The organism is Dietzia sp. IBK-p2-15D (assembly GCF_057773105.1).
This window is the reverse complement of sequence record NZ_JBYMTK010000007.1, coordinates 1-55,770: the sequence shown is the minus strand read 5'-3', so window position 1 is coordinate 55,770 and position 55,770 is coordinate 1. Positions and strand designations below refer to the sequence as shown.

The 55,770-nt window shown below is 71.0% G+C and carries 56 protein-coding genes (1 of these 56 only partly in view); 20 read left to right on the top strand and 36 right to left on the bottom strand.

The genetic code is table 11. The features are described from left to right. The 5 genes from AC3DEV_RS10750 to AC3DEV_RS10730 all read right to left on the bottom strand — a co-directional run. A protein-coding gene (locus AC3DEV_RS10750) for a glutamate-cysteine ligase family protein (RefSeq protein ID WP_488372091.1) crosses the window boundary here: on the bottom strand, positions 1-541 show its 5' portion. 2,066 nt of this gene lie to the left of the window's left edge; 541 of the gene's 2,607 nt are visible here — the first part of the coding sequence; its start codon is at positions 539-541; its stop codon lies beyond the left edge, outside the window. Positions 542-608: 67 nt separating this feature from the next. Next, a complete protein-coding gene (locus tag AC3DEV_RS10745) occupies positions 609-2,324 on the bottom strand; it encodes a circularly permuted type 2 ATP-grasp protein (RefSeq protein WP_488372090.1) in 1,716 nt (571 codons plus the stop codon). Between the two features lie 4 nt (positions 2,325-2,328). Continuing rightward, positions 2,329-2,736: a glutamate-cysteine ligase family protein gene (locus AC3DEV_RS10740; protein WP_488372089.1), complete on the bottom strand. Its 408-nt coding sequence runs from the start codon at positions 2,734-2,736 to the stop codon at positions 2,329-2,331. 73 nt (positions 2,737-2,809) lie between these two features. Beyond that, the gene (locus tag AC3DEV_RS10735; protein ID WP_488372088.1) at positions 2,810-3,610 is read right to left on the bottom strand and encodes a crotonase/enoyl-CoA hydratase family protein; all 801 of its coding nucleotides are present in this window, start codon (positions 3,608-3,610) and stop codon (positions 2,810-2,812) included. Positions 3,611-3,736: 126 nt separating this feature from the next. After that, a complete protein-coding gene (locus tag AC3DEV_RS10730; RefSeq protein ID WP_488372087.1) occupies positions 3,737-4,783 on the bottom strand; it encodes an alpha/beta fold hydrolase in 1,047 nt (348 codons plus the stop codon). A gap of 127 nt (positions 4,784-4,910) precedes the next feature. Here AC3DEV_RS10730 and AC3DEV_RS10725 point away from each other — a divergent pair, with 127 nt between their 5' ends. Continuing rightward, on the top strand, positions 4,911-5,621 hold the full coding sequence (locus tag AC3DEV_RS10725; protein WP_083249549.1) for a GntR family transcriptional regulator: 711 nt from the start codon (positions 4,911-4,913) through the stop codon (positions 5,619-5,621). A 3-nt stretch (positions 5,622-5,624) separates the two neighbouring features. On the opposite strand, the gene AC3DEV_RS10720 is transcribed toward AC3DEV_RS10725, so the two are convergent. The 15 genes from AC3DEV_RS10720 to AC3DEV_RS10650 are packed head-to-tail and all read right to left on the bottom strand — an operon-like array spanning position 5,625 to position 22,413. Then, a complete protein-coding gene (locus AC3DEV_RS10720; RefSeq protein WP_488372086.1) occupies positions 5,625-6,479 on the bottom strand; it encodes an oxygenase MpaB family protein in 855 nt (284 codons plus the stop codon). 25 nt (positions 6,480-6,504) lie between these two features. Beyond that, the gene (locus AC3DEV_RS10715) at positions 6,505-7,065 is read right to left on the bottom strand and encodes a hypothetical protein (RefSeq protein WP_488372085.1); all 561 of its coding nucleotides are present in this window, start codon (positions 7,063-7,065) and stop codon (positions 6,505-6,507) included. Continuing rightward, positions 7,055-8,272, bottom strand: coding sequence for an MlaD family protein (locus tag AC3DEV_RS10710; RefSeq protein WP_271800324.1), 1,218 nt, complete (start codon positions 8,270-8,272; stop codon positions 7,055-7,057). The genes AC3DEV_RS10715 and AC3DEV_RS10710 overlap by 11 nt, the downstream gene beginning before the upstream one ends. Further along, positions 8,269-9,369 (bottom strand): MlaD family protein, encoded by a 1,101-nt coding sequence (locus tag AC3DEV_RS10705; RefSeq protein WP_488372084.1) that lies wholly within the window; start codon positions 9,367-9,369, stop codon positions 8,269-8,271. The genes AC3DEV_RS10710 and AC3DEV_RS10705 overlap by 4 nt, the downstream gene beginning before the upstream one ends. Before the next feature lie 3 nt (positions 9,370-9,372). Continuing rightward, complete coding sequence (locus tag AC3DEV_RS10700; RefSeq protein ID WP_488372083.1) at positions 9,373-10,470, bottom strand: MCE family protein; 1,098 nt, start codon at positions 10,468-10,470, stop codon at positions 9,373-9,375. Continuing rightward, positions 10,461-11,504 carry an MCE family protein gene (locus AC3DEV_RS10695; protein ID WP_156776111.1) on the bottom strand — a complete coding sequence of 348 codons (1,044 nt, stop codon included), beginning with the start codon at positions 11,502-11,504 and terminating at the stop codon, positions 10,461-10,463. Before AC3DEV_RS10695 ends, AC3DEV_RS10700 begins: the two co-directional genes overlap by 10 nt. After that, the gene (locus AC3DEV_RS10690; RefSeq protein ID WP_488372082.1) at positions 11,501-12,547 is read right to left on the bottom strand and encodes an MCE family protein; all 1,047 of its coding nucleotides are present in this window, start codon (positions 12,545-12,547) and stop codon (positions 11,501-11,503) included. Before AC3DEV_RS10690 ends, AC3DEV_RS10695 begins: the two co-directional genes overlap by 4 nt. After that, positions 12,544-13,815 (bottom strand): MlaD family protein, encoded by a 1,272-nt coding sequence (locus AC3DEV_RS10685; protein ID WP_488372081.1) that lies wholly within the window; start codon positions 13,813-13,815, stop codon positions 12,544-12,546. The genes AC3DEV_RS10690 and AC3DEV_RS10685 overlap by 4 nt, the downstream gene beginning before the upstream one ends. An 8-nt stretch (positions 13,816-13,823) precedes the next feature. Beyond that, positions 13,824-14,705 (bottom strand): MlaE family ABC transporter permease, encoded by an 882-nt coding sequence (locus AC3DEV_RS10680; RefSeq protein WP_083249473.1) that lies wholly within the window; start codon positions 14,703-14,705, stop codon positions 13,824-13,826. Position 14,706: 1 nt separating this feature from the next. After that, complete coding sequence (locus tag AC3DEV_RS10675) at positions 14,707-15,516, bottom strand: MlaE family ABC transporter permease (RefSeq protein WP_271800318.1); 810 nt, start codon at positions 15,514-15,516, stop codon at positions 14,707-14,709. A 10-nt stretch (positions 15,517-15,526) separates the two neighbouring features. Further along, a complete protein-coding gene (fadD5, locus tag AC3DEV_RS10670; RefSeq protein WP_488372080.1) occupies positions 15,527-17,119 on the bottom strand; it encodes a fatty-acid--CoA ligase FadD5 in 1,593 nt (530 codons plus the stop codon). 59 nt (positions 17,120-17,178) lie between these two features. Then, entirely contained in the window at positions 17,179-17,970 is a 792-nt protein-coding gene (locus tag AC3DEV_RS10665; RefSeq protein WP_069388514.1) for an enoyl-CoA hydratase, read from the bottom strand. Then, the gene (locus AC3DEV_RS10660) at positions 17,967-18,953 is read right to left on the bottom strand and encodes an NAD(P)H-dependent flavin oxidoreductase (RefSeq protein ID WP_488372193.1); all 987 of its coding nucleotides are present in this window, start codon (positions 18,951-18,953) and stop codon (positions 17,967-17,969) included. Before AC3DEV_RS10660 ends, AC3DEV_RS10665 begins: the two co-directional genes overlap by 4 nt. Then, entirely contained in the window at positions 18,953-21,151 is a 2,199-nt protein-coding gene (locus tag AC3DEV_RS10655; RefSeq protein ID WP_488372079.1) for a 3-hydroxyacyl-CoA dehydrogenase NAD-binding domain-containing protein, read from the bottom strand. Before AC3DEV_RS10655 ends, AC3DEV_RS10660 begins: the two co-directional genes overlap by 1 nt. Before the next feature lie 44 nt (positions 21,152-21,195). Next, positions 21,196-22,413 (bottom strand): acetyl-CoA C-acetyltransferase, encoded by a 1,218-nt coding sequence (locus tag AC3DEV_RS10650; RefSeq protein WP_488372078.1) that lies wholly within the window; start codon positions 22,411-22,413, stop codon positions 21,196-21,198. 164 nt (positions 22,414-22,577) lie between these two features. Here AC3DEV_RS10650 and AC3DEV_RS10645 point away from each other — a divergent pair, with 164 nt between their 5' ends. Next, the gene (locus AC3DEV_RS10645) at positions 22,578-23,846 is read left to right on the top strand and encodes a TetR/AcrR family transcriptional regulator (protein WP_472981976.1); all 1,269 of its coding nucleotides are present in this window, start codon (positions 22,578-22,580) and stop codon (positions 23,844-23,846) included. Positions 23,847-23,864: 18 nt separating this feature from the next. On the opposite strand, the gene AC3DEV_RS10640 is transcribed toward AC3DEV_RS10645, so the two are convergent. Together AC3DEV_RS10640 and AC3DEV_RS10635 are read right to left on the bottom strand one after the other, a co-directional pair. Then, positions 23,865-24,944 carry an oxygenase MpaB family protein gene (locus AC3DEV_RS10640; RefSeq protein WP_488372077.1) on the bottom strand — a complete coding sequence of 360 codons (1,080 nt, stop codon included), beginning with the start codon at positions 24,942-24,944 and terminating at the stop codon, positions 23,865-23,867. 6 nt (positions 24,945-24,950) lie between these two features. Then, positions 24,951-26,447: an aldehyde dehydrogenase family protein gene (locus AC3DEV_RS10635; RefSeq protein WP_488372076.1), complete on the bottom strand. Its 1,497-nt coding sequence runs from the start codon at positions 26,445-26,447 to the stop codon at positions 24,951-24,953. Positions 26,448-26,581: 134 nt separating this feature from the next. Here AC3DEV_RS10635 and AC3DEV_RS10630 point away from each other — a divergent pair, with 134 nt between their 5' ends. From AC3DEV_RS10630 to AC3DEV_RS10620, 3 genes are all read left to right on the top strand, one after another. Beyond that, the gene (locus tag AC3DEV_RS10630) at positions 26,582-27,724 is read left to right on the top strand and encodes an acyl-CoA dehydrogenase family protein (RefSeq protein WP_488372075.1); all 1,143 of its coding nucleotides are present in this window, start codon (positions 26,582-26,584) and stop codon (positions 27,722-27,724) included. Beyond that, a complete protein-coding gene (locus AC3DEV_RS10625; RefSeq protein WP_488372074.1) occupies positions 27,721-28,233 on the top strand; it encodes a DUF4334 domain-containing protein in 513 nt (170 codons plus the stop codon). Before AC3DEV_RS10630 ends, AC3DEV_RS10625 begins: the two co-directional genes overlap by 4 nt. Before the next feature lie 116 nt (positions 28,234-28,349). Then, the gene (locus tag AC3DEV_RS10620; protein WP_488372073.1) at positions 28,350-29,150 is read left to right on the top strand and encodes an LLM class F420-dependent oxidoreductase; all 801 of its coding nucleotides are present in this window, start codon (positions 28,350-28,352) and stop codon (positions 29,148-29,150) included. A 180-nt stretch (positions 29,151-29,330) separates the two neighbouring features. Here AC3DEV_RS10620 and AC3DEV_RS10615 read toward each other — a convergent pair whose 3' ends face one another. From AC3DEV_RS10615 to AC3DEV_RS10595, 5 genes are all read right to left on the bottom strand, one after another. Continuing rightward, positions 29,331-29,555 carry a hypothetical protein gene (locus AC3DEV_RS10615; RefSeq protein WP_007627187.1) on the bottom strand — a complete coding sequence of 75 codons (225 nt, stop codon included), beginning with the start codon at positions 29,553-29,555 and terminating at the stop codon, positions 29,331-29,333. 6 nt (positions 29,556-29,561) lie between these two features. After that, entirely contained in the window at positions 29,562-30,473 is a 912-nt protein-coding gene (locus AC3DEV_RS10610) for a carbohydrate ABC transporter permease (RefSeq protein WP_268092866.1), read from the bottom strand. A 35-nt stretch (positions 30,474-30,508) separates the two neighbouring features. Next, positions 30,509-31,498: a carbohydrate ABC transporter permease gene (locus tag AC3DEV_RS10605; protein ID WP_067720075.1), complete on the bottom strand. Its 990-nt coding sequence runs from the start codon at positions 31,496-31,498 to the stop codon at positions 30,509-30,511. A 173-nt stretch (positions 31,499-31,671) separates the two neighbouring features. Beyond that, positions 31,672-32,940 (bottom strand): ABC transporter substrate-binding protein, encoded by a 1,269-nt coding sequence (locus AC3DEV_RS10600; RefSeq protein WP_488372072.1) that lies wholly within the window; start codon positions 32,938-32,940, stop codon positions 31,672-31,674. A gap of 278 nt (positions 32,941-33,218) precedes the next feature. Then, a complete protein-coding gene (locus AC3DEV_RS10595) occupies positions 33,219-34,274 on the bottom strand; it encodes an ABC transporter ATP-binding protein (protein ID WP_067720081.1) in 1,056 nt (351 codons plus the stop codon). 206 nt (positions 34,275-34,480) lie between these two features. On the opposite strand from AC3DEV_RS10595, the gene AC3DEV_RS10590 reads away from it, so the two are divergent. Then, positions 34,481-36,595, top strand: a complete 2,115-nt coding sequence (locus tag AC3DEV_RS10590) for a PhoX family protein (protein ID WP_488372071.1) — start codon at positions 34,481-34,483, stop codon at positions 36,593-36,595. A gap of 87 nt (positions 36,596-36,682) precedes the next feature. On the opposite strand, the gene AC3DEV_RS10585 is transcribed toward AC3DEV_RS10590, so the two are convergent. Further along, the gene (locus AC3DEV_RS10585) at positions 36,683-37,495 is read right to left on the bottom strand and encodes an alpha/beta fold hydrolase (RefSeq protein WP_488372070.1); all 813 of its coding nucleotides are present in this window, start codon (positions 37,493-37,495) and stop codon (positions 36,683-36,685) included. A 112-nt stretch (positions 37,496-37,607) separates the two neighbouring features. Here AC3DEV_RS10585 and AC3DEV_RS10580 point away from each other — a divergent pair, with 112 nt between their 5' ends. The 3 genes from AC3DEV_RS10580 (at position 37,608) to AC3DEV_RS10570 (ending at position 39,986) form a co-directional block, all read left to right on the top strand. Next, positions 37,608-38,141, top strand: coding sequence for a MarR family winged helix-turn-helix transcriptional regulator (locus tag AC3DEV_RS10580; protein WP_488372069.1), 534 nt, complete (start codon positions 37,608-37,610; stop codon positions 38,139-38,141). Positions 38,142-38,150: 9 nt separating this feature from the next. Then, positions 38,151-38,825 carry an SDR family oxidoreductase gene (locus AC3DEV_RS10575; protein ID WP_488372068.1) on the top strand — a complete coding sequence of 225 codons (675 nt, stop codon included), beginning with the start codon at positions 38,151-38,153 and terminating at the stop codon, positions 38,823-38,825. A 72-nt stretch (positions 38,826-38,897) separates the two neighbouring features. Beyond that, positions 38,898-39,986, top strand: a complete 1,089-nt coding sequence (locus AC3DEV_RS10570; protein ID WP_206473934.1) for a 2-dehydropantoate 2-reductase — start codon at positions 38,898-38,900, stop codon at positions 39,984-39,986. Between the two features lie 75 nt (positions 39,987-40,061). On the opposite strand, the gene AC3DEV_RS10565 is transcribed toward AC3DEV_RS10570, so the two are convergent. Continuing rightward, complete coding sequence (locus AC3DEV_RS10565; protein WP_067720093.1) at positions 40,062-40,343, bottom strand: Lrp/AsnC family transcriptional regulator; 282 nt, start codon at positions 40,341-40,343, stop codon at positions 40,062-40,064. A gap of 38 nt (positions 40,344-40,381) precedes the next feature. Here AC3DEV_RS10565 and AC3DEV_RS10560 point away from each other — a divergent pair, with 38 nt between their 5' ends. Beyond that, positions 40,382-41,071 carry an AIM24 family protein gene (locus AC3DEV_RS10560; protein ID WP_069389857.1) on the top strand — a complete coding sequence of 230 codons (690 nt, stop codon included), beginning with the start codon at positions 40,382-40,384 and terminating at the stop codon, positions 41,069-41,071. Between the two features lie 47 nt (positions 41,072-41,118). On the opposite strand, the gene AC3DEV_RS10555 is transcribed toward AC3DEV_RS10560, so the two are convergent. Next, positions 41,119-41,493 (bottom strand): SgcJ/EcaC family oxidoreductase, encoded by a 375-nt coding sequence (locus AC3DEV_RS10555; RefSeq protein WP_488372067.1) that lies wholly within the window; start codon positions 41,491-41,493, stop codon positions 41,119-41,121. A 189-nt stretch (positions 41,494-41,682) separates the two neighbouring features. Between AC3DEV_RS10555 and AC3DEV_RS10550 the strand changes: the two genes are divergently transcribed. Continuing rightward, positions 41,683-43,113, top strand: coding sequence for a sugar porter family MFS transporter (locus AC3DEV_RS10550; RefSeq protein WP_096906381.1), 1,431 nt, complete (start codon positions 41,683-41,685; stop codon positions 43,111-43,113). Positions 43,114-43,325: 212 nt separating this feature from the next. On the opposite strand, the gene AC3DEV_RS10545 is transcribed toward AC3DEV_RS10550, so the two are convergent. Next, entirely contained in the window at positions 43,326-43,934 is a 609-nt protein-coding gene (locus tag AC3DEV_RS10545; RefSeq protein WP_488372066.1) for a GyrI-like domain-containing protein, read from the bottom strand. A 172-nt stretch (positions 43,935-44,106) separates the two neighbouring features. On the opposite strand from AC3DEV_RS10545, the gene AC3DEV_RS10540 reads away from it, so the two are divergent. Both AC3DEV_RS10540 and AC3DEV_RS10535 read left to right on the top strand, forming a co-directional pair. After that, on the top strand, positions 44,107-44,289 hold the full coding sequence (locus AC3DEV_RS10540) for a hypothetical protein (protein ID WP_154830990.1): 183 nt from the start codon (positions 44,107-44,109) through the stop codon (positions 44,287-44,289). Continuing rightward, positions 44,286-45,173, top strand: a complete 888-nt coding sequence (locus AC3DEV_RS10535; protein ID WP_488372065.1) for an MBL fold metallo-hydrolase — start codon at positions 44,286-44,288, stop codon at positions 45,171-45,173. Before AC3DEV_RS10540 ends, AC3DEV_RS10535 begins: the two co-directional genes overlap by 4 nt. A 7-nt stretch (positions 45,174-45,180) precedes the next feature. Here the strand turns inward: AC3DEV_RS10535 and AC3DEV_RS10530 are convergent, their stop codons facing one another. From AC3DEV_RS10530 to AC3DEV_RS10520, 3 genes are all read right to left on the bottom strand, one after another. Continuing rightward, the gene (locus AC3DEV_RS10530; RefSeq protein WP_206473929.1) at positions 45,181-45,591 is read right to left on the bottom strand and encodes an ArsR/SmtB family transcription factor; all 411 of its coding nucleotides are present in this window, start codon (positions 45,589-45,591) and stop codon (positions 45,181-45,183) included. Further along, entirely contained in the window at positions 45,588-46,076 is a 489-nt protein-coding gene (locus AC3DEV_RS10525) for an SRPBCC domain-containing protein (protein WP_488372064.1), read from the bottom strand. Before AC3DEV_RS10525 ends, AC3DEV_RS10530 begins: the two co-directional genes overlap by 4 nt. A 149-nt stretch (positions 46,077-46,225) precedes the next feature. Next, a complete protein-coding gene (locus AC3DEV_RS10520) occupies positions 46,226-47,119 on the bottom strand; it encodes an SDR family NAD(P)-dependent oxidoreductase (RefSeq protein WP_067720232.1) in 894 nt (297 codons plus the stop codon). 215 nt (positions 47,120-47,334) lie between these two features. On the opposite strand from AC3DEV_RS10520, the gene AC3DEV_RS10515 reads away from it, so the two are divergent. The 3 genes from AC3DEV_RS10515 (at position 47,335) to AC3DEV_RS10505 (ending at position 50,699) form a co-directional block, all read left to right on the top strand. Continuing rightward, positions 47,335-48,564: a lipase family protein gene (locus AC3DEV_RS10515; protein ID WP_488372063.1), complete on the top strand. Its 1,230-nt coding sequence runs from the start codon at positions 47,335-47,337 to the stop codon at positions 48,562-48,564. A 278-nt stretch (positions 48,565-48,842) separates the two neighbouring features. After that, on the top strand, positions 48,843-49,712 hold the full coding sequence (locus AC3DEV_RS10510; RefSeq protein WP_120285743.1) for an alpha/beta fold hydrolase: 870 nt from the start codon (positions 48,843-48,845) through the stop codon (positions 49,710-49,712). A 129-nt stretch (positions 49,713-49,841) separates the two neighbouring features. Then, positions 49,842-50,699: a hypothetical protein gene (locus AC3DEV_RS10505; RefSeq protein WP_488372062.1), complete on the top strand. Its 858-nt coding sequence runs from the start codon at positions 49,842-49,844 to the stop codon at positions 50,697-50,699. Between the two features lie 23 nt (positions 50,700-50,722). Here AC3DEV_RS10505 and AC3DEV_RS10500 read toward each other — a convergent pair whose 3' ends face one another. Beyond that, on the bottom strand, positions 50,723-51,445 hold the full coding sequence (locus AC3DEV_RS10500) for a methyltransferase domain-containing protein (RefSeq protein ID WP_067720115.1): 723 nt from the start codon (positions 51,443-51,445) through the stop codon (positions 50,723-50,725). A 397-nt stretch (positions 51,446-51,842) separates the two neighbouring features. Here AC3DEV_RS10500 and AC3DEV_RS10495 point away from each other — a divergent pair, with 397 nt between their 5' ends. Then, entirely contained in the window at positions 51,843-53,198 is a 1,356-nt protein-coding gene (locus AC3DEV_RS10495; RefSeq protein WP_488372061.1) for a lipase family protein, read from the top strand. 51 nt (positions 53,199-53,249) lie between these two features. Here AC3DEV_RS10495 and AC3DEV_RS10490 read toward each other — a convergent pair whose 3' ends face one another. Continuing rightward, a complete protein-coding gene (locus AC3DEV_RS10490) occupies positions 53,250-53,684 on the bottom strand; it encodes a nuclear transport factor 2 family protein (protein ID WP_206473925.1) in 435 nt (144 codons plus the stop codon). A gap of 24 nt (positions 53,685-53,708) precedes the next feature. Here AC3DEV_RS10490 and AC3DEV_RS10485 point away from each other — a divergent pair, with 24 nt between their 5' ends. The 3 genes from AC3DEV_RS10485 to AC3DEV_RS10475 are packed head-to-tail and all read left to right on the top strand — an operon-like array spanning position 53,709 to position 55,524. Continuing rightward, complete coding sequence (locus AC3DEV_RS10485; RefSeq protein WP_366221640.1) at positions 53,709-54,239, top strand: nuclear transport factor 2 family protein; 531 nt, start codon at positions 53,709-53,711, stop codon at positions 54,237-54,239. Then, complete coding sequence (locus tag AC3DEV_RS10480; RefSeq protein ID WP_488372060.1) at positions 54,236-55,138, top strand: SDR family NAD(P)-dependent oxidoreductase; 903 nt, start codon at positions 54,236-54,238, stop codon at positions 55,136-55,138. Before AC3DEV_RS10485 ends, AC3DEV_RS10480 begins: the two co-directional genes overlap by 4 nt. Beyond that, entirely contained in the window at positions 55,135-55,524 is a 390-nt protein-coding gene (locus AC3DEV_RS10475; protein ID WP_488372059.1) for a hypothetical protein, read from the top strand. The genes AC3DEV_RS10480 and AC3DEV_RS10475 overlap by 4 nt, the downstream gene beginning before the upstream one ends. Positions 55,525-55,770 lie beyond the last annotated feature (246 nt).

Here is a 55,770-nt window from a genome sequence, read left to right as displayed (position 1 = left end):
ACTGGCTCTCGAAGTAGCGGGTGGAGGCGTACCCGGTATCGGTGCCGTCGGCCCAGTAGGGGGAACTCGCCGACAGTGCCAGCAGCACCGGCGCGAGGGCGGCGACCCGTCGGGCCGCGTACTGGGCCTCGTCGGTGTCGGCGGTCTCGACCACCACCCGGAAGCCGGCGGAGGCGCGGGTCTGCGACTCGCGGCCCGGCGCGGGGTGGGGGTCCTGCGGCGCTGGGTCGAACTCCACTCCGGGCGAGGCCAGCGACCCTGCCGCGACCACCCCGGTCCGCAGTCCGTTGGCGGCCTCCGCCAGGCGGGTCCGGTTACGGCGGAGGGCGTCCCCGAGCTCGCCGAGCCCGGTGTGGGCGCCCGCGTCCGCGACCACGATCGCGCCGTGTTGCTCCGGCCGGACGTGGCCCTCCTGTCCCCGTTGCCCGGTGTCGCCGAGAGCGGCGAGCACCTCCGTTGCCCGCCGAACCGGTCGCCGGGTCCTCGTGTCGACGAGGTGGAGTTCCTCTTCGACTCTGATCCATCGCTGTGCGTCGGTCATCATTCCCACGCTAAGCGAACCCGGGCGAGCCCGCACCCGCAGCAGCTCTCCGGGCCCGGCGCGGGGGTCACCGCATGATCCACGTGTCCTTGCCGCCGCCGCCCCGCGAGGAGTTGACGATCATCGATCCCGCCGGCGCGACCCGGGTGAGCCCGGCCGGGACCGCGTGTGCGGTGGTCCTGCCCCCCTCGCGTCGGACGTGGGCGAACGCGCGAAGGTCCACGTGTCGGCGCTGCATCCGGGTGCCGTCGAAGGTCGGCAACGTGGACAGGGGCACGACCTCCTGGGCGATGAACCCCTCCGGCCGGGTGAGCAGGTCCTCCCGGCGGGCGGCCAGCTCCGCCTCCGAGCACTCCGGCCCGATGGTGATCCCGAGTCCGCCGTACCCGTCGATCGGCTTGACCACCAGCTCGCCGAGGCGGTCCAACACGAGGTCCCGCTGCGTCCGGTCGGCACACAGGTAGGTGGGGACCTGCTCGAGGATCGGGGTCTCCCCCAGGTAGAAGTCGATCATGGCGGGGACGGAGGCGTAGACGGCCTTGTCGTCGGCCACCCCGTTGCCGAGGGCGTTGGCGATGGTCAGGCGTCCGGCGCCGAGCGCGTCGAGCAGCCCGTCGCGCAGCGGGATGCCGTCGTCGCCCGGCGAGCTGAGGAGCATGTCCTCGTCTATCCGGGCGTACATGACGTCCACCCGGTGCAGGTCGCGGCCCGCGCGATGGTGCAGCACCCCGTCCCGGAAGGTGAGCCGGTCTGGCGTGACCAGCGGCAGTCCGGTGCGCTGCGCGATGAGTCGGTGCTCGAACCAGGCCGAATCTGCCGACCCGGAGGAGACGACCGCGAGCTGCGGCTCGTCCCCGGCGGCCGGCGGGGCGGCCGCCTCGAGCGTCTCGCGGATCATGCCGAACGCCTCGTCCGGCGCGTGGAGATCGAACCCGCCCGTGAGGTCGCCGAACAGGGAGGTGGTCATCTGTCGCAGGGCGTGGGAGAAGGCGATCCCGGAGGGCACCCGGACGTTGTCCTCCAGCACGAACCACGTGCCGTCGTCCCCGCACACCAGGTCGATCCCGCAGATGTGCGCCCGCGTCCGACCCGGCCGCTGTACGCGTCCCGTGCTGCGGTGACCGGGGGCGCGGTCCAGGGACTCGGGCGTCATGTGCCCCGCGCGCACGAACTCGCGCTGGCCGTAGATGTCGTCGAGGAAGGCGTCCAGGGCGCGGGCGCGCTGCTCGGTGCCGGCGGCCAGCATCTGCCACACCTCGGGCGAGAGGATGCGGGGTACGAAGTCCATGGGGAACGCCTGGGGCCGCTCCTGTCCGGTGACCCGGAACGTCACCCCGGCCACCGAGGCCTCCTTCTCCGCCGTCACCTGTCGCGACCGGAGCCGCACGGTGCCCGCCCGGTCCAGGGCCGACATCACGGGAGCGTAGGCCTCTCGGGGGGCACCCCCCTCCTCGACCGCCTCGTCCCAGCTCGGGTCGGCGTCGAGGCCCTCGATCGGTTCGTAGACGCCGAACAGTCGTGAGTGGGCGTCGGGGACCGCCGACCGGGGACCGCTGATCCCGGCGGTCTCCGCCGCGAGCAGGTCGACCACGTCGTGGGGGTGTCCCCGCCGACGGAGGGCCTGGCGCTGCCGGAACGCACTGCTGCCGTTGTAGAGCGCGTTGTCGAGCAGGGTGCGCACGGTGTCGAGGTCGCCCGAGCGGCTCAACTCGCCGGTCAGGGACTCCACCAGATCCGAGACGACGTCGGTGGCGGGCCGGGCCCGGAAGGTGACGGGGTCCACCAGATCACCCTCGAGGCCCGGGCCTCCACCCGGATCCGGACGCCACAGTAGATCTGATCCCGGGCCAGGTACTCGTAGTCGGCCAGGAGTCGACGAGTCCTCGGCGTCTCGTCGACGAGGGCGGATCCGGGGGCACGAGCGGGACGGCCCCGGCGGCGACCACCGCCAGCCCGAGCTCGGCCCCCGCCCCGTTGAGCCCCGCCCGCTCCGCGCGGAGGGCCGACCGCAGCTCCGTCGCGGACCCGGCAGGGGCGGTCGCGGCGCGGATGACGCAGTTGCGCAGTTCCTCTCCCGCGCCACCTCCACCCCGCAGGGCCAGCAACTCCGCCGCCCGGGGCGTCAACTCCCTGCTCGCGGTGTCGAGGACGTGCAGGTCCTCTTCGACGACCATCGACCTCAACACTGCTTCCATAAAGGAAATGTAGGGCCGGGGGGCGGAGTTCACATCCGGTCGGGTTGGGGGAAGGGTCTCATCGGATCCGGGTTCAGCGCGCCTTCCACACCGGGGCACGCTTCTCCGCGAACGCCCTCGGGCCCTCCGCCGCGTCCTCGGAGGTCATGACGGTGATCATCTCCGTGTCATTGACCTTCCACTGGTCGACCTCCGCCGGACGCCCGCCGTCGGTGATACCGAGCGCGACCCGCTTGGTCCCCTGGACCGCCAGCGGCGCGTTGGCGGCGATGGTCCCGGCGAGCTCGAGCGCGGTGTCGAGCAGCCGGTCGGCCGGGACGACGTGGTTGATCAGGTGCAGGTCGAGCGCCCGCCCGGCGGTGATCGGCTCGCCGGTGAGCATCATCTCCATGGCCACCCGGTGGGGCAGCTGGGCCGGCAGCCGGAACGCGCCACCGGCGGCGGCGATGAGCCCACGCCGCACCTCCGGCAGCCCGAACACCGAGTGGTCGGCGGCCACCACGAGGTCACAGGCCAGGGCGATCTCGCAGCCCCCGCCCAGTGCGGTGCCGTTGACCGCGGCGATCACAGGGACCGAGACGTAGTGCTGCATCATCCCCGCGAATCCCCACTGCCGGTTCTCGGCCGGGAAGATGTCCTCACCCCGGGAGATGGCCTTGAGGTCCGCGCCCGCACAGAACGACCGCTCTCCCGCGCCGGTGATCACCACGACCCGGATCTCGGGATCGGTGTCCGCCTCGTGCAGGGCGTCGCCCAGCAGCGTGCTGACCTCCCCGTTGACGGCGTTGCGGGCCTCCGGGCGGTCGAGGGTGACGAGCAGGACGTGGTCCCGGCGCTCGGTACGGACGGCGGGACGGTTCTCGGTTGAGGTCATGGGCCCAGTCTCGCCCGGCGGTGGCCGCCCCGCAGCGCCTCCGCGCTATTCGGCCCTCTCCGCAGCGCACCGGGCGCAGGGTGCGACGGAGCGTGCACGGTGTCTCCCCGGCCCGGGCCCATGCGCTCAGCTGTGCAGCGGCGTGACCGGCGGGACGAACTCGCAGCCCACCGGACGCGGGTTGCCCGGGTCGAGCGCGTTGAACACCAGATCGCGAGCGACGGGGTCGGTGACGATGGAGACGTGCTCGGAGAAGTCCAGCGGGCAGTAGTCCTGCACCACGTGGTTCTCGGCATTGGGCCCCTCGACGTACCCGCTGGTGTACGGGGTGACGATCTCGTCGATGTTCGTGAGGATGTTCGTGTATCGCACGTCCGGGTGGTACGGGGTCCCGTCCCGCCACAGGTCGTGGAAGAACCGGCTGCCCGCGAGGACCTGGTTGCACGCACCGCATCCGACGGCGTGGATGAAGTCCTGGACCTCGTCGCGGATGCCCACCTGCCCGAACGCGTCGAAGATCGTGGAGAGGAAGAACGCCGTGCTGCCCCGCCACACCGAGCCGAGCCCGACGTAGTTCTCGACGTAGCGGTGGCCGCCCATCTCGTTGACGTAGACCGCCGGCATGATCGTGCCCTGCGAGTGCCCCACCAGATCGACCTTGTCCGCTCCGGTCGCCTCGCGCACCCGGTCGACGAACCCGGCGAGGTCGTCAGCGCCCTCCTCCATCGTCCGCGTTCCGCCCAGTGCGTTCAGGGGCCAGGGGGCCTCCGGATGCGCGGCGTAGGTCAGGGCGTAGACGCAGTACCCCTCGTTGGCCAGGCTCGGTGCGAGGTAGGCCCAGTTGTCCTGGCGGTTGAGGAACGTGCCGTGGACCAGGACCACCGGGCGCGGGCGGGCCTCGGTCAGTTCACAGTCCCAGTCGTTCGTGGCCGGGTGCTCGCCGAGGGGGTTCTGCACCTCCGCGCGCAGTCCGTCGACGAAGGACGCGGGCACCGGGTGCGGGCCGCCGGCGGTCGGCGCGGGAACCGCGCCATCCGCTACACCTGTGGTGGCGGCCGCAGGCGGGGTGGTGTCACCGGTCTGCGCGGCGTCACCGGTCTGCGCGGCCGCGCCGGAGGGAACGACGACGAGGGCCGCCATCGCGAGGACGAGGGCGGGCACGAGATGTTTCACGTGAACCCCTTCCGGTGACCAGGCGCCTCCACCCCCGGCGAGGTAGTGTGAGCCGCTTCGGATATATTTGATTTCGATTATCGGTCGTCGGCGCTCCCCGTGGGTGCCCCTTCTTTCGTGAAACGAGGTGGCGGACGTGGCCCCAACACGACTCGCCCAGCGCCCCCAGCTCTCCGAGGAGGTCGCCGACCACGTGCGGACCCGCATCATGAGCGGGGAGGTCCGTCCGGGGGACTTCATCCGGCTCGACGAGACCGCCGCCGCTCTCGGGGTGAGCGTGACCCCGGTCCGGGAGGCGCTGCTCACCCTGCGTGGCGAGGGCCTCGTCGATCTGGTGCCCCGGCGCGGTTACCTGGTCTCGCCGATGAGCCGGCAGGACATCGAGGACATCTTCTGGCTCCAGGCGGAACTGTCCAAGCGGATCGTCGACCGGGCCATCACCCGCTACGACGCGGAGACACTCGAGTTCCACGCGCGGCTGATCGATGACTTCGAGAAGGCCTCCGCGTCCGGTGACACCGACGGCGTGGTGCACGCCCAGTACGCCATTCATCGGACGCTCAACCGGACGTCCCGCTCGGACAAACTGTCCCGTTTCCTGTCCAACGCCGCCCGATACATGCCCTACCGGCTGTACGCGGACGACCCCGAGTGGCGTGCGGGCGCGCTGGTGGACAACAGGCGGATGCTCGAGGCGCTGCGTGACGGCGATGTCGAGACCGCCCACGCGGTGGTGGACGCCGAGTTCGCCGGTGGCGCGAGGCTGCTCATCGCCCACCTCGAGCGGGCCGGGGTGTGGGACGAGGAACGCGAGCCGGAGCTCGCCGCGGAGGCCTGAGCCTCACATCAGCGACCGGCCGGTCGTCAACCGCCACCTCAGGTCGACCAGCAGGATGCGGTAGGTGATCGTCCGGACGGTCGCCGGCAGCAGCCCGTTCAGCCGTGCGGTCACGGCGAGGAACAGCTCGAAGCGGCGCTGGTCGCGCGGGCTCCACGGGAGACCGAGCTCGTCCCGGAACGCCCGGTGCAGGAAGCCGGTGGTCACCCACTTGTTGATCCGCCCGAACAGCAGGGTGGTGGGCTGCGGCAGCATCCGGAGTTCGGTCAGCCCGATCAGGTGCTCCCGGACGGGTCCGTCGAAGCGGATCCGCGACATGCCCTCACGCCAGTAGTCCTCGAAGTCGGCCCGGGTGGCGGGCCACTGTTCGGGCCGCACCTGCAGTGTCGTGCCCAGCGACGGCGCGGACGCGTAGAACGCCTCCCTGTCGGAGTCGGTCATGGGGCCGTGCAGCCACTCGAAGACGTCCTCGAACCCGATGTAGAGGCACGCGGCCACCCACATCTGCAGCCGGGGATCGTTCGCGCTGTACTTCACGCGGCTCTCGGGCGTGGAGAACACCTCCCGGTGGATCCGGTGGACCTCCTCGCTGTAGACCCTCTTGTCCTCGTCGCTGCCGAGCGTGGCCACGGCGAGGTACTGGAAGGTCGTGCGTGCGCGTTTGAGTGGGCGCTTGTAGACGTTGCCGGTGTCCACCCGGCTCTCGCGCACTCCCCAGCCGACCTCGGGCCAGGCCAGCTGCATGATCACGTTGGCGACACCGCTGGCGGCGCCGAGCGAGTCGACCGCGTCGGTGACCTCGGGCGGTCTCCCGCGGGTGACCGGGGGCGCGGGATTGCGGTGCAGTTCGGTGAGCACGGGCGGTTCTCCTTCGGTGGTGGGGTCAGGCGAGTTGGGCGTCGTCGAGAAGCCAGCGGTCCCCGTCGCGGACGATGGTCACGACCATGCGACTGGAGTCGACCCGCCCCTCGGGCACGGTGACGTTGGCGACCTCCTGGTCGAGGAACACCAGCACCACGGCGCGCTCCTCGTCGATGCTCTCGACGGCCGCGTGGCTGACGGTCCCCGTCGAGGTGCCCTCGCCGCTGGCGAGGAGCTCGCGCAGGCCGTCGGAGACCTCGCGGTACCGCTCGGCGAAGTCGGGGGTGGCCTCGGCGACGACGGCGTCGAGGTTCGCGTCCACGTCCGCGTGGTCGTACGAGGCGAGCTGGGTCACCAGGCGGGTGGCGTCGGCGGCGGCGGTGCGGCGGAGTTCGTCGTCCCGGTGGTTCTGCCAGGCCAGATAGCCGAGGACGGCGGTCGCCGCCAGCAGGGCCACGATCATCAGGACGCCCGCGATCCGCCGGGCACGGCCGCGACGACCCCCGGACCCCGCGGGCTCGGCGGGCGGTTCGGGCGGGTCGGGCGGCTCGGTCGGGTCGGGCGTCGTCTCGTCAACCACCATTGCTGCGCAGTCCTTCCATCATCGTGGTCCAGTACGCGGCGATCTCGGTGCCCGTGGGGACGAGCAACGGATCGGCGGCGACGTCCGGGCCGATCCGGGTTCCCGGCCGGGTCGCCCCCGCCAGACCCTCGCCGTTCGGCCGCGGGGCGGCCCGTGATCCGCGCTGGGCGATGTTCTCCCCCGGCGGGCAGTACATGCGCAGGTCGGGCTCCTCCCAGGAGTGGTCTCGCACGTCGCGCGGTTCGTACGGGTACACGCACAGCGGCCCCTGGGTGGCGATGAGGGCGAAGTCGGCGCGGCCGTCGCGCACCGAGCCGGCCAGGGCGCGCAGCCCCCGCTCCCCCTGGGTCAGGCCCGCCTCCCAGGCCGGCCCGCGGTCCCGGAACACCGGGGTCACCACGAGGGTGTTGGCGAGAAGCCCGGCCGCGTTGTCCCGGTTGTCGTCGAGCAGCCTCTGGGCACGGAGCATCGCCTCGGGTGAGCGGTCGAGCAGGTACACGAGGGTGTCCTCCCGACGGGCCAGCTGCGCGGTGACGTCACGCGCCGCCGTCACCGATCCGGAGACGGGTGCGTCACGGGCGGCGAGCGCGCGCACGGTCACCAGGCCGTCGTCGACGAGACCCCGGAAGGTCGGGGCGCGGTCGGCGAGCACGGTGGCCAGCCGCGCGGTGTCCTCGATGATGGTGCCCAGACGCGGTCCGTTGCCCTCGAGTGCGGTGGCGGTGCTGTCGCCGAACGAGGCCAGGGACCGGGGGTCGACGGCACGCAGCGAGGTGTCGATGTCGGCGATGAGGTCCTCCAACGGCGGGGACTGCACGTCCTCCGGGACGCGCAACTCGTCACCCTCCCCGAGGTAGGGACCGTCCGCGGTCTCGGGCCGCACGTCGAGCCGGTTGTCGCCCAGCGCGGTGCTGGTGACCACCTTGGCCAGGGAGTCCCGGGGGATCCGGGTGCCCTCGAGGATCCTGAGGTCCAGCCGGACCCCGCCGACGCCGTCGAGCTCGGCGCCCCGGACCACCCCCACGTCCGCGCCGCGGTACGTCACCCGCACCCCGGGCCCGACACCGCGGGCGTCCTCGACGTGTGCCATCACGCGGAAACCGCGGGAGACGTCGGCGTCCTGGCCGATGTAGCGGATGCCGTAACCGATCGCCACGACCGAGATGAGGGCGAAGAGCAACGCCTGGGCGACGATGTGTCGGTTCACGGTGCACCTCCGGTCGGCGGCAGGGTGTCCGGGGGCCCGGTGACACCCGGCGGCAGGGGCCGGCCCGCACGCGCCTCACCGCCGGTACCGAGGACGTCGAGAGTGCCCGTGAGGTCGAGATCGCCGTCGAAGACCAGGTGGTCGCCGCGGGCCGCCTCGTCGAGCTGGATGACGAACTGTTCCAGCGCGGCGAGGGTGGGGGCGACCTCCCCGCCGAAGCCCTGCATGTCCTCGAGCAGGACGGTCAGGGTCCGCAGCGACGGGGCGATCCTCCCGTCGGTCTCCGAGGTGAACCGGTCGACCTGGACCGTCAGCGCGGTGACCGTGTCCATCAGGGCGACGATCGTCTCCCTGCTGCGGGCGGCTTCCGTGACCAGGTCCGCCGACACGTCCAGCCCGCGGTCGAGGAGGTCCCGGCGGCCGGCGAGCGCGGCGTTGACCCGATCCAGGGCGACCAGCGTGCGGTCCACGTCGTCCCGGTGCGCCTCGTACAGCGCCAGGGCCCGCTCACCGCGCTCGCGTATCCGGCCGATCTCGTCGCCGCGGCCACCGAGGGCCACGGTGAGTTCCTCCATCACCGAGCCGAGCTGGTCGATCCCGCTGCCGTTGAGCAGCAACCCGAGCGAGGCCAGGCTCGACTCGAGGTCCGGCCCTACGCCGGTCCGCGTGCGGGGGATGAGCCTCGTGTCCTCCAACAGCCCGGCGGTCGCCTCCCCGCGGGGGGCGCTGAGCGCGATGAAGGGACTGCCCAGAGCGGTCGGGAGACGGATCTCCGCCAGCACGTCGGCGGGAACCCCGGAGTCGCCTTCGAGACGGACCCCGATCACCGCGTCGGTGCCATCGGTGTCCACCGCGCGTACCCGCCCCACCAGTGCCTCGCCGTAGCGGACCTCGGCACCGGGCGCGAGACGGTCGGCTCGTTCGAACCGCATCTCCACGTCCGTGGACCCCTCGCCGGTGTCCATACCGAGCGGGAGCGCCTGCAGTGACAGGGCCGGGGAGTGCGCGGCGACGACCGCCGCCAGCACGAGCAGCACCACCCCTGTCATCGCGATGAACCCACGGACGACGTGCGGTCCCGTTCTGGTCTCCCTCATGGGTCACCCACCTCCCGTCGCGCGTTCGAGGGCGCCCACGATCCCGAGCGGGTCGTCCTGTTCGACGGGGAACATCAGCGGGTTCGTCAGCCCTGCCCCCGTGCACAACGGGAGCGGCTGCCGGGCGCACAGCTCGCGACCGCGTTCGAAGTGCGTGATGTTCGACGAGATGTTGAGACGGATCCGCGCCCGGCCGTCCGGGCCGATGCTGTCGGCCAGGTTGCCCAACATCAGCGGATACTGGTCGAGGAACTCGGCGAAGTCGGCGCGGTGGCGCGCGTACAGGGCGGTGACCTCCCGCGTGGCCTCGGTGGTCAGGGTGAGGTCCTCATCGCGGGCGGCCATGATCCCGTCCAGTTCGTCGAGGATGACGCGCAGGTCCTCCGCGGGGGCCGCGACGTCGATCCGGTCCTCGCGGATCTGCCGGCCCAGGTCGTCGAGCCCCAGGACGAGGTCGCGCATCTTCTCGTCGCGACCGCCGGCCGCGTCCATGAGCACCGACAGTTCGGTCACGATCGCGTCGAGGTCCTCCGCGCGGTCCCCGCCCACCGCCGAGACCGTGGACAGGTCCCGGATGGCGCGGTTCAGGTCCTCACCGCGGCCGTCGAGCGCCGCGGCCCCGCGGTCGAGACCCCGGCCGACGTCCTCGGCACCCGGCGCGAACGCCGAGCTCAGCGTGTCGAGGCCGGCGACGAACTCGTCGAAGTCCAGTGGGGCCCGGGTCCGCGCCACCGGGATGACGCCACCGTCGGGGAAGGTGGGTCCGGCGGTGTACGCGGGCGTGAGTTCGACGAACCGGTCCGCGATGACGGCGGGGTTCATCACCACCGCGCCCACGTCCTCTGGCAACCGGGTCCCGGGGTCCAGGGAGAGGTCGACGCGGACGACCGGCCCGAGCGGCTCGACCTTCTCCACCAACCCCACCTCGACACCGACGATCCGTACCTGGGAGCCGGCGTAGATCCCGTCCGCGGTGGCGAATTCGGCCGAGATCCGGAGGCGGGAATCGCGGTGACCGCCGGCCATCACCACGCCGAGCACGATCGCGGCGACGAGGACGGTGGCGAGGACGATCAGGACCCGGGCGCGGCTCAGTTGCATCCGTCCATCACCCCCAACGCGCAGAGGGCGGAATCGGGGATCGGGCCGGTGGGGGTGGCGACGTCGGTCCAGGGCCCGTTTCCGGTGGCGTCACTCACGGCGCGGAGCCCGGGTGGCATGCGGGTGAGCGCCTCATCCATCACCTCGATGTTGCGGCGGTAGGTCTCGCTGATCGATCGCATGTTGACCAGCAGCCGGTCGACGTCCTCTGCCTCGGAGCCGAGCAGCGACCGGACGCGGGTCGCCAGGTCCTCGACGGACGTGACCAGGGCCCGGAGTGCCTCACGGCGCTGCGTCAGCACGGTCACCAGGACACGGGACTGATCCGTGAGCGAACGGATCCCGGCCTCCTGGGCGACGAGGATCCCGGTGATCTCCCGTGTGGTGGTGACGACCTCGCTCATCCTGGCGTCCTCACGGGCGAGGAGTCCGAGCGCGGCGGAGACGTCGTCGATCGCGCGTCCCGTCGCGTCGACGTCCTGTGGCAGAACAGTGTCGAGGGTGTCGATCACCGCGCTCACCGCCTCGATGTCGAGACCGTCGGCGAGATCGGTCACGGCCTCGCCCACGTCGTCGATCATGTACGGCGACGTGGTGCGCTCCACCCTGATGAGGCGCTCGGGACCGAGGTCGCCGGAGCCCGACGGGACCACCTCGAGGAACCGGTTACCGAGGATCGACTTGAGGCCGATCGTCGCGGTGCTCGCCTCCCCGAGGCCCTGCCCCCGGTCCAGGCGGAACCCCACCACGGCCAGACCGTCCTCCATCGACAGCGAGTCCACCCTGCCGCTCGGGACCCCCGAGATGAGGACCGTGTCGCCGGCGCGCAGGCCGCCCGCGTTGTGGAACTCCGCCGCGTACGGCTCAGTGCGCAGCACGTACCACAACCGCGGCAGCGCGACGCCGGCCACGAACACCGCCATGACGAGCAGGATCGACACCGCCCCCACCAACACCGTGTTCCCTCTTCGGGCGTGCCGCGGGTCCCTGACCAGGTCCGCCAGACTCTCGCGGATCACCTCCGTACCCCTCACCTGCACACCTCCGAGTTCTGGTGGCCGAACGGGTTGACCTGCATCCCGTCCCACGAGACGGTGAAGTTGCACATGTACAGGGACAGGAACCCGCCCTTGCGGGTCAGTGCGTTGACCCCACGGGCGAACGTGGGGACCCGGCCGAGCGTCGACTCGAACTCGTCCGTCCGGGGGACCCAGCCGTCGGTCGTGTAGCGGGCGGCGTCGACGCTCGCCCGCAGATCCCGGTCGGTCTCCTGCAGCATCGCGGCCAGGGCCGCCGAGGAGGCACCGCCGCGGTCGACGAGCAGGGCCAGGTCGCTGCCGTCGCCGTCGGCGAGTGCACCGGAGACCTCGTCGAGGCCGCGGACCAGGCGTCGCAGGTCCTCGTCCCGACCGGTGAGCGTGTCCCCGAGCGCCTCGATGTTGTCGGCGAGGCGGACGTACACGTCCTCCCGGTCGAGGACGTCCCGGCTGAGCAGGGCCAGCCGGGACAGGAGCGTATCCATCGCCCCGGGTTCGCCCTGGAACGCCGCGACCACCGTGTGCGAGAGCGCGTTGACCTCCTCCGGCCGCACCGACTCGAACAGCGGCTTGAAACCGTTGACGAGCGCGGTGAGGTCCACCGGGCCCGTGGTGTCCTCCAACGGGATGCGGGAGCCCTCGGGCCGGTCGACCGCCCCACGGACGGCCGGTGCGCCACCCGGGGTGGGATCGAGAGACAGGTAGCGGATCCCCAGCATGTCCCCGTACCGCACCGACGCGCGGGCCCCCGCGGTGACGGGATTGTCCCGCTCGACCTCGAAGTGCACCACGGCGGTGACGTCCCCGTCGGCACGGGACTCCCGCTCCACCCCGAGGACCCGACCCACCCGGACCCCCGCGACCGTGACCTCCGATCCGGGGCCTAGCCCGCCGACGTCGTCGAACTCCGCGCTGTACCCGCGGGCGCCGAACCCCACCGGCACCCGCAGCGTGTTGATCACCAGCACCGTGCACAGCACTCCGAGCAGGCAGAAGACGAAGAGGCGGAGCGCGGGCGCCAGACCCGGACGGCCGGTCATCGGATCGTCACCTCGTTCCCGCGTACGAGCGGGCCGAGCATTGTCCACGCCGCCGTGTCCGGGCCCGCGTCCGGAGCCCCGGGCGGCGGTACCGGCGTCCCGGGCTCGCCCGCGGCGGCCAGCTGGAGCTCGCGGAGAGCGTCCCGTTCCGAGGCGGCGCTCACGGTGAGCCCCGGCCCGCTGTCCGGGGCGGGCGCCCCCGTGCACGTCGACCCGGCCAGGTCCGGGTACCGCGGGCAGTCCTGCGGCCCGTGGGGCATCGGGTCGGCGAACGACGGGACCGCGGTGATGTCGAACCGGCCCGTCGAGAACGCGGCCGCTCCCGCCTCGCCCATGGGCCGCATGGCGTACAGGGTCCTGATGACCCCGTGCGGATTGCGGGCCGTCCGGTCGAAGACGACCCCCGTGTCGTGGACCAACCGGATCGCGCCCGGCACCGTCCGGTCCGCGAGGACCGCGCCCGAGGCCCCGGCGCCCAGACCTGCGTCGAGGAGGCGGCCCAGTGAGCCCGGACGGTCGAGGACGATCTCGGACAGGCGGGTGGCCTCCTCCATCGTCGCGAGGATCACCGGACTCGCCGAGGCCAGGTCCTCGGCGAGGGCCGCCACTCCCGGGGAGGCGTCGAACGCGCCTGCCAACGCCGGGTCGAGGTGCTCGGTCGCCCGGTCGGCGTCGTCGATCGCACGGCCCAGGGTCTCCCCGCGACCGTCGAGAGCCCGGGACAGCGCGGTGAGCGCCACCTGCATCCGCTGCGGCTCGATGGACACCAGCAGATCGCTGGCCCGGGTGAACACATCGTAGAGCTGCACCGCCTCGTTCGACCGGTCCGCGGGCAGTTCGTCGCCGTCGGAGATCATCCGTGCCCGGTCGGCGGCGGGCTCCGACGCACGACCGGTCCCGCCGGCCGGGACGAGGTCCAGCCGGACGTCGCCGAACAGCGTGCGCGGGACCACCCGCACGACCACGTCGCCCGGGATCCTCTCGGCGTGCCCGGAGTCGATCAACATCTCCACCCGGGTGCCGGGCTCGTCGTCGTCGCCGACCTCCCCCGCCGACCCGCGCACGTCCCCGACCTTCACCCCCAGGTGGTGGACCGGCGCGTTCTCCGGGATCCGCCCCGCCGCCGCGGGCAGCGCGGCGGTCACCGTGGCCCCGGTGTCGAACGCGCCGGCCCCGCGGCCCACCAGCAGCACCCCGATCGTCAGCGCCACGACGGTCGCCACCACCCCGCGCAGGATCAGGGTCCGCTCGGGCACGGGGCCCGCCACCCGGCTCCTCATGTGATCCCCAGGGCCGGGACCTCGGGCACGAGGCCCCACAGGGCGAACGTGAGCACGATGTCGAGGAACCCGATCGCGAGGATGCTGGTGCGCAGTGCACGACCCGCCGCGCGGCCGACCCCCTCGGGCCCGCCGGTGGCGTGGTAGCCGTAGCTGCAGTGCACCAGCACGATCACCAGGGCAAAGACGACCGCCTTGACCAGCGAGTACAGCACGTCCTCGGGGCCGAGGGTGAGGTGGAAGAAGTGGTCGTAGGTACCAGCCGACCCGCCGTTGACGTACACCACCACGACTCGCGTGGCGATGTAGGTGGCGACCAACCCGATCGCGTAGAGGGGGACTATGCAGATCATCGTGGCGACCAGGCGGGTGCCCGCCAGGTACGGCACGGTCGGCACGGACATGGCGTCGAGCGCGTCGATCTCGTCGGAGATACGCATTGATCCGAGCCTGGCGGTGAACCCGGTGCCGACCTTGGCGGCCAGCGCCACGGACGCCACCACCGGCGCGAGCTCGCGGGTGTTCGCCATGGCCGAGAGCATCCCCGACAGGGTGGTCATCCCGATGAGGTCGAGGCCGCGGTAGGTCTCGACCCCGACCATGATCGCCGCCACCGCGGACATCGCCAGGACGATGCCCACGGTCCCCCCACCGGCGACCAGGGATCTGGACCCGAAGCCCACGTCGACGACCTCGCGGAGGACCTGCCCGCGGTAACGCACCACCGCGGTCGGCAGTGACACCAGGACCCGCCCGGCGAAGGTCACGTGCCGGCCGACCTCGGCCATCGCCGAGCCGAGCGCGGTGACGCGGCCCGCGGCCCGCGTGGCGCGGGCACGCTGCCACGCCGTCGACTCCGCGACCCGCAAGTCACCCATCTCAGTACTTCCCCACCGACGGCACGGCCAGCCCGTAGACCGCGGACAGGACCGTGTTGACGACGAAGACCGTGACGAACGCCAGGACGACGGTCTCGTTCACCGCATCCGCGACACCGGAGGACCCGCCGTCGGCGTGCAATCCCTTGAAGGTGGCGATGAGCGCGGAGACGATCGCGAAGGCGATCGACTTGATCATCGCCATCCACAGATCCGACGGGCGGCCGTACGCACTGAGGGTCGACAGGAACGCACCGGCGGACTCGCCCTGCCCGTAGACCTGGTAGAGCAGGCAGGCCACGACGCCCATCGCCGTGACCAGCGCACACATCACCACCGACACGAGCACGGTGGCGATCACCCGGGGGACGACGAGGCGCTCCACCACGTCGAGGCCCATGACCTCCATCGCCTCGACCTCCTCGCGGATCGTGCGCGACCCGAGGTCCGCGCAGATGGCCGAGCCCCCGACCCCGGCGAGCATGAGCGCACACACCAGGGCCGAGGCCTGCCCGACCACCACGAAGGCCACCACCGCACCCGCGTACCCGGCCGCACCGAGCCGACCCGCGAGTTCGCCCACCGAGACCGCCACGAGCACCCCCACCGGGAGCATGAGCAGCAGTGCGGGCACCGAGCTCACGCGCGCGATGAACAGCGCCTGGTCACGGGTCTCGGCGAGCGCCAACCGGCCGCGGGCGACGGTGCTCACGCACCGCAGCAGGGTGAATACCGAGTACCCGACCAGCGACCCGACCTGGCCGGCGAGGTCGACGACCGGGCCGCGGCCGGTGGGGAGATGGAAGACCATGCCGCTGAGCTCAGACGCCCACGGTGCCGTGCTCGGAGCGCAGAGTGCCCTTGACGACCTTGCCGCTCGCGTTGCGCGGGAGCTCCTCGACGTGGACCAGATGCTTGGGCAGCTTGAAGCCGGCGAGCTTGTCCCGCAGCCACTCGGTGAGCTCCTCGAGGGTGAGATCGGCGGCGCCGTCCTCCACGTTCTGGGCGACCACCGCGACGGGGACCTCGCCCCACCTGTCGTCCTTGCGGCCGATCACGGCGACCTCGCGGATCCGCGGATGGCCGGCGATGATGTTCTCCACCTCGGCGCAGTAGATGTTCTCGCCTCCGGAGATGATCATGTCCTTCTTGCGGTCCACGACGTAGACGAAGCCCTCGTCGTCCATGCGGACGAGGTCGCCGGAGTGGAACCACCCGCCCTCGAAGGCCTCCGCCGTCTCCTTGGGCTTGTTCCAGTAGCCGGACATGGTGGTGGGACCGCGGTAGACGATCTCGCCGACCTCACCCGGGCCGACGGGCTCGCCGAAGGCGTCGACGACGCGGGCCTGGAGGGTGGGGATGACCTTGCCGACGGAACCGATCTTGCGGATCGCGTCATCACCGTCGAGGGCACAGGTGATGGGGCTCATCTCGGTCTGGCCGAACACCGCGCAGTTCAGGGCGTCCGGGAAGGTCTCGGCCATGGCGCGCAGGATCGTGTCGGTGGACGGGGCCGCGCCCCAGGAAATGTTGCGCAGCACCAGGCTGCGCGGGCGGGCCTGCTGCTCGGCACAGACGGCCTGCCACTGCACGGGGACGAGGAAGATGCTGGTGATCTGCTCGGCCTCGAGGGTGTCGAGGACCGCCGCGGGGTCGAAGGCCTGCAGCGGGTGGACCACCGTGACGCCGCCGAGCTGGAGGCTCGGCGCGATCGAACCGAGCGCCGCGATGTGGAACATCGGGGCGGCGCACAGCGCGCGTCCGTCCTCGTCGAACAGTCGGAAGACCCGGATGCAGGTCAGGGACTGCGCCGTGAGGTTCTCATACGAGAGCATCGCGCCCTTGGGCCGACCCGTGGTGCCCGAGGTGTACATGATGAGCGCGGTGGAGTCCTCGGGGACGTCGACGGGCTCGTGCGGCTGGCCCTCCTCCGCGATCGCGTCGGCGTACGTGGTCTGGTCGGGCGTCCCCGGTTCACCGCCGATGACGATGTGGTGGCCCGGCTCCTCGCCCTGGGCGCGGATCGCGCCGACGAGCGGGGCGAGCATCGCGTCGGTGATGACGACCTTCGGCGTGCAATCGCTGACCAGGTAGGCGAGCTCGCCGGGGGTGAGACGGAAGTTCACCGGGACCGCGATGGCACCCAGCTCGTTGATGCCCAGGACCGCCTCGACGAACTCCGGGTTGTTGAGCGTGATGAGCATAACCCGGTCGCCCCTGCCCACACCGCGGCGGGCCAACGCGTCGGCGAAGCGGTTGCTGCGATCGTGCAGCTGGGACCACGTGGTGGTCTGGCCGAGGAACCGCAACGCCTCGGCGTCGGGCTGCATCTCGGCGTGGGTGGCGACCCACGTGTTCCAGTTGTTGCGGCGTGCCGCGTGGAGTTCGGCGATGGGATCCGTGGCGGTGGTCATGATCTCGGCCTTTCGTCGGGCGGTGGGTGACGGGAGGGGCAGGTGACAGGAGGGACGGTTCAGGAGAAGTTCGGGCGCCGTTTCTCGAGGATCGAGGACACGCCCTCGGCGAAGTCGGGGGAGATCAGCAGCTCGCACTGGCCCTCGTGTTCCCTGGCCAGGGCCGCGTCCAGCTCGGCGAGCGTGGCCCCGGTGACGGCCCGCTTGGTCAGTTCCAGGGCGCGGCGCGGACCCCGGGCCAGTCGGCGGGCGAGCTTCGCGGCGGCGGGCTCGAGGTCCGCGGTCGGGTGGACCTCCATGGCCAGTCCGACGTCGTGGGCCTCCGCGGCGGAGACGGCGTCGCCACGCAGCAGCATGCGCGAGGCGATCGACCGTCCGACGGCCGCGGGCAGCAGCACGCTGGCGCCGCCGTCGGGCATGAGGCCGATGTTGGTGAACGCGAACAGCAGGTAGGCGTCCTCCGACATGAGGACGAGGTCGGAGGCCAGCGCGAGCGAGACGCCCACCCCGGCCGCCGGGCCGGTGACGGCGGCGATCACCGGGACCGGGACCGTGAGGACCGCGCGGACCAGTGCGGCGGCCCCCGCCATGGTGTCGTCGGGGCTGGGCGCGTCCGCGCCGGCGTCCTTGATCGCCTGCAGGTCAGCTCCGGTGGTGAACGCCCCGCCCTCCCCTGAAAGCACGATGACCCGGGTGCCCGGATCGGTGCCGTGTTCGGTGATGAGCTCGGTCAGAGCGGTGACGGTGGGGTGGTCGAGGGCGTTCATCCGGTCGGGCCGGTTGATGCTGATCGTGGTCACGCCCAGGTCATCGCGGGAGATCCTCACCGCGTCGCGTCCGGTCGCGGTCATCGGACCGTCTCCCCCGCCTCGACCATCCCGGCCAGCCTGCCGGTGATGATCTCCTCGGCCTCGGCCATCATCCGGTCGACGAGCTCGGCCGCGGTGGGCACGTCGTGGATCAGACCCTGGCACTGGCCGGCGCTCCAGATACCGGCATCCAGGTCGCCGTCCTCGAAGACCTTGCGTCCGCGGGCGCCGGCGACGAGGTGCTGGATGTCGGAGAACTCGGCGCCCTCGGCCTCCTTCGACACGACCTCGGCGGAGACGGCGTTGGCGGCCACCCGCGCGGTGTTGTGCAGCGTCCGGAAGATCAGCTTCGTGTCGAGCTCGGTGTTGGCCACGATCTGTTGTTTGACCTGCTCGGCCACCGGCGACTCGGCGGTGCACATGAAGCGGGTGCCCATGTTGGCGCCGTCGGCGCCCAGCGCGAGCGCGGCCACCATGCCGCGGGCGTCGGCGATGCCGCCGGAGGCGAGGATCGGGATGGACAGCCTCGCCGCCGCGGCGGGGATGAGCACCAGGCCGGGGACGTCGTCCTCCCCCGGGTGGCCGGCACACTCGAAGCCGTCGATCGACACGGCGTCCACGCCGAGCTGCTCGGCCTTGACGGCGTGACGCACCGAGGTGCACTTGTGGATCACCTTGATGCCGGCGGCGTGGAACACCGGCAGGTGGTCCTTGGGGTTGGACCCGGCCGTCTCGACGATTTTCACTCCCGACTCGACGATCGCCTGCCGGTACTCGGCGTACGGCGGCGGGGTGATCGCGGGGAGGATGGTGAGGTTGACGCCGAAGGGCTGGTCGGTCAACTCCCGGCAGCGCGCGATCTCGCGGGTCAGGTCCTCGGGCGTGGGTTGGGTGAGCGCGGTGATGATGCCGAGCGCTCCCGCCTCGGACACGGCGGCGGCGAGTTCGGCGCGGCCGACCCACATCATGCCGCCCTGGACGATCGGGTGGCGGACGCCGAACTCCTCGGTGAATCGGGTGCGGATCACGGATGAACCTCCTCGTAGGTGCCGCCGGATGCCGCCTTCTCGCGCAGCGACTCCGGTGGGGTGAAGCGCTCGCCGTACCGCTGCGCGAGCTCCTCGGCGCGGGCGACGAAGCCGGGCAGGCCGCCGGGGTACTGATCCATGTAGCGGGCGACGCCGCCGGTCCAGCCCGGGAAGCCGATGCCGAGGATCGATCCAACGTTGGCGTCGGTGGTGGTATCCAGCACGCCCTCGTCAAGGCACTTGACGGTCTCGATCGCCTCGGCGAAGAGCATGCGGTCGATCGCGTCCTGCAGCGGGATCTGGGTGGTACCACCGAAGGCGTCGGTCAGCCCCGGCCACAGTCCGACCCGCTTACCGTCGGAGTACTCGTAGAAGCCGGAGCCGGTCGAGCGGCCCTTGCGGTCGAACTCGTCGATCATGCGGTCGAGCACGGCGTTGCCCGGGTGGTCGGGCAGCTCGCGCCCCTCCGCCTCCGCAGCCTGGCGGGTCTCGTCGCGGATCTTGCGGGGCAGGGTCAGGGTGAGCTCGTCCATCAGCGCCAGCACGGGGGCCGGGTATCCGGCCTGCGCCGACGCCTGCTCGATGGTGGGGGCGGGCACGCCCTCGGCGAGCATCGCCATTCCCTCGCTGGTGAAGGTGCCGATGACGCGGGAGGTGAAGAACCCGCGGGAGTCGTTGACGACGATCGGGGTCTTGGAGATCTGGGCGACGAGCGCCAGGGCGCGTCCGAGCGCGTCCTCGGAGGTCTTCTCTCCCTTGATGATCTCGACCAGCGGCATCTTGTCCACGGGTGAGAAGAAGTGCAGCCCGATGAAGTCAGCGGGCCGGTCCACACCCTCGGCGAGCATGGTGATGGGCAGGGTCGAGGTGTTGGAGCACAGCAGGGCGTCGGGGGCGATGTGCGGCGCGATCTCCGCGAACACGGTCTCCTTGACCCTCGGATCCTCGAAGACCGCCTCGATCACGGCCTGTGCGCCCGCGGCCGCGGCCGGGTCGGTGGTGGGGGTGATGCGCGCGAGCAGGGCCTCGCCCTTGGCCCGGGCCTTGTCGCGGACCTCGCCCTCGGCGGCGCGGGACACGGTCTTGGTGACGAGCTTGGCCGAGTAGCCCTTGCCCCGCTCGGCGGCGGCCTGGTCGATGTCCTTGAGGACCACCTCCATGCCGGCCTTGGCGCAGACGTAGGCGATCGCGGCGCCCATCATCCCGGCACCCAGGACGACGACCTTCGAGATCGGCTCCCGGTCGGCCGAGCCGTGGGCCCTGGCCAACCCGTTGGCCTTCTGCATGTCGAAGAAGAACGCGCGGATCATGTTCTTGGCGGTCTGACCGGTGGCCAGACCGGCGAAGTAGCGGGCCTCGATCGCCTGGGCGGCGGCGAAGTCGACCCCGGCCCCCTCGACGGCCGCGGCCATGATCGCGACCGGCGCCGGGTACGGCGCACCCCCCAGCTGCTTGCGCAGCATCGCGGGGAAGGCGGGCAGGTTGGCGCCGAGGGCCGGGTTGGACGGCGTCCCGCCGGGCATGCGGTAGCCCTTCCGGTCCCACGGTTGGGCGGCGTCGGGATTCGCGGCGATCCACGTCTTCGCGGCGGGCAGCAGTTCGTCCGGGCTCGCGACGAGCTCGTCGACCAGACCGATCTGCTGCGCCTTGGCGGGACGGAGTCGCTTACCCTCGAGCAGCACCTCCATGAGGGCGGTGGCCACGCCGAGCATCCGGACGGTGCGGACGATCCCCCCGCCACCGGGGAGCAGGCCCAGGCCCACCTCCGGCAGCCCCAGCTGGACGGCCGGGGAGTCCACCACGACGCGGTGGTGGGTCGCCAGGGCGATCTCGAGACCGCCACCAAGCGCGGCCCCGCCGATCGCGGCGACGACCGGCCTGCCCAGGGTCTCCAGCTTCCGCAGCGGCGCCTTGGCTCGCTCGACGGTCTCCACCGCGAGGTCCGCCCCGTCCGAGGGGATGGACAGGATGTCGCCGAGGTCGCCGCCGGCGAAGAAGGTCTTCTTGGCGGAGGTCAGGACGACACCGGTGATGTCGTCGATCTCCTCGGAGAGCCGGTCCACGGCGGCCTCCATGGAGGCCAGGTAGTCGGCGTTCATGGTGTTGGCGCTCTGGTTGGGGTCGTCCAGGGTGAGGACGACGACGCCGTCGGAGTCGCGCTCGTAGGTGATGGTGTTGGTGAATGTGCTGCTCATGGGCGTTTTTCTCGTCCTTGTGAGGCGTGGGGCCGGCGGCGGGCTTAGAGGCGTTCGATGATGGTGGCGATACCCATTCCGGCGCCCACGCAGAGGGTCGCCAGGGCGTAGCGGGCATCGCGGCGTTCCAGCTCGTCCAGGGCGGTGCCGAGGATCATCGCGCCGGTGGCGCCGAGGGGGTGGCCCATGGCGATCGCGCCGCCGTTGACGTTGATCTTGTCCATCGGCACGTCGAGGTCCTTGGCGAACTTCATGGGCACGGCGGCGAATGCCTCGTTGACCTCGAACACGTCGATGTCGTCGATCGTCAGCCCCGCCTTCGCCAGCGCCTTGCGGGCGGCCGGGGTGGGACCGGTGAGCATGATCGTGGGTTCGGACCCGACCACCGCGGCCGAGACGATCCGGGCGCGGGGAGCCAGCCCGTTGCGCTCGCCCGCCTCGGCGTTGCCGATGAGCAGAGCGGTGGCGCCGTCGACGATGCCGGAGGAGTTGCCGGCGTGGTGAACGTGGTCGATCTTCTCCACCCAGTGGTACTTCTGCAGCGCGACGGCGTCGAACCCGGCCTGGTCGCCGAGGGCGGCGAAGGAGGGCTTCAGGGCGGCGAGATCATCGGCGGTGGTGCCGCGGCGGATGTGCTCGTCGTGGTCGAGGACCACCTGCCCCGCCAGGTCGACCACCGGGACGACAGAACGGGCGAACCGGCCGTCGTCCCACGCGGCCGAGGCCAGCTCCTGGGAGCGCTGCGCGAACTCGTCGACGTCCCTCCGGGAGAAGCCCTCGAGCGTGGCGATGAGGTCCGCGCCGATGCCCTGCGGCACGAAGGAGGTCTCATAGTTGACCCGCGGGTTCTGCGCCCATGCACCGCCGTCCGAGCCCATGGGGACGCGTGACATCGACTCCACACCGCCGGCGATGACCAGGTCCTCCCAGCCGGCGCGGACCTTCTGCGCGGCGAGGTTGACCGCCTCCAGACCCGAGGCGCAGAAGCGGTTCTCCTGCACGCCCGCCACCGTCTCCGGCAGGCCCGCCGCGATCGCGGCGATCCTCGGCAGCACCGCGCCCTGTTCCCCGACGGGGCCGACGATGCCCATGACGACGTCCTCGATCTGCGCCGGGTCGAGATCGGCGTTCCGCTCCACGAGCGACCGCAGCACGCCGACGGCGAGGTCGATCGGGGCGACGCTGTAGAGCGAACCACTGGACTTGCCCCGTCCGCGGGGCGTGCGCACCGCGTCGTAGATGAAGGCCTCGGGCACTGGCATGGGTGGGTGATCCCTTCCGCGTTCGACCACGATCCGCACCGACTGCCTAGCTCGTCCCGCGGATCCGATCACATATATCTGTGAATTCGGGTTTACTATGGGCCACTGTAACTGGTGTTGTCAAGATCACACCTTGTTCCGTCGAACCCGGAAGACGAACCCACGTGACCCTCACTCCCGCGCAGACGGCCCGCCCCCTCCAGGCCCCGCCCCCGGGGTCCCGACGTGCGGAGATAGCGCTGGTGGCGGGCGAGGAGTTCACCCGGCGCGGCTACCACTCCACGCGCGTGGAGCACATCGCCGACCGTCTGCAGGTGACGCCCGGGGCGCTGTACCGGCACGTGCCGGGCAAGTACGAGATGTTCCGGGATGCCGTCGCGATCCTCATCTCCGAGCTCGAGACCGCCACCGGCACCCCGTCCGCCTCGGAGGCCGCCCCGGTGGGCGCAAACGATGCGGACTCCCTGCGGCACCTGGTGGAGTCCGTCACCCGCACCACGCTCACCCACCGTTCCCGCGCGGCCCTGTACCGCTGGCAGATCCGGTACCTCAACCCGGAGGACCGCGCCGCGGTGGTCGCCGCCGACACCCGTGTGCGCGGTCGGGTCGCCGACGCCGTCCGAGGACGACGACGAGGAGGGCCCACCACGGGAGCGGGTTCGGCGGCCGGGGCGATCCTGTCGAGCATCGCCTCGCTCGGGCATCACCGGATCGAGATCACCGAACCGGACGCCGTGACGCTGATGACGTCGATCGCCGACGACCTCGCGATGTGCGTGCCGCAGCGACGTCGACCGCCCGATCCCGCGGCGGAGGCGGGGCCACCCGGGGCGGCAGCGGTGCCGACGCGGTTGCGGGGCGGTGCCGCGACCCGCGAGGGCGCCATCATCGCCGCCATCGAGCGCTTCCACTCCACGGGGTACGACGGTGTGACGATGGAGGCGATCGGCGCCGATGTGGGTGTGGCCGCGTCGGCGCTGTACCGCCACTTCCCGAACAAGGCCGCCCTGCTCACCGCGGCGGTGGACAGGACCGCCGGGTTGGTCGGCGAGCTCCTGGACCGGCACGCCGCGTGGCACGGGGCGGGTACCGACCCGGCGGAAGCGTTGGCCGACCTGCTCGACCAGTACGTCGCGATCGCGTTCTCCCACGGCCCCGAGCTGATGCTGTACCACTCCGAGCTGGGCAGTCTCGGCGCCGACGACCGCCGACGCATCCGGCTGGCCCAGCGCGGTCAGCTCGACCGGTGGGCGGGGCTGGTCCTCGGGGCGGCCCGGGCGCGCGGCGGGCCCCGGCCGGATGAGGTGGCCGCCCGGATACGGGTGCACGCCGCCCTGTCGGTGGTCATCGACGGGGGGTGGGGATCGGGCTTCGACCCGGCGGCCTCCGTCCGGCTCGGCGAGCTGGCCCGGACCCTGCTGCTCCCCCGCTGAGCCCGGGCCGGCAGGGGGTCAGGCGGCTCCGGTGGAGCCGGCGACTGGGGAGTGCACGACCGGACAGGCGCCCACCCGGTCGCGCGGCTGGATGGGGCAGGCCCCCAGGTCGGCGGGACGGTATCCCTCCGGGTATCCCGGGTACGTCCGGTTCTCGGTCCCACGGGACCCGAGCTCGCGGCGGCGGACCGGCAGCCACCGCACCACCTTCGACCGCATCCGCAGCGCCGCGTAGGCGGCTTCTCGGAACGCCGGCGGTTGCCACGGGAAGCCGAAGGCGCGGGTCATGTCGTCGTCGATCAGCGCCTGCACGACCTTGCGGACCACCGGCCGGGCCGGCTCCGGGTACCAGGAACACATGAGATCGAGCGTGTACGTCCCGATGAGCTCGTTGGTCCGGGCGTAGCGCATTGTTCGCGCCTCGTAGTCGTCCCGCCAGCGCCGGAACTCCCCGATGTCCTGCGGGATCCCCTTGATCTTCATCCGCTCCCCGACGGCGCGGTAGAAGTGGAACGCCGCGAGCCGCTCGTTCGGATGCAGACGCCGCCAGCCGTTCGCATCGATCCACTCGAGCGGCTCGTAGATGAACGTCGACAGCACATAGAGCATGTCGTCATTGGTGATCTCGTACATCGCGTGTTGGCGGTTGATCACCCGCAGCGCCTCCTTGCCACGGGGCGAGTCGTACCCGTGCTCGACCAGCTCCACCATGAGCAGCGCGGTGTCGTCGTACCGCTTCTGCGGGTGATCGCGGAAGTTGCCCGCCTGCTCCAGGACCGCCGACACCGACGGGATGCAGTAGGTCCGGTACAGCGCCAGCTCGAGCGCCCGCTGGTAGTCCCACGGGAACTCGTACGCCGAGGTGATGCGGTGGATCTCCGCCGCGTCCGCCACCGGATCGAGAGTCGCGATGAGATCACGCCAGTACCAGCGCCCGGGCCTGAACGGGATCCTCGCTGTGAGCGGGTGGTCGACGGCGGCGTCGGCGACGAGGTCGGCCGGGATCGATCCGAACACCCCGGGCACGGCGGGCCGCTCGGTGGCCGCGGCCCTCGTCGTCGTCGTCATCTCCTCGGTTCTCTCGGAGGTGGCGGTCATCTCACCTCACATCCTTCCCTGGACGTTCGCGAGCATCCACTTGACGATCTTGATGTCACGCGGCTTGCGGGTCATGGTCATGAGGTTCAGCGGGGCCGCGAACTTCTGCGCGGTGATGGCCTTGGGACGGGCGAACTCGCGCAACCCGTCGGCGCCGTGGATGCGGCCGAAGCCCGAGTCGCCCGAACCGCCGAACGGCAACGCCGGGATGCCGGCGAACGCGAGGAACGAGTTGACCGACACCATGCCCACGTCCAACTTCTCCGCGAGGGCCAGCCCCCGCTTCTTGTTGCCGGTGAAGATCGAACCGCCGAGGCCGTAGCTGCTGGCGTTCGCCTTCTCGATGGCCTCCTCCAGGTCCGCGACAGGGTTGATCACGACGGTGGGGCCGAAGGTCTCCTCGGTGATCGCGGACGAGTTCTCGGGGACGTCGACCAGGACGACCGGCTCGATGATCTTCTCGCCGACGGAGTCCTCGCCGCCGAGTACGGCCCGGCCGCCCTTGGCGATCGCGTCCTTGACGTGCCTGCGGACGATGTCGACCTGCGACGGCAGCGTCATGGGCCCGTAGCTGGAGGAGATCGAGTTGCCCGGGGTGAGCGCACGGACCTTGGCCGTGAACTTCTGGACGAACGCGTCGTGGACATCCGAGTGGACGTAGATCCGCTCCACGCCCGCGCACGTCTGGCCCGCGTTGCCCATGGCGCCGAAGACCGCCTGGTCGGCGGCCGCGTCGAGATCCGCGTCCGAGTCGACCAGCAGGGCGTCCTTGCCACCGCCCTCGATGACGACCGGCGTGAGCGTCTCCGCGCAGGCGGCCATGACCTTCCGGCCCGTCGCGGCGGAGCCGGTGAACGCGAGCTTGTCGACGCCCGCCCTACACAACGCCGCACCCGTCGAGCCGTCACCGGTGATCGTCTGGATGAGCGGCTGGGAGGCGCCCAGGGAATCCCACACCTCCGCCAGCCACACGCCCACACCCGGCGTGAGCTCGCTGGGCTTGAACACCACCGCGTTGCCCGCGGCCATGGCGTAGGACAGCGTGCCCATCGGGGTGAACGCGGGGTAGTTCCACGGGCCGATCGCGCCGACCACGCCGTAGGGCTGATATTCCACGTAGGCGGCCTGGTTGCTCATGAGCAGCCCGGCCGAGACGGAGCGCCGTCGCAGGACCTTGTCCGCGTTCTTGGCCGCCCACTCCAGATGGCTGACGGTGAGCATGACCTCGAGGGTCGCGTCCTCGTCCGGCTTCCCGGTCTCGGCGGAGATCAGGGACGCCAACTCCTCGGCCCTGGACGAGATCGCCCGCTTGTACTCCAGCAGCCACTCACGGCGACCCCGCGGACCCTGGTTCGCCCACCAGCGGGCCGCGGCACGCGCCCGCTCCACGGCGAGGGCGACCTCCTCGGGACCGGCGACGGGATACTCCGCGAGGACGGTGCCGTCGCGGGGGTCCAGGCTCGCGAACGTGGGGCCGGTCTTGCTGGGCTCGGTGGTCGTCATCTGAGGTCCTCTCGTTTCCGATCACATATATTTGATGTAGCGTACCGTGATACGGGCCACAGTAGTCCAGTGTGCACCCAACCGACACCCCGTGACAGGTACCGGGACAACCACACAGAAAAACGAGGCGAGAAGTGTTCGACATCCTCACCGAAGAGCAGCGTGACTTCGCCAAGTCGATCGATGACTTCTGCGCGCGCGAGGTCGGCGGCGTCGAGAAGCGACGCGAGCTCACCACCGAGGGCGGCACCCACTCGCCGCACATCTACTCCAAGATGGCCGAGCTCGGATGGCTGGGGCTGACCGTCCCCGAGGAGTACGGCGGCTCCGACGCCGGCGCCGTCGAACTGTGCCTCCTGCTCGAGCACTCCCTGCGCGGCCTCGCCCCCATCGGCGGCATCGGCCCCACCCTCATCACGGCCGCCGCGTACCAGAAGTTCGGGACCGAGGAGCAGCGGAGACGCGCGCTCGAGCTGGTCGTGAACGGCGGGACCCTGTCCATCTCGATGTCCGAGCCCGGCGCCGGGTCCGACGTCGCCGCCCTGCGCTGCAAGGCCGAGCGCGACGGCGACGACTGGGTGATCAACGGGCAGAAGACCTGGTGTTCCAACGCCCACTTCGCCGACCGCATCCTGCTCGTCGCCCGCACCGACTCGTCGGGCAAGAAGCACGAGGGCATCACGATGTTCGACGTGCCCGCGGACATCGAGGGCCTGCAGATCACCGGGATCGAGACCATGGGCGGCAAGGAGGTCAACGACCTCTACTTCACCGACGTCCGCCTGCCCGCCGACTCCGTGATCGGAGAGGTCGGCGGCGGCTGGGCGCAGCTCATGACCGGGCTCAACACCGAGCGCCTCATCCTCGCCGCCATGCAGCTCGGCGTGGCCCAGCGGGCGTTCGACGACTGCCTGGCCTTCATCAAGGAGCGCGAGCAGTTCGGCCGCCCCGTCGGCTCCTTCCAGGTGCTCCGCCACCGTATGGCCGACCTCGCCACCGAGATCGAGGCCACGCGCCTGCTCGTCTACGCGGTCGCCAGGAAGGTCGACGAGGCCGACCCCACGGCCCTGTTCCCGCGTGAGGCCTCCATGGCCAAGCTCAAGGCGTCCGAGCTGAGCAAGCGGGTCACGCTCGAGTGCATGCAGTCAATGGGCGGATACGGGTACGCCACCGAGTACGGGATGGAACGTCTGGTCCGCCAGGCGGTGGTATCCACCATCTACGGCGGCACCAACGAGGTCCAGCGGGACATCATCGGCAAGACGCTCGGCCTGTGAGCACCGCCGGTACCGCCGGGGCGGCCGGCACCGCCGGGACCGCGGGTGTCGCCGCGCGCGAGCTCGAGCTCATCCTCGCGCTCGACACGGTCCCCTCGGACCGCGTCTCCGCGCTGTGGGACTCCCTCGAGCCCGCGCGGGTCGGCGACATCGCGGGCAACCGCTGGAGGGGCACCGGCCTAAACACCGGGCACCCCATGTTCGGCATGCTCGGGCAGATGCGCTGGTGGGGCAAGGACTTCACCGAGGCCCGCAAGGTGGACCCGATCCTCGTCACCGACGACTCCGGTGAGGTCGTGCAGGACACCTCGGCGACCGGCGGGGGCGGGGCGTCCCTGTGGGAGGTCTCCTTCCGCGGACGCCCGACCGCCTCCATGGTGTACGACCGCCTGCCGGTGATCGACCACTTCGCCGTCGTCGGCCCCGACACCCTCCTCGCGGTGATGAACGGGCGCGGCACCGTGCACGAGGGCGAGCACTTCTGGTTCGTCCTGGAGCGCGAGCGCTGAGACGCACGGGCCGGGTGCGCGGGGCGGGAGCCCGGGGCCGGGTGCGCCTGACCGGGTGCGCGGGGCGGGTGCCTGGCCGGGTGCGCGGGGCGGCGCCACGCCCCACAATGGGGCGCATGACCCCGAACCCCACGCGCCCGGTCCGCATCGCCGTCCAGCTCCAGCCGCAGCACGCGCCGGACTACGGACTGATCCGGGACGCCGTCCGACGTTCCGAGGACGCGGGCGTGGACGTGGTCTTCAACTGGGACCACTTCTTCCCGCTCTACGGTGATCCCGACGGCGCCCACTTCGAGTGTTGGACGATGCTGGCCGCGTGGGCCGAGCAGACCGAACGCGTCGAGATCGGCGCCCTGGTCACCTGCAACACCTATCGCAACCCCGACCTGCTCGCCGACATGGCCCGGACCGTCGACCACATCTCGGGCGGCCGCCTCATCCTGGGCCTGGGCAGCGGATGGTTCGAGCGGGACTACGTCGAGTACGGCTACGAGTTCGGCACCAAGGGCTCACGGCTCGACGACCTCGGGCACTCCCTCGAGCGGATCGAGCAGCGCTTCGCCACGCTCACCCCCGCCCCGACGCGGGACATCCCCGTGCTGCTCGGTGGCGGCGGTGAGAAGAAGACCCTGCGGCACGTGGCCCGCCACGCCGACATCTGGCACTCGTTCGTGGACGTCGAGACCTACCGCCACAAGTCGGAGGTGCTCGCCGGGCACTGCGCGGACGTGGGGCGCGATCCGGGCGAGATCGAGCGGTCGACGGAGATCGGCGGGGCCAGCTCACCCGACGAGGCGAAGCGGCTCGCCGAAAACCTGCACGCCGAGGGCGTCACCCTCTTCACGGTCGGGCTCAACGGCCCCGACTACCCGCTGGACCTGGTCGAGTCGCTGGTGGCCTGGCGCGACGGGCGCTGACCCTGCCCGTCGGCGCCGAGCCTGCCCCTCGGCGCCGGAAATCCGCTACTCCGAATCCGGATCCGCTATCCCGATCGGCGTAGCGAATCCGCATTCCGAGTAGCGGATTTCGGGCTGGATTGGAACCGGGGCGGGCCGGGCGGGCTGGGGCGGGCGCGTGTCGGCGCGGGCCACGGCGGGTCAACCCCGCTTGACCGCCCGGTCGACCCGGCGCCACGTCCGGTAGGTGTACCACGACGCCACCAGCATGAGCACCAGCACGAGCGAGGCGAAGATCGACGGTCGCCCGGTGAGGATCAAGCCCACCGCGTTGACCAGCGCCAGCACGGTGAAGAACCCGACGAACCCGCCGATGACCTCCAGTCGCTGCCGGGCACCCAGGGCGTCACCGCCGCTCCGAGCCACCGCCGATCAGCTCTTCAGGCCGCCGGCGGTGAGGCCGGAGATGATCCGCCGCTGGAAGATCAGCACCATGATCACCAGCGGCACGGTGACGAGCGCGCCGGCGGCCATGATCGCCGCGTGCGGCGGCAGATACGGATTGACGCCGGAGAACCGGGCGATCGCCACCGTCACGGGCTCGGTCGCGGTCGTGGACAGCTGCTGCGAGAGCACAAACTCGTTCCACGTGATGATGAACGCCAGGATCGCGGTGGTGAACAGCGCCGGCGCGGCGAGCGGGAGGATGATCTTGATGAACGCCTGGCCGCGGGTGGCACCGTCGACGCGGGCGGCCTCCTCCAGCTCCCACGGCAGGTCGTTGAAGAACGACGTGAGCGTGTAGATGGTCAGCGGCAGCGCGAACGAGATGTTGGGGATGATGAGCGCCTGGTAGGTGCCGATCCAGCCGATGTCGGTGAACAGCTGGAACAGCGGCGTGACCAGGGCGACGCCGGGGAACATCGACGCGGCGAGGATGATCCCGGTGACGAGGAACTTGCCCCGGAAGTCGACCCTGGCGAGGGCGTAGGCGGTGAACACGCCGAACGTCAGCGCGAGGGCGGTGGTGATCGAGCTGATGAGCACAGAGTTGATGATCGCGCCCAGGAAGTTGTTGCCGCCGTCCGTGGCCAGCGCCTCGCGGAAGTTGTCGAGCGTGAGGTGCGAGGGCACCGGGCTGGCGGAGAAGATGAACCGGTTGTCGCGGAACGCGGTCACCAGCATCCAGTAGAACGGTGCGAGTCCCCAGATGAGGATGAGTAGCGCGCCGACGTAGGTGCTGATGGTGGGACCGAGCGGTTTGCGCGGCGGTTTGATGTCCTCGTCGTCGCGGCGCCGGTCGGAGCCGGGGGTCGACGACGACGACGGGGTGGTCGTCGGCATGGTCGGCGAGGTGCTCGGTTCAGACGCTCGGTGACTCACCGGATCTCCCCCTTCTTGCCCGTGCGATCCTCCACGACGTTCGCGCCGAGGAATTTCACCATGATGTACGCGACGGCGAAGACCAGCAGGAACACCAGTGTCGATATCGCGGAGGCACTGTTGAAGTTGCCCATTCTCATCTCGTTGACCACCAGCATCGACACGGTCGCGGTGGGCGAGTTGGAGTTGGCCGACACGAGGATGACGGGCAGGTCGTACATGCGGAGTGCGTCGAGGGTGCGGAACAGGATCGCCACCATGAGGGCGGGACGCACCAGCGGAAGGGTGATGCGGACGAATTGCTGCCAGCGGGACGCGCCGTCCACGCGGGCCGCCTCGTAGACGTCACCGGGGATCATCTGTAACCCGGCGAGGATGAGCAGCGCCATGAACGGCGCGGTCTTCCACACGTCGGCGATGATGATGGCCATACGGGCGTAGAACGGGTCGGTGGTCCAGGCGATGTTCGTGCCCAGGAGGGTGTTGGCGATCCCGTTGGGGGCGAAGATGAACGCCCACAGTTTCGCCGTGACGGCGGTGGGGATCGCCCACGGGACCAGGACGGCGGCGCGCAGCAGGGAGCGTCCCCAGATGCTCTTGCCCATGACCACGGCCATGGCGAAACCGAGCACCGTCTCGAGGGAGACGGTGGTGACGGTGAAGAACAGCGTGTTGCCCATGGCGGGCCAGAAGTCCACGGACGAGACGCCCGGCGGACAGGTGACGGTGCCGTCGCCGCCGGGAGCGGGGCAGGCCTGCGTCAGCCAGTAGAGGTAGTGCTGGAAACCGGCGAACCCGCCCTCCGAGAACATGCCCGTGGCCGGGTCCAGGCCGCGGTCGGCCATGAACGACAGGTACACCGCGCGAATGACCGGGTACCCGATCACCACCGCGAGGATGGCCAGGGCCGGACCCACCATCCACACCGGACGCCAGTCGAACTTCTTCTCGACCAGTGGCGCCGGGGACTTCTCGCTCGTCGTCATCGCCTCGCTCCTCGCCGGGTTCGCGCCCGCCCCATCAGGGAGAGGAGGTGGGCCCCGGGAACGTTACCCGGGGCCCACCTGCCCTGGTCCGACAACCGCCTGTCGCCGGACCGTGTGCCGATCACCCGGACCGCGGTGATCGTTGACCTCGTTCGATCACCGTGCTCGGTGAATCACTGTGCCTGTTCGATCGCGGCCGTCATGTCGTTGAGGGCCTGCTCCACGTCCTTCTCCCCGCGAAGCGCCGCGAAGGTGTTGTCCTGGATCGCCTTGGACACGGACGGGTAGAACGGCGTGACCGGGCGCGGCTCGGCGTTGTCGAGCGCCGCCTTCAGCGCCGGCATGTAGGGGAACTCCTGCTGGAGCGCCTCGTCGTCATAAATCGAGGACAGCACCGGCGGGAACGACTGCTCGGCGAAGCCCATCTGGACGTCCTCGGAGATGATGAACTCGAGGAAGGCCCGCGCGGTCTCCTTGTTCTCGGAGAACACGTTGATCGCGTTGTTGTAGCCACCGAGCGTGGACTGACCGGCGCCGTCCTTGCCGACGATCGGGGCGACCTGGAAGTCACCCTGGACCTGCGACGTGGGGTCGGACTGGCCCGACTCGTACATGTACGGCCAGTTGTAGGAGTACATGGTCTCGCCGGCGAGGAAGGCCTGCGCGGTCTCCTCCTCCGTGAACGCGTCGGTCTTCTGGGGGATGACGCCGCCCTTGTAGGCGTCGACGAGGGCGGTCAGGCCCGCACGCGCCTCCTCGGTGTCGAGCTCAGGGGTATTGCCGTCCTCACCGACGACCTGCCCGCCCCAGCTGTGGATGAACTGGGTGGCGGCGACGGTCAGACCCTCGTACTGGCTGAGCTGGGTCTGCAGGCAGTCGACGTTCGCACCCTCCGCGGCCTCGCAGGAGGAGACGAGCTCCTCCCAGTTGGCGGGAGCCTCCGGCTGGAGGTCGGTGCGGTAGTACAGGAGCTGGGCGTTGGTGTTCTGCGGCACGCCGTAGAGGGTGCCGTTGTAGGTCGCCGAGTCGACGGCGGCCTCGATCAGCCCGGAGGTGTCGACCTCGGTCTCGTTCTCGATCGGCTGCAGCCACCCGTTGGCCGCGAAGTACGCGGTGTCGGTGACGTCGAGGGCGAACACGTCGTACTCGCCGCTCTCGGTCTGGAGCGACTGCGTCAGGGTGTCGCGCTGCCCGTCCTGCTCGGCCGGCAGCTCGCGGAGGGTGACCTCCTGGTCGGGGTTCTCCGCGTTCCACTGCTCGATGACGGGGCGGAGCTTGTCGGTGTCGTTGCTGCCCATCGCGAAGGTGATGGGGCCGACGCCCGAGGTGCCGGCCTGCGCCTGCTCGTCGGATTCATCGCCACCCGATCCACACGCCGTGGATACCAGGGCGACTACGGAGGCGGCCGCCGCCGCCTTGAGGAACCTGCCGTGAACGGCCATGCGCTCTCTCCTACTGTCGTGTCTCGACTCCCCTCGGCGAGTGCCGACGGGGCAGTGGACCGGTGCCGACTGTGACGCGGGTCTCACTGAGGACCTGCTGAGCGTAACCCACGAGACGGCGGTGGCGCGGGACCACGTGCGGACACGCGACCGACGCGCCGTCGCTCCCGACACCACGGATGGTCACGAGAGCGAGGTCACAGGAGTCACTCTAGCAACACCGCTCGGGGCGGACACCGGCGTGTCCCGCTGTCGGCACGGGCCCCGGCCCCGTGGAGTCAGCGCAGCCTGAGACCGGATTCCACGTCGAAGAACCGCACCTCGTCGTCGAGCGCCTCGAGGTACATGGTGTCGCCCTTGCGGGGGTGGTCACCCGACTCCGCCCGGTACACCACCGGGTGGTTGTCGCGGGTCGAGCAATGCAGGTAGCTGTCCGCCCCGAGCTCCTCCACCAGGTCCACCGTCACCTCCAGCCCGTGGCCTTCCGCGGCCATCCGCAGGTGCTCGGGCCGCACGCCGACGGTGACCCTCGACCCCGAGCCGGCGGGCACGGGTTCACGGAACCCCTCGAGGTCCACCGCCCCGTCGGCGACAGGGGCGTCGAAGAGGTTCATGGACGGTGACCCGATGAAGCCCGCCACGAAGGCGTTGACCGGGTTGTTGTAGAGCTCGCGAGGGGCGTCGACCTGCTGGAGCACCCCGTCCTTGAGCACCGCGACGCGGTCGCCCATTGTCATGGCCTCGACCTGGTCGTGCGTCACGTAGATCATCGTGGTGTGCAGGTCCCGCTGCAGCTTGGCGATCTGTGCGCGCGTGGCCACCCGGAGCTTGGCGTCGAGGTTGGACAGCGGCTCGTCCATGAGGAAGACCTGCGGGTTGCGCACGATCGCCCGCCCCATGGCCACGCGCTGACGCTGGCCACCGGAGAGCTCCTTGGGCTTGCGGTCGAGGTACGGCACCAGGTCGAGCATCTCGGCCGCGCGGTCGACGCGCTCCGTGATCTCCGACTTGGACGCTTTGGCCAGCTTCAGGGCGAAACCCATGTTCTCGCGGACCGTGTAGTGCGGGTACAGGGCGTAGTTCTGGAACACCATCGCGATGTCGCGGTCCTTGGGCTCGGTGCCCGTCACGTCCCTGTCACCGATGAGGATCCGGCCCGCCGCCACGTCCTCCAGGCCGGCCAGGGCGCGCAGGGTCGTCGACTTGCCGCAACCGGAGGGTCCGACCAGGACGAGGAACTCGCCGTCGGCGATCTCCAGGTCCAGGCGGTCGACGCTGCGTCGCGCGGCCCCCGGATAGACGATGGACACGTTCTCGAAGGTCACCGAGGCCATGAGAAATAATTCCCTTCACCGGCAGGAACGTGCCGGACGATCCGAGATAGAGGGCGAACACGGGTGACTGTAGCGGCCCGCACCCGAGTTCACCCGCACTGCGCACACAGTTCATCCGGGCGTGGCCCGCGCGCGGCCGCCCGGTCGTCCCGCGCGCCTAGCGTGCATGCGTCCACTACGACTGTTGACGCCTCCAGGAGACTCGAATGTCCGTCCGCCGCCTGCTCCCGCTCGCCACCGCCCCGACGCCGGGGATCTCCAACCGACAGCACGTGACCTGTGTCTACAAGTGCGGTGACCAGTGCGCCGCGCCGGTTCCCAACGCCACCGACAACCCGTACTTCGGGGACATCGCCGCCGAGATCAGCCGCCGCGGTGCACTCAAGGCCGCGGGTGTCGTGGCGCTGGCGGTGGGCGCCACCCAGGTGCTACCCGCGACCGCCGCGGCGCAGGGCTCGTCCGCCGCCGGCTCGCTCGGCCCCGCCGGATCCACCGGCGGCGCGACGATCGACACGGGGTTCGCCCCGGTCGCGCCCAACTCCGCCGACGCCGTCACCGTCCCGGCGGGATACTCGAGCGAGGTGGTGATCCGGTGGGGCGACCCCGTGCTGCCGGGCGCCCCGGAGTTCGACTTCGAGAACCAGACCGCCGCGGCGCAGGCCATGCAGTACGGCTACAACTGCGACCTCGCGGTGATGTTCCCGATGGACGACCGCGACGAGCGCTTCCTGCTCACCGTCAACCACGAGTACACGACCGAGCCCTCGATGTTCCGCGGGTACGATTCCTCGGCCCCGACCCGCGAGCAGGTGGAGATCGCCTGGGCGGCCCACGGGCTGACGGTGGTCGAGCTCTCCAGCCGCGCCGGCGACGGCGGGCTCGACCCCGTCATGGGGTCCTACAACCGGCGCATCACCGCGACCACCCCGTTCGAGCTGCGCGGACCCGCCGTCGGCCCCCTGACCCGGACCACGGCCGACCCGGCCGGCACCCGCGTGCTCGGCACGCTGAACAACTGCGCCGGCGGGCACACACCGTGGGGCACCGTCCTGTCCGGCGAGGAGAGTTTCAACCAGTACTTCGGCACCACCGGGACGGTCACCGACCCGGAGCGACTCGAGGCCCTGCGCCGCTACGGCGTCTCCGTCTCCCGCTCGGGGCGCCGGTGGGAGGAGTTCGACGCCCGCTTCGACCCGGCCGCCGAGCCCAACGAGGTCAACCGCTTCGGCTACGTCGTCGAGGTGGATCCCTGGGATCCGAACTCGACCCCGGTCAAGCACTCCGCGATGGGCCGGTTCAAGCACGAGGGTGCCTCGGTCCACGTCACCGGCGACGGCACCGTCGTCGCCTATTCCGGAGACGACGAGCGCTTCGACTACCTCTACAAGTTCGTCTCCAGCCGCCGGATCACACCCGGTACCGGCTCGGCCGCACGGGCCGAGAACATGAAGATCCTCGACGAGGGCACCCTCTACGTGGCGACGTTCGCCGGCAACTCCCCCGCCGCGCAGATCGACGGCTCCGGGACGCTGCCCGCCGACGGCGCGTTCGACGGCACCGGCACCTGGATCCCGCTCCTGACCGTCGCGCCCGGCGGGAACGCCGTCTCACACGTGCCGGACATGACGCCGGAGCAGGTCGCGGTGTACACCCGCATGGCCGGCGACCGCGTCGGCGCCACCAAGATGGACCGCCCCGAGGACGTCGAGCCCAGTCCGACCACCGGCAAGGTCTACATGGCGCTGACCAACAACACCCGCCGCACGACCGCGAACGTGGACGAGGCCAACCCGCGGCACAACAACAAGCACGGTCAGGTCGTGGAGATCACTGACGACCACGCCGGCACCACCTTCGGCTGGAACCTGCTGCTGGTGTGTGGCGACCCGGCCGAGGCGGACTCCTACTTCGGCGGCTTCGACAAGTCGAAGGTCAGCCCCATCTCCTGCCCGGACAACGTCGCCTTCGACACGGCCGGGGGACTGTGGGTGTCCACCGACGGCAACGCCCTCGGCTTCAACGACGGCCTCTACTCGGTGGCGACCGAAGACCCGAACCGCGGCGAGACCAAGCTGTTCCTCACGGTCCCTGTCGGGGCCGAGACCTGCGGACCGCTGGTGTTCGACAACCGGGTGATCGTCAACGTCCAGCACCCCGGTGAGACGGACGGCGCGTCGATCGAGAACCCCGCCTCGCACTGGCCCGACGGCGGCACCTCGCAGCCGCGGCCGTCGACCGTGGTCGCGTGGCGCAACGGGTTCTCCGGTGGCGCCGGCTCTCTCGGTTCGGGCTCCCTGCCGACGGGTCTGATCGGCTCCTGACGGCGGACGGCCGGGGCGGGTAGGCGGACTGCCGGGCCGGCGGGTCGGGTCGGTCAGGCCCGGCTGCCGGGCCGGCAGGCGAGCCGGTCAGGCCCGACTGCCGGCCCGCGCGTACGCCAGGCCGCGCTCGGCGCAGGCGGCGATCGAGGCCGCGACGCCCTCCGGGTCGTCGGACATCGGCACGTGCCCGTCGGCGCTGACCTCGACCCTCGCCTGCGGGAACAACCGCGTGGCGAGTGAGACCTGCCGCACCGGAAGGACCATGTCGAACCGGCCCCACCGGATGGTGATCGGCAGGTTCTCGTCGACGGGGGCGGAGAACACGAACGCCCGCCGGTCGGCCCGGTCGAGCACGGTGTTGGACACGATCGCCTCGCTGTCGATGGCCGCGGCCTCCGCCGGGTACCGCCACGGGCGGGCGCAGAACACCGCCATCATCACCGCGCGTCCGGCGGCCCGCTCGGTCAGGGCCGGGGTGTGGCGGCCGATCCGGCCCGCCGCCCGGCGGAGACTCCGGAAGACGCTCACCGTGTAGCGCCATTCGGCGTGCGAGCGGAAGAACCCGGCGGGCGACAGCGCGGTGACGCTGCTCGCCAGTCCGCGGGCGCCGAGCTCCAGCGCGAGGAAGCCCCCCAGGGAGTTGCCGGCGATGTGGGGGCGCTCCCCGGCCGGGACGACCTCCTCCAGGAGGCCGACGAGCTCGGAGACGAAGTAGTCGAGCACGTCGCCGGTGTCCGGCAGATCCGCGGACCTGCCGTGGCCGGGCAGGTCCACGACCACCACGCGGAAACGGTCCGCGAGCAGCGGCACGACCGGATCCCAGGCGTGCGCCCGGTGGCACACGCCGTGCAGTAGGACGATGGTCGGGCCGGCCCCGGTGATCTGGTGATACAAACCCATGCGATCAGTATCCACCCCGGGACGAGGTGGCGCCCCATGACGGGAGAAGTTCGGCCTAGATTCGGTGCCGCGAGGCTTCCGGGGCGGAAGCCGGTGTCGAGGGAGCAGGGTCATGGAGACGACGACGAGCGATCCGGCGATACGGGAAGGTGAGCCCGGGCGGGGACTCGCCGAGAAGTTCCGACCCATCCTGTTGCGCCTGGACCTGCTTGTCCGCCGGCAGAGCACCCAGTACGCGCTGAGTCGCGCGCAGACCTCGATCCTGCACACCCTGGCCTGCCACGGGAGGCTGCGGATGTCGGACCTCGCCCGACTCGAGAACGTCCGCGTACCGACCACCAGCAATTCGGTGAGCGTCATCGAGGCCATGGGGTACGTCGAGCGCGAACCCGACGCCTCCGACCGACGCGGGGTCTGTGTCCGCCTCACCGACCTCGGTCGGGCCCGCATCGAACAGGTCCTCGCCGATCGTGACCGGGACTTCGCCGAGCGGATGTCCTATCTGAGCCCCGAACACCGCGATCTGCTCTCCTCGGCGGTGCCCGCCCTCACCGCCCTCCTCGACGCCTTCGACGGCGATGTCGACGCCCTTCCCGACTCTCAACAGTCCGGCCCGCAGCACTCCGACGCCCCCCGGTCCGTCTAGCCTCGGGGCATGAGCGCGGTTCTCGTCACCGGCGCCTCCCGCGGGATCGGGGCGGCGACCGCCCGCACGCTGTCCGCCCACCACGACCTGGTCCTCGTGGGCAGGGACGTCGATGCGCTGCAGGCCGTGGCCGCTGACTGCCGCTCAGCCCGGGTGGTGGAGGCCGACCTCACCACCGGCGACGGGGTCGCGCGCGCCGCCCGCGACATCAGCACCCTCGACGGCCTCGTCCACTGCGCCGGCGTCGCCGAACTCGGCCGGATCGACGAGTCCGAGGCCGGCCAGTGGCGCCGGGCGTTCGAGGTCAACGTGCTGGCCGTCGTCGAGCTGACCCGGGCACTGCTCCCGGCGCTGCGCGCGGCACGGGGCCACCTCGTCGTCGTCAACTCCGGCGCGGGGACCACCGCCAAACCGGGCTGGGGCTCCTACAGCGCCTCCAAGTTCGCGCTCCGCGCCGTCACCGACACCCTTCGCGGCGAGGAACCCGACCTGCGCGTCACGTCCATCCACCCCGGCCGCGTGGACACCGACATGCAGCGCGCGATCGTCGCCGCCGAGGGTCGCGACTACGACCCGGGCGCCTTCCTCCGCCCGGACTCGGTGGCCACCGCCGTCCGGCAGGCGTTGGAGTCCACTCCGGATGCGCACCCCACCGAGGTCGTCCTGCGGCCGCGCCCGCACTGATTCCCCCGTCCGGCGGACAGGTACGTCGAACGGCTCCCCCGCCGCCGCGCGTGTCGTAACCTCTGCACCACCATGACCAGCCCGAACCCTCCTCTTCGGATCACCGTGATCGGCGCGGGCGTGATCGGCTGCTACCTGGGCGGCCGGCTCGCCCGCCACGCCGACGTGACCCTGGTCGGGCGCCCCCACGTGCTCGACCCGATCCGGGCGGTGGGACTGACCGTCGAGTCCGGAGACGGCGAGGACGCCCGGCTCCACATCCCCGCCGACGCCCTCACCCTGGCCACCGGGCCCGAGAGCGTCCGCCGCTCGGACGTCGTGCTGGTGTGCACCAAGGCCGGGCAGACCGCCGCCGCCACCGCCGAGTTCGCACCGTTCCTCCGGCCGGACACGCTGGTCGTGGGCCTGCAGAACGGTCTGCACTCGGCGGACCTCATCCGGGAGCTGCTCGACAGGACCACGGTGATCCCCGGCGTCATACCGTTCAATGTCGCGCGCATCGGCCCCGCCACCTATCGGCGGACCTCCACCGGGGTGATCCGGCTCGCCGAACATCCCATGGCCGTCCCGCTGATCCGCACCATGGCGGCGGCCGAGCTGCCGGTGCGGCCCACCGACGACATCCAGGCGGTCCTCCACGGCAAGGTCCTGCTCAACCTCAATAACGCCGTCCAGGCGCTCTCCGGGCTCCCGCTGCGCACGGAGCTGCTGGACCGGGACCTGCGGCGCTGCGTCGCCCTGTGTCAGGCGGAGGCCAACCGCGTGTTCACCGCGGCCGGGGTGGTGCCGCGGGTGCCGCTGGCCATCCCCGCCGGCGCCCTCCCGGTGGTGATGCGGCTGCCCAACCCGCTGTTCCGCCGCCTCGCCCGGGCCGCGGTCCGCGTCGACGCGGACGGCACCTCGTCCATGACGGACGATCTCGTGCGCGGCCGGCCCACCGAGGTCGAGTACCTGCAGGGCAAGGTGGTCAAAATGGCCCGCACGCTGGGCCTGGAGGCGCCGGCCTGCGCGCGGACGGTGGCGCTGGTGCACGAGGCCGAGGCGGCCGGCGAGGACCGGCGACAATGGACCGGCAGGGAGCTCCTCACCGAGCTGCAGCGCGCCCGACGCCGGGCCCGCCGTCGGGCCCGGATACAGCAGATGACCGGCCAGCCGACCTGACTCCCGGCCCCCGTAGCCGGTTCGGTCCTCGTAGCCGGTTCGGTCCTCGTAGCCGGTTCGGTCCTCGTACCCGATTCAGTCCTCGTACCCGATCGAGAACGCGGCCTCGAGATCGTGCTTGGACTGGGTGCGGAACGCGATGTGGGTCTCGGTGTCCACCACGCCGGGGACCTTGTTGAGGCGGTCCGAGACGATGTCGGCGATCTCGTCGTTGCGCCGGGCCCGCACCAGCACGATGAGGTCGATGGTGCCGGTGACCGAGTAGACCTCGGAGACTCCGTCGATATCGGCGATGGCCCCGGCGACCTCGGGGATCCGCGCCGTCTCGGCGTGGACGAAGACGATTGCGGTGATCATGACCCCAAGGCTAGTGGAGCGGGCGTACCGTGTGCGCCATGATCCACGGGGACCTCTTCCAGTCGGCGCGCGAGACGGAGACGAACCGCCCGTTCGCCCTCCAGAACTCCAAGATGCTCAAGGTGACGCTCGCCGACCAGCCGATCCTCGCGCGGACCGGATCGATGGTCGCCTACCAGGGGCAGGTCGGGTTCGAGAACGTCGGCAGCGGCGGGATCGGCAGGATGTTCAAGGCGGCGGCCACCGGGGAGGGTGTGCCCCTCATGCGCTGCACCGGGCGGGGTGAGTTGTTCCTCGCCGACCAGGCCTCCGAGGTCCAGGTCCTCTACCTGGAGGACGACATGATCTCGGTCAACGGTGCGAGCGTGCTGGCGTTCTCCGAGGGGATCGCGTGGGACATCCACCGCATCGCCGCCAAGGGCGCCGTGATGACCGGCGGGTTGTTCAACGTCTCCCTGCGGGGGACCGGGTTCGTGGCGGTGACCACCAAGGGACAGCCGGTCGCCCTCGACGTGACCTCCGCACCGACGTTCGCCGATCCCCAGGCCGTGGTCCTGTGGACCGCCGGCGTGACGATGGACGTCCGGGTGGACACGGGCGGGGTGAAGTCCCTGCTCCGGGGCGGGTCCGGGGAGACGTTCCAGTTGGCGTTCGGCGGCGCGGGACTGGTGGTCGTGCAGCCGTCGGAGAACGTGCCCCAGGGGGCCGGGAGCCAGGGCGGCGCGTAGTCCGCGCGCCCCGGCGACCCCGGCCGGCGGGGTTCAGGGGCGCGGGGTCAGCGCATGTTCTCCGGGGTCCAGTAGGCGCGCATCGAGGTGACCTTGCCCTGCTCGTCGTGGGTCATGAGGTCCCACACGTTGATGGTGGCCTTGGAGTCGGCGTCGAAGTGCGTGGTGATCTCGAAGTTGAACAGCAGGTCGTCGCCGCACACGCGGGCCTCGAGCACCTCGCCCTCGATCTTCATCGCCACGACGCTGGCGTAGAACTCGCGGATGGCCGCCTTGCCCTCGTGGACGGTGCCGTTGCCCACCGGGTCCTCGACGGTGGCGCTCTCCGCGTAGAGGTCCATCACGGCCTCGAGGTCGCCGGCGGTCAGTGCCGCGATGTAGGAGTCGGCGGTGGAACGGATCTGTTCGGGTGAGGCGCTCAAGGCGGTGGCCCTTTCGGTGACGACGACGAGGTGACCCCGAGCCTAGAACGTGTTCTCGCCCCGTGGGGGCGGACCGGGCGGACCGGGTCGAACCGTCGTCCCCGGTGTGACTTGCGCCACTCACGCCACGTGTCTACGCTCCTGACACCACCTGGAGCAGGTGCCACCAGCGCGGAAGCGGGGTACGTCATGTCCACGCAGCAGACCTCACCCACACCTGCCGAGGAGGAGACGTTCAACACCGGCCGGGTGGTGCTCATCTCCCTGGTCGCCGCGTTGGGCGGCTTCCTGTTCGGCTTCGACACCGCGGTGATCAACGGTGCCGTGGACGCCGTCCAGGAGACCTTCGAGATGAACGCCGGGCTGACCGGCTTCGCCGTGTCCTCCGCCCTCCTCGGGTGCATGGTCGGCGCCTACGTCGCCGGTCGTCTCGCCGACCACTGGGGTCGCACCCGCGTGATGATCCTCGCGTCGGTGCTGTTCACCGCCAGTGCCCTGGGGACCGGGTTCGCCTTCGGCCCCGTCGACCTCATCATCTGGCGGCTGGTCGGCGGGCTCGGGGTGGGTGCGGCGTCCGTCATCGCGCCGGCCTACATCGCCGAGGTCGCCCCACCCGCGATCCGCGGTCGGCTGGGATCACTGCAGCAGCTCGCGATCGTCTCCGGCATCTTCGTCGCGTTGCTCTCCGACGCCTGGCTGGCGGGCATCGCGGGCGGCGCGATCGAGGAACTGTGGTTCGGCGCCGAGGCGTGGCGGTGGATGTTCTGGGCCGAGGTGATCCCCGCCGTGACCTACGGGGTGCTCGCGCTGACCATCCCCGAATCACCGCGCTACCTGGTGGGCAAGGGCATGGTCGACCGGGCCCGCGAGGTCCTCCGCTCCATTCAGCAGGGCGGTGTCGACTCCCGGATCAGAGAGATCCGCGCGACGGTCCGCGACGACCGCAAGCGCTCGTGGCGCGACCTGGTCAAGCCGGGCGGGGTCAACCTGCTGCCCATCGTGTGGATCGGCATCATCCTGTCGGTCTTCCAGCAGGCCGTGGGCATCAACGTGATTTTCTACTACTCCACCTCGCTGTGGCAGTCGGTCGGCTTCACCGAGGAGGACGCGCTCACCCAGACGGTCATCACGTCCGTGACGAACATCGTGGTGACGATCGTGGCGATCGCACTCATCGACAAGATCGGCCGCCGCAAGCTCCTCATCACCGGGTCCGTCGGCATGACGATCTCGCTGGCCGTGATGGCGCTGATGTTCAGCACCGCGACCATGGGACCGGGCCCGGACGGCGAGCTCGCCCCGCAGCTCGCCGACACCCAGGGGCTGATCGCGCTCATCGCCGCGAACGGGTTCGTCGTGTTCTTCGGCATGTCGTGGGGCCCGGCCGTGTGGGTGCTGCTCGGCGAGATGTTCAACAACCGCATCCGCTCCGCGGCCCTCGGTCTGGCGGCCGCCGCGCAGTGGCTGGCGAACTTCGCCGTGTCCACCGCGTTCCCGCCGATGGCCGAGTTCAGCCTGACGTTCACCTATGGCTTCTACGCGGTCTCCGCGCTGCTGTCGCTGCTGTTCGTGGCGAAGTTCATCCCGGAGACCAACGGTCGGTCGCTGGAGGACATGTAGCAGCGCGGCCTACCCCGCCGCCCGGCCCGTCGCCCGCAGCGACGGCGCGGGACGGCGATGGCGCGGGACGGCGATGGCCTGTGAGCGCTCGCCGAGAAGAGGAATTCGCGCACTGCTTCTCGATAGATACAGGCGAAATCCTCTGCTCGGCGACGGGCGACGGGCGACGGGCGGCGGGCGACGGGCGGCGGGCGACGGGCGATGAACCCGGGTCAGGCGGCGTCGTCCGGGGTGCGGGCGGGGCAGAACAGGTCGGTCCGCAGGGTGGTTGGGTCCATGTCGGGGCTCGGCTCGGTCACGTAGACCTCCCAGAACGGGCTGCCCGGCGCGCGGCCGGTCGCGCCGATCGCGCCCATGAACTTGCCCCACGCCTGCCCGAGTCCGTCGTAGGAGCCGAGATGACTGGTCACCGCCACGTCCCCGGCCGGGAGCTCGGACGCGATGACCTGCATTCCGTCGATCTCGGACGGCTCGTCGGGGTGCAGCTCGGCCAGCGGTCGCGCCAGGGGGAACCCGATCTCCAGGTCCGCGGCGGGTTCGGGTTCCTCGGTGGTGCGCGTGTAGAGCGCGAACGCCGGCCCGGCCGGGGTGACGCCGGCGGCGAACAGGGCCGGGAAGGCCGTGCCGAAGGCCGAGTCGAAGAACCCGGCGATCGTGGCCATGGGCACGCCGGTGGCGCGGACGACGGCGGTCGGCACGGCCGGTGCGCGCAGCAGCCGCACCCCGTCCACCGGCTGGGGCCCGAGGTCGGGGTACCCGGGTGGCGGGTCGGCCGGCGCGGTGTCGCGTGGGTCGTGGGACGGGGAGGATGACGACGACATGGTGTGCCCTCTCGCTGCGGCGGCGGTCTGTCCAGTGTGCGCCGCGGGCGGCCACCAGGGAAGACCCGCCGGGCAGCGGGCACCGCGCACCTGCGGGGCCTGCCACTGCGGCGCGGGTGGGTCGGGGGCCGCGACGGATGCGGCAGTCGCGCGCGACGGGGACAATCGGGGCATGCCGCACTACCGCCTCCACACCCCCGACCAGACGATCGACCTCGGCGACTTCGACACCGCCCAGGAGGCACTCGAGTCCGCTGTCTCCAGCCAGTCCGAGAAGCTCCCCGTCGACGGGTCGCTCGAGCTGCAGATTGGCGACGACTGGCATGCCGTCGACATCGAGGGGGACATGCCGTGAGCCCCGGTCGCGGTGCGGACGCGGGCGGCGCACCCGTGGGCTCGGTGACCCAGTGCGCGACCTGCGGGGTCGAGCGCGCGGAGCCGCTACCGGAGGTGTGCCCGATCTGCGCGGACGAGCGCCAGTACGTGCCGTCCGGTGGGCAGCGGTGGACCGACCCGGAGGAGTCCCGGGCCCGGGGCGCGTCGATCGAGTTCGCCGAGCGCGAGACCGACGTCCTCAACCTCGTGCAGATCAACTGCCCCGGCATCGGACAGAAGCCGGCGCTCATCCGCACCGAGCACGGCAATGTGCTGGTCGAGGCGCCGAACTACATCAGCGAGGAGGCGGTCGCCGCGGTGCGCGGGTGGGGCGGCCTCGCCGCGATCATCGCCTCGCATCCACACATGTACGGGGTGCAATCACTGTGGTCGGCTGCGTTCGACGACTGCCCGGTCTACGTCTCCGCGCCGGACGAGCAGTGGCTGGGCCTGCGGCCGGGCAACACGGTGGTGTGGGGCGGGGGCCACGCCGCGGACCCGGCGGAGGGCGGCGAGATCGAGATCGTGCCCGGCGTGCGCGCGTCGCAGCCCGGCGGGCATTTCCCGGGCAGCGTGGTGGTTCACTGGACCGCCCCCGACGGTCGCGGCGTGCTGTTCACCGGTGACACGATCGGTTCGGTCGCGGATCCGGGGTGGGTGACCTTCATGCGCTCGTTCCCCAACTGGATGCCGCTGTCCGGCGCCGTCGTCCGCCGGATCGCCGACCACGTCTCGCATTACGACTTCGACCGCATCTACAGCAACTTCGGCGGCTGCGTGCCGCGGGACGCCCGCGGTGCCGTCCAGCGCTCGGCGGAGCGCTACGCCGCCTGGGTCGACGGCGAGTTCGACAACCTCACCTGACCTGCGGTCACTCTGCGCGCCGGGAGTGCTCGGCGTGTTCGGTGCGCTGGGCGTGCTCAGCGCGCTGCTTGACCAGGGCGAGCCTGCGATCCCAGCCCCGGGACACCGCGCCGAGCAGATCGGAGATCTCCCGGATCCGATCGGGCCGCACCGCGTGGACCTGCCGTCGCTGCTGTGGGCTCGCGGTGACGAGCCCCGATTCCACCAGTATTCGCAGATGCTTGGCCACCGCCTGCCTGCTGATCCCGAGGTCGGCGGCCACCGCGCCGGCGTCGTCCGGCCGATCGGCCAGACGGACGAGGATGTGGCGGCGGGTCCGGTCGGCGAGAGCGGCAAAGACGCCGTCCGCCTCGGGCGCGAGCAGGCCCGACAGCCCCTCCCCCTCGGCCTCGCGGGAGTCGGTGGGGACGTCGCTCACGCCTGATCCTCCGCCCGGCGCCGGGCGAGGTCGAGTTCGGTCGCCCACCCGGCGGAGTTCTCCTCGAACCGCTGGCGGCGCACCACCGCGTCGCTGCTCAAACCGGCGAATCCGGTCTCCCACACCGTGAGCACCACGCCGGAACCCTGCGGCTCGACGGTGAACTCGATTGTGTTGGACGGGAACTCGTCGACGCTGCCGACCTGCCCGCCCAGCCAGCGGAACACCGCCCGGCGGGGCGGGTCCAACTCGATGGTGCGGATGCTGAACTCGCCGTGCACCGGGTCCACCACCCGCGAGACGTCACCCTCGGTGGTGATCTCGTGCTCGGCCCACTCGCCGTCGTTGATGAACCATCCCGGTTCCGAGATGATGCCCCACACGGTCTGCGCCTCGGCGTCGATGCGGATGCTGCGGACGATCTCGTCCGGCACGTCGTCGGTGGTCGTATCGGGTCCGGTTCCGGCCGTTCGGTTCTCGCTCATGGGACTTCCCTCCCTCGCGGTGCGTTCCGCTCGGTGGACGCTGGGTCGCGGGGTGCACCTGTGGCTCCACCATGGCACGGGCGCAGCCGTAGTGCAACCTTTTGGTTGCACTAACCCGCGCGCGACCCCGCGAGCTGCTCGCGGCGGCCTCAGTCCGTCGCCGTCTCCGCCGCGGCGAACTCCCAGAAGCGCTCCGCGATCGCCGGGTCCGACGCCTCGGTGCTGCGTCCGATGAGCGCCGGCATCCCCCGCAGGTGCTGCATCGCGTCCGGCCCTGTGTAGCTGCACGGCGGCAGCGGACGGGTTGCGGCGAACATCGTCGTGAGCGCGGCCTGCGCGGCGGGCTGGGCGAAGAGCGAACACACGCCGGTCACCACCCGGTCGATCGCCGCACTTCCGGTCGCATTCGAGATCCCCGTGGCCGCCCAGCCGGGGTGGGTGAGCTGCACGTCCACCCCCGCCGCAGCCGCCTCGGCTCTCCCGTCCCGCAGCCGCTGGTCCAGCGCCAGGCCCCACAACATGTCGCCGAGCTTGGACTGGGCGTAGGCCGGGGCGGGGGCCCACCGTCGACGGCGAAAATGCGGGTCCTCGACATCGAAGGACCCGCTCTTGTGGGCGTTGGAGGCGACGATCACCACCCGCCGCCGCACCAGCGGCAACAGCAGGTTCGTGAGCAGGAACGGGCCCAGCACGTTGACACCGAGAAGCATCTCGAAACCCTCGCCGGTCTCGCACCGGCGTGGAGTGATCGCGCCGGCGTTGTTGACCAGAATGTCCACCGGCTCAGGCTCACCGCCCAGCAACTCGCCTGCCGCCCGGCGGACGCTCTCGAGCGAGGCGAGGTCGACCTCCACCACCCGGGTTTCACCGGGCAGCTGCGCCGCCACCTGCCGCCCGCGCTCGGTGTCGCGGACGGCGAGGATCACCCGCGCGCCCGCCCGGGATGCGGCGCGGGCCGTCTCCAACCCGACCCCACTCGTCGCGCCGGTGATGAGCCAGGTCTGGCCGGTCAGGTCTGGGAGGTCAATCGTCTTCTGGGGCACGAGCGCAGCGTACGTCGCGTCCCGCCCGAAAGCGGTCGTGGCCACGGCGGAAATGGTCGACGCCGTCGTGACGAGTCGGAGGTCCCAGCCCCGTGGCGACCGCCGAGAACGCCACGATCACGACCAGAATTCTGCCGGGGCCGACATGAGGCGGCACGTGCCGAAACCGCAGGCAACACGGGGTCGAAGCGGGCGGAACGGACTACCCTCCGGGTATGAACTCCGTCACCCCTCCGCGCTCCTCCGCCACCCGCTCGCGCCGCCCGCTGGCAGCGGCGACTGCGGCCCTCGTCGTCGTCGCCTCCCTCACCGCTCCGACCGCGAACGCGCAGCCCGCGCCCAACCCCGCGCCCACCTGGTCCGGGCTCGATACCCGCGAGTGGAACCAACCCGTCCCCTCCCCCGGCGTCGCCGCGGCGACGGTCCCGCTCGACCCCGCGCTCTCCCTGCCGCAGGCCGGGCGGGCGGTACGGCAGGCGTACGGGACGATCGACCAGCACGGCCGCAACGCGATCGCCACGTCCGCGGTGTTCCTGCCGCACGGCACCCCACCACCGGGCGGCTGGCCCGTCGTCGCCTGGGCACACGGCACCACCGGCCTCGGCGACGACTGCGCTCCGTCCACCCAGCCACGCTCCGAGCGCGACGCCGAGTACCTCGGCCACTGGCTGGACCGTGGGTATGCCGTGGTGGCTTCGGACTACGTGGGCCTCGGCACCCCCGGGCTGCTCAGCTACCTCAACGGGCAGGCCGCCGCGAGAGGGATCGTCGACTCGATCGTCGCCGCGCGCGCGGACGGGCTTCCGCTGTCCGCCAGGTGGGGCCTCGTCGGCCAGTCGCAGGGCGCCGGCGCCGCGCTCGTCACCGCGACCCGCGCCACCGAACTCGGCGCGCAGGCTGGCCTGGACTACCGGGGCGTTGTGGCGACCGGCGCGCCGGCGAATATCGAGCATTTGTTCCAGTGGGGCGGCCCGGGATTCCCTCCGGTGCAGCTGCCGACCGGGCTCAATACCTATGCCATGTACATCCTTGCCGGGTTCCGCGACCAGCACCCGGAACTCGGCATCAACGGGTTCCTCACACCGCAGGGTCGCGAGATGGTCGACGCCGCCGAGACGCTGTGCTACTCCGCGATGCGGGAGAAGGTCGGCGATTTCCAGGTCTCACAGGCGCTGGCGCGACCGCTGCAGGAGATCCCCGACGTCTTCGGACACCTCCGCCGCTACATGGGCACGCCGGCAACGGGCTACGACCGGCCCGTGTTCCTCGGCCAGGGACTGCTCGACATGGACGTCCCCGCCCCCTCGGCGCTGTCGCTCGCCGCCGAGATGACACTCAACCGGCAGCCGCTCGAGCTGCACGTCTACCCGGACCGGGACCACAGCGGGACCGTCTACGCCGCCATCCCGGACGCCACCGCGTTCCTCGACCGCGTCATGAGGTGACGCCGGGGTGACGAGCACGGGGTGGCCAGTCGGTCACCGCTACCCCCATCTACACCGGGTGTCCATATGCGGCATTTCATAACTGCTGGCCAACGGCACCGCGACCAGAGCTGGCAATGTAACACCCGTCATAATTGTTACCGACTTGTCACCCGGCGCGATTTCAGGTTAGAGTTTCGCCATCGCCGCGCGGGGATGTTTCAGGGACTCCCCGCGCGGCTGACTTAATTTCGGACGACGGTGGGATTCCTAGAACGTGTTCTAGTAGCGTAGGGGGCATGAGCGCCCTCGACTTCGAGTCCACCAGCAAGACCATCACCGCCGGCCGCTTCGAGCTGCACTACCACGAGGCGGGCGAGCAGAGCGTCGCCGAGCCCGAGAGCGCGGTCCCCGTCCTCTTCCTGCACGGATCCGGCCCCGGTGTGACCGCGTGGTCCAACTTCGCCGGCAACTTCCCCGTCTTCGCCGAGCGTTTCCACACCATCCTGCTGGACATGCCGGGATTCGGGAAGAGCTCCGACCTGGAGTGGGAGAAGGCCTACCCGCTCATCGCCGCCGAGGCGATCGACGCGTTCTGCGAGGCCAAGGGCATCGAAAAGGTCGACATCATCGGTAACTCCATGGGCGGCAACGTCGCCTGCGAGACGGCTCTCGCCTACCCGCACCGCGTCCGCAAGATGGCGCTCATGGGCCCCGGCGGCCTGGCCGCTCCCCTGTTCACGCCCGAGCCGAGCGAGGGATCGCGTCGGCTGTTCGAGTTCCTCGCGGAGCCGTCCGACAAGGCCATGGCGGCCTGGGTCGACACGATGGTCGGCAACAAGAAGGTCGTGGACGAGGACCTCATCCGCGCCCGCACCGAGGCCGCCACCGCTCCGGGCGCCGTCGAGCGGATGTACTCCGTGTTCGGCTCGATCCTCAAGCCCGAGAACGCCTACACGCCGCTGTACGCCCGCGCCTCGCAGATCCGGCAGGAGACCATGCTCATCTGGGGCCGCGACGACCGCATGCTCCCCTACGAGCAGGCCCACTTCGCGTTCCGCCAGCTCCCGCGCGCCGAGCTCCACGCCTTCTCGCGGTGTGGCCACTGGGCGATGATCGAGCAGAAGGACAAGTTCGAGCGCCTCGTGATCGACTTCCTGCTCAACTGACCCGGCGGCGGCGCGGGCTGGGCCGCGGCGCGGGCTGGGCGGCGACGCGGCGGCGGTGCGGGCGCGGTGGCCGGGCGCGGTGGCCGGTCGCGGCAGTGCCGCGACAGGGTCAGGCGTTAGCCTCGGACCATGACCGACACGCCGCAGCCCGACCAGCCCGCCGTCGACCCGCAGACCGGCGAGGACCTGTCGTGGAAGCAGACCCCGGTGGCGATCGTCCTGCTCGACCGGCCCGCCCCCGGCCACGACGAGGTCGGTGAACTGCTCACTGAGATCTTCGAGGGGTCGTACGAGGTCGAGCGGGGCACCGAAGACGACCCCGCCACCGCCGTCTACGTCGAGGACGCGACGGTCATCGTGTCCGCGGTCGACGCGCCGGTGCCGGAGGCCATCGAGTACACGCGTGACCTGGCCGCCTGGAACGGCGGCGAGGCCGTGGTGGAGACGCACCGGTCCCAGGTCGTCGTGGCGGGGTTCCGGTGGGGACCGATCGGGGACGACGGCGAGCCGGGCGAACCCGAGTACCTGGACCCCCGGCTCGACACGCTCCGTTGCGAGTTGGCGGTCGCGAACGTCACGGCGGCCCTGACCGCGCTGCCCGGCGCGGTGGCCGTGAGCGTGGGCGGCGCCGCGGCGACCCTGCCGGCCGGACCGTACCGCGATCTCGTGACGGGCAACCCCGTGCCGGCGCCGGCGCTCGTCGGGGTGCGGGCCGGGATGCAGACCGAGACCACCTCGTGCGTCTACACCAGCGGGATGGGCCGATTCGGTCGCATGGACCTCGAGCGACTCGACGTGAACGCCCCGCCCGCGGCCGTCTACGCCGAGATGTGCAACCTCGTGGCCTACTCGCTGGCCACCGGGACGATCTTCCAGCCCGGCCTGACCCTCGAGGTGGGCGGCCCACAGCCGCTCGTCGCCACCGCCGGGGTCTCACCTTTCACCGGGCAGGAGATCCTCCGGTTGGCACCCGCCGACCAACCGTGAACCCTGCCGGCCGGCCATGAACCCTAGGGGCGCTGGCGGCCGTTCCGCTCGACGACCAACCGCGTGGTGGCGGCCAGCTGGAACGGCCGGATCACCGGCTCGATACGGCTGATCAGCCGCTCCTTCTTGAGCTTGGCGATCACACTGCGCACCAGTTCCGGCAGCGGGTTCCCGGCGTGGTCGACCAGCGGGTAGATCCGCACCTCCGGCGCCACGCGGGCCATCTCCACGATCGCGTCGACATGGTCGGCCAGATCCATGCGGTCGGCGTAGGTGAACAGCAGGTGCGAGCACAGCACCAGGTCGGCCGAGTCATCGGCGAGGGGGAGCGAGGGCAGGGCCCCGGCCACGTACCGCTCGGGGGCGGTGGCCAGGTGGCCCAGCATCCGGTCGGCCGCCGAGCGGCGTATGACCTCGTGCCCCACGACCCCGCCGCGGACGTCCCAGTCATAGTCGAATTCGCGCGCATGCTTCTGGGCCAGGGACCGCTCGACGTCCTCGAGGATCCGGCCGCGGAGGTCGTCCGCGCCGAGCGCGTACTGCGGGTCCACCGCGACGGCGTCGCCGCCGGCCGCACAGATCTCGGCCACCGCGCTGGCCGCGCCACCGGGGCAGTCGACGATGCGCCCCTTCAGGTCGGCCTCGTCCAGGCCGAACATATCGGTGTACTCGTCCAGCGACCGTGCACTGACGAGGACATCGGTGTCCTCGAGCGCGTGGAAGGTGGTGTGGGGACTTGCGGTCACCTGGGGACTCTCCTGAAGTCGGCTGGCCCGGTCCTGTTCCGGGCCGTGGGGTCTGAGGCGTTGACCCGGGTTCCGTCGGAGACCGTCTCGCATGGCGGATGCGGCCCGACCGATCCCGGCGGGCCCTCGCATCGTCGGTACTACGCCAAGACGGCGTGGGCGATGCGGGACCACGTCGGTCCGGATCGCCAGCACATCAGCACGTCTTTGGGCACGCTCTCACCGTAACAGCGGGGTCGGACACCGGCCACCGAAATGTTCACGGTGATCAGAAAGGGCTGCCACACGAGGGCCCGGACGGCCGTGAGGTGGGACACACCTACGACTCGACACGCGTTAGGGTTCTGTCCCAACGGCGCGGGCCCACTGCCGCGCGGTCTCGACCCCGGGAGCATTCGTGAGAACACCGTCCAGCCGGCGCACACCATCCGGACCCTCCACCGTCGCCGCAGCGCTCGCGCTGGCCGTCGCGGTCGCCCTGGCCCCCGCCCTGGCCCCTGTCGGCGCGCCCGAGGCCGCCGCCCAGGGGTCGTCGACCGCGCCGGATCGCACCGCGTTCTACGTCCCGCCGGCCGAGCTCCCCGCCGACCCGGGCGCGATCATCCGCACCCAGCCGATGACCATCACTCCGAGCCTGCCCGATGTGATGAACGGCGGTGCACTGCCCGCCGACGCCCAGCGGATCATGTACCGCTCCACCGGCGCCGCGGGCGGACCGATCGCCGTCACCGGCACGTTCCTGCAGCCCAAGGCACCCTGGACCGGCCCCGGGCCGCGCCCGCTCGCGGTGGTCACGCCCGGCACGCAGGGGCAGGGCGACCAGTGCGCGCCGTCGCGCTCCATGGAGGTGGGCCTCGGCATCCAGACCGCGCCCCCGTCGATGGCCGCCGGGTACGCGATCATCGACGCGCTCACGATGGTGATGGAAGGCTTCGCCGTCGTCGTCACCGACTACGAGGGGCTCGGCACGCCCGGCCACCACCCGTACGTCAACCGCAACTCCCAGGGCCGGTCGGCCCTCGACGCCGCCCGCGCGGCGGTGCGGCTTCCCGGCACGGACCTCGCGCCCGACTCCAAGACCGTGGTCAGCGGCTACTCGCAGGGCGGTGGCGCCGCCGCCGCGGCCGGGGAGATGCAGCCGGACTACGCACCCGACGTGAACCTGGTCGGCATCGCGGCCGGGGCGCCGCCGTCCGACATGCTCGGCACGCTCGACCGCGTGGACGGCGGACTGCTCACCGGCGCGGTGGGGTACGCGATCAACGGCATCCTGCAGGTCCACCCCGAGCTGCGGCCGGCGTTCGACCGGCATCTCAACGCCGAGGGGCAGCGCATGCTCGAGGTGACCGCCAACCAATGCGTCGCCGAGACCGCCTTCGCCTACGGCCTGAAGCGCACGAACGAGTTCACCGTGGACGGCCGCTCGCTCGGCGACGCCGCCCGCTCGGAGCCGGAGATCGTCCGGGTGCTCGAGGGCTACAACCTGGGCAGGGTCGCGCCGGCGGTGCCTGCGCTGGTCATGATCGGCAGGAACGACGACGTCGTGCCGCACCACACGGCCGTGGACCTCGTCCGCGACTGGTGCGAACAGGGCACCACCGTGGAGCTGCGGACGGCCGAGGTACCGTCGATCGCCCCCGGCCTGGTGATCGACCACGCCATCCCGATGCTCTCCGAGCGGTCGACCAACGCCCGCTACCTCCTGGACCGTGTCCTCGACCGCCCGGCGCCGAGTTCCTGCGGGACCGTCTGAGGCGGCCGACGCGAACCGGACCGGGCCGGGGCGGGGCGGGCCCGCCCCGGCTCAGGGCAGGTTGTGGTGGAACGCCTGCTGCTGGCTGAGGCGGGAAATCCGCCAGCCGTCATCCGTGCGGACGAAGTCGAGCACGTACCAGAGCCCGTAGAAGAACACCTGCTGGTCCTTCTCCTCCACCGGCTTCAGCGCCATCGGGTTGAAGCACATGCAGCGCCCGGTGGCCGAGTCGCCGTCCAGGCTCACCTCGAGGTTGCCCATGAGGTGCTGTGTGGCGGCGAAGATCGGCAGCATCTCGGCCAGCCAGGCCCGCACCGCCGGGTAATCGTCCTCCGGGCCGCCGGACGCGGCGTAACTCACGCGGGCGTCCGGCGTGAACACCCGGTCCAACCCGTCGAAGTCGCGCGAATCGATGCAGGTCGCGTACCTGGTCATGAGGTCCTGCAGGTCCCAGCGATCGGATAGTTCGACCAGTGTTCGGCTCATGCTCCCTACGCTAACGTGAGCTCTATGCAGTACGAGGAGGAAGTCCGCGCCCGCGAGGCGATCGAGCAGCTCAAGTACCGGTACTGGCGGGCCTGTGACGCCAAGGATCCCGAGGGCTTCCGGTCCTGCTTCGTGGCCTCCGGCGGGGTGCTGGACTTCGGCCCCCTCGGGCGGACCGACCCGGACACGATGGTCGGGATCTTCCGTCAGATCGCACTCGCGACCGCCTCCGACGGCGGCCCGCGGATCCTCGACATGCACCACGGCTTCATGCCGTCGATCGTCGTGGAGGGCGGCGGACCGAGCAGCCCGCCGCGGCGCGCCAGGGGGACCTGGACCCTGCAATTCCGCCAGGTGGACCGGGACAAGGGCACCGAGACGCTCTCCACCGGCGAGTACTCGGATGCGTATGTCATCGAGGACGGCCGCTGGGTGATGGCCGAGTGCCTGTTCACCCCGGGCTGGTCGGTCACCCGCACACTCGACGACGCCACCGTGACCTACCCCGAGGTCCACACCGTCCCGGGGGCCGCCACCGCCGGAGCGGACTCGTGAGCGCCCGCGTCGCCCTGGTGACCGGTGGCAGCCGCGGCGTCGGACGCGGGGTGGCCACCGCACTCGCGCAGGCCGGGTGGACGGTCTACGTGACCGGCCGGTCCGCCGAGCGCCTGCAGGGCACGATCGACGCGGCCTCCGGCGCCCCGGGCGAGATCCGCCCACTCGAATGCGACCACTCCCGGGACGACGAGATCGTCGCCGTCGTCGCCCGGATCGCCGAGCAGGCCGGACGCCTGGACCTGCTGGTCAACAACGTGTGGACCAACCCCAAGGGCTTCATGGGGTTCAACGGCAAGTTCTGGGAGCGGCCCGCCGGCGACTGGGACGCCCTCATGGGCGTCGGTCTGCGCGCGCACTACGTCGCCAGCTGCGAGGCCGCCAAGGTGATGGTGCCGCAGGGCTCCGGGCTGATGGTGAACATCTCGTCGTTCGGTTCTCGCGCACCGTTCCACACCGTGCTCTACGGGATGAGCAAGACCGCCCTCGACAAGATGGCCTCCGACATGGCGCACGAACTCGCCGGCACCGGGGTCTCCACCCTCTCGCTGTGGTTGGGCCTCATCCGCACGGAACTGCTGCTGTCGCTTGGGATGGACGACTTCAACGGCTTCCCGCTGGACCGCGCCGAGGACCCCACCTTCGTCGGACGGGTCATCGCCGCCCTCGCCGAGGACCCCGACCTGACCCGGATAAGCGGCTCGACCGTCATCACCGCCGAGTACGGGCGCGAGAAGGGGATAAGGAACGACGACGGCGAGGTGCCCCTGTCGCACCGGGGTGCCTTCGGCGGGGGTCCGCTCTTCCCGCCGGTGACGGACGAGCAGTTGGGTCTGGACACGGTGGACGAGGTGGCCGCGGCGGGCGGCCACAACGGATTCGTCGGGAGGATCGAATGACATCTGCCGAGTTCGGGGAGATAAACGACCCGCTCGAACGCCTCGAGCGGAACGAGCGGCAGGGCACCCTGGCCTTCCGGTATGTGCTGCTGTCGATAGTCGCGATCGTGGCCCTGGCGACGGTGATCGTCATGCTGCAGGGCGGCATCAACGACGAGTGCACGGACGACGGGGCGCTGTGTATGACCGCCGACCGCGTCGAGGTGGTCGTCCTGCCGCTGCTGCTGTCGATCATCCTGGCGGTGATGGCGGGCGTGACGACCTACCGGCGGTGGAAGCAGCGCATCCGGTGGCGGCCGTGGCTGTACGCGACCTATGCGATGTGGATGGTCACCACGGCGTACCTGATCGTCTCGTCCTCGGCGGTGTTCGTCCGGGCCGGCTGAGGGCGGCCACTTCCCCGGAGACCCCGCCCACGCACGACATCCGCTACCCGGATTCCGGATCGGCGGTGATTGTCAACCTGTTGTGAGTCATTCAGGCGGCGATGAGGGTTGCCGCGATTGGTGGGATCGTCAGTCGTGAGCCGTCGTTTGCCAGGTTGATCGTGACGGTGGTGTTCGGGGTGGGGATCTGGGGTCGTTTGCGGTAGCGGCCCGCGTGCTGGCGGTAGTGCTCATCGAGCCTGGTCT

What these genes read in the sequence shown, in the direction of transcription:
- AC3DEV_RS10740 (WP_488372089.1), bottom strand. Translation starts at nt 2,736, where the DNA reads ATGGAAGCAGTGTTGAGGTCGATGGTCGTCGAAGAGGACCTGCACGTC.
- AC3DEV_RS10735 (WP_488372088.1), bottom strand. Translation starts at nt 3,610, where the DNA reads ATGACCTCAACCGAGAACCGTCCCGCCGTCCGTACCGAGCGCCGGGAC.
- AC3DEV_RS10715 (WP_488372085.1), bottom strand. Translation starts at nt 7,065, where the DNA reads ATGGTGGTTGACGAGACGACGCCCGACCCGACCGAGCCGCCCGACCCG.
- AC3DEV_RS10705 (WP_488372084.1), bottom strand. Translation starts at nt 9,369, where the DNA reads ATGAGGGAGACCAGAACGGGACCGCACGTCGTCCGTGGGTTCATCGCG.
- AC3DEV_RS10700 (WP_488372083.1), bottom strand. Translation starts at nt 10,470, where the DNA reads ATGCAACTGAGCCGCGCCCGGGTCCTGATCGTCCTCGCCACCGTCCTC.
- AC3DEV_RS10690 (WP_488372082.1), bottom strand. Translation starts at nt 12,547, where the DNA reads ATGACCGGCCGTCCGGGTCTGGCGCCCGCGCTCCGCCTCTTCGTCTTC.
- AC3DEV_RS10680 (WP_083249473.1), bottom strand. Translation starts at nt 14,705, where the DNA reads ATGGGTGACTTGCGGGTCGCGGAGTCGACGGCGTGGCAGCGTGCCCGC.
- AC3DEV_RS10675 (WP_271800318.1), bottom strand. Translation starts at nt 15,516, where the DNA reads ATGGTCTTCCATCTCCCCACCGGCCGCGGCCCGGTCGTCGACCTCGCC.
- fadD5 (WP_488372080.1), bottom strand. Translation starts at nt 17,119, where the DNA reads ATGACCACCGCCACGGATCCCATCGCCGAACTCCACGCGGCACGCCGC.
- AC3DEV_RS10665 (WP_069388514.1), bottom strand. Translation starts at nt 17,970, where the DNA reads ATGACCGCGACCGGACGCGACGCGGTGAGGATCTCCCGCGATGACCTG.
- AC3DEV_RS10655 (WP_488372079.1), bottom strand. Translation starts at nt 21,151, where the DNA reads ATGAGCAGCACATTCACCAACACCATCACCTACGAGCGCGACTCCGAC.
- AC3DEV_RS10650 (WP_488372078.1), bottom strand. Translation starts at nt 22,413, where the DNA reads ATGCCAGTGCCCGAGGCCTTCATCTACGACGCGGTGCGCACGCCCCGC.
- AC3DEV_RS10640 (WP_488372077.1), bottom strand. Translation starts at nt 24,944, where the DNA reads ATGACCGCCACCTCCGAGAGAACCGAGGAGATGACGACGACGACGAGG.
- AC3DEV_RS10635 (WP_488372076.1), bottom strand. Translation starts at nt 26,447, where the DNA reads ATGACGACCACCGAGCCCAGCAAGACCGGCCCCACGTTCGCGAGCCTG.
- AC3DEV_RS10620 (WP_488372073.1), top strand. Translation starts at nt 28,350, where the DNA reads ATGACCCCGAACCCCACGCGCCCGGTCCGCATCGCCGTCCAGCTCCAG.
- AC3DEV_RS10610 (WP_268092866.1), bottom strand. Translation starts at nt 30,473, where the DNA reads ATGCCGACGACCACCCCGTCGTCGTCGTCGACCCCCGGCTCCGACCGG.
- AC3DEV_RS10605 (WP_067720075.1), bottom strand. Translation starts at nt 31,498, where the DNA reads ATGACGACGAGCGAGAAGTCCCCGGCGCCACTGGTCGAGAAGAAGTTC.
- AC3DEV_RS10600 (WP_488372072.1), bottom strand. Translation starts at nt 32,940, where the DNA reads ATGGCCGTTCACGGCAGGTTCCTCAAGGCGGCGGCGGCCGCCTCCGTA.
- AC3DEV_RS10595 (WP_067720081.1), bottom strand. Translation starts at nt 34,274, where the DNA reads ATGGCCTCGGTGACCTTCGAGAACGTGTCCATCGTCTATCCGGGGGCC.
- AC3DEV_RS10590 (WP_488372071.1), top strand. Translation starts at nt 34,481, where the DNA reads ATGTCCGTCCGCCGCCTGCTCCCGCTCGCCACCGCCCCGACGCCGGGG.
- AC3DEV_RS10585 (WP_488372070.1), bottom strand. Translation starts at nt 37,495, where the DNA reads ATGGGTTTGTATCACCAGATCACCGGGGCCGGCCCGACCATCGTCCTA.
- AC3DEV_RS10580 (WP_488372069.1), top strand. Translation starts at nt 37,608, where the DNA reads ATGGAGACGACGACGAGCGATCCGGCGATACGGGAAGGTGAGCCCGGG.
- AC3DEV_RS10575 (WP_488372068.1), top strand. Translation starts at nt 38,151, where the DNA reads ATGAGCGCGGTTCTCGTCACCGGCGCCTCCCGCGGGATCGGGGCGGCG.
- AC3DEV_RS10570 (WP_206473934.1), top strand. Translation starts at nt 38,898, where the DNA reads ATGACCAGCCCGAACCCTCCTCTTCGGATCACCGTGATCGGCGCGGGC.
- AC3DEV_RS10565 (WP_067720093.1), bottom strand. Translation starts at nt 40,343, where the DNA reads ATGATCACCGCAATCGTCTTCGTCCACGCCGAGACGGCGCGGATCCCC.
- AC3DEV_RS10560 (WP_069389857.1), top strand. Translation starts at nt 40,382, where the DNA reads ATGATCCACGGGGACCTCTTCCAGTCGGCGCGCGAGACGGAGACGAAC.
- AC3DEV_RS10550 (WP_096906381.1), top strand. Translation starts at nt 41,683, where the DNA reads ATGTCCACGCAGCAGACCTCACCCACACCTGCCGAGGAGGAGACGTTC.
- AC3DEV_RS10545 (WP_488372066.1), bottom strand. Translation starts at nt 43,934, where the DNA reads ATGTCGTCGTCATCCTCCCCGTCCCACGACCCACGCGACACCGCGCCG.
- AC3DEV_RS10540 (WP_154830990.1), top strand. Translation starts at nt 44,107, where the DNA reads ATGCCGCACTACCGCCTCCACACCCCCGACCAGACGATCGACCTCGGC.
- AC3DEV_RS10525 (WP_488372064.1), bottom strand. Translation starts at nt 46,076, where the DNA reads ATGAGCGAGAACCGAACGGCCGGAACCGGACCCGATACGACCACCGAC.
- AC3DEV_RS10515 (WP_488372063.1), top strand. Translation starts at nt 47,335, where the DNA reads ATGAACTCCGTCACCCCTCCGCGCTCCTCCGCCACCCGCTCGCGCCGC.
- AC3DEV_RS10510 (WP_120285743.1), top strand. Translation starts at nt 48,843, where the DNA reads ATGAGCGCCCTCGACTTCGAGTCCACCAGCAAGACCATCACCGCCGGC.
- AC3DEV_RS10505 (WP_488372062.1), top strand. Translation starts at nt 49,842, where the DNA reads ATGACCGACACGCCGCAGCCCGACCAGCCCGCCGTCGACCCGCAGACC.
- AC3DEV_RS10490 (WP_206473925.1), bottom strand. Translation starts at nt 53,684, where the DNA reads ATGAGCCGAACACTGGTCGAACTATCCGATCGCTGGGACCTGCAGGAC.
- AC3DEV_RS10485 (WP_366221640.1), top strand. Translation starts at nt 53,709, where the DNA reads ATGCAGTACGAGGAGGAAGTCCGCGCCCGCGAGGCGATCGAGCAGCTC.
- AC3DEV_RS10475 (WP_488372059.1), top strand. Translation starts at nt 55,135, where the DNA reads ATGACATCTGCCGAGTTCGGGGAGATAAACGACCCGCTCGAACGCCTC.